Origin of the sequence: Sporosarcina sp. ACRSL, assembly GCF_022346605.1 — a bacterium.
GTDB lineage: Bacteria > Bacillota > Bacilli > Bacillales_A > Planococcaceae > Sporosarcina.
In genome coordinates this window covers 1-57,671 of record NZ_JAKRNT010000015.1, presented here as the reverse complement: position 1 = coordinate 57,671, position 57,671 = coordinate 1, and the positions used below count along the sequence as shown (strand labels likewise).

The following is a 57,671-nucleotide window of genomic DNA, read 5'->3' as shown; positions in this document are numbered from 1 at the left end:
TTACAAAGTGCTCTAACGGATGGCAGCCTTAACGTAAAACATGAAGGTTCAATACCTATTGAAGTAGAAGCAAACTACACAGGGTTTAAAGGGGATCAGTTATTTTACAATCAAAACAAAGCAACATATCGACTTAAACTTGAGACGATGAAAAAAGAGAAAATAGCAGACGAACCATTCTATTTGTTATCGGAAGACGGTCAACGCGCTTTATCTCTTGTGAATGGAGAATTTTATGTTCTTGATTTTGAATTGAATACGAAACAGTTCATTGGAACAGGTTCAGCAGAACATATGACATACTTTGGCAATAGTAATGGTTCAACTGTCATCCAAATCATTCATAAAGAAAGTGATATTTTATTAGAGAAAACAAACCTTTCAACAGATCAAAAAACATCATGGAAAATCTCAGACATGTTTGATTGGGACGGTTTATCAATTTCATCATTCCAAACGAGTAGTAATGGGGTATATATTGTGGGGAAATCATTACAAGAAGGTTATGGATTTTATCATTTGACGGAAAAAGGTGAAATGGAACAATTATCGCCACTAGAAAAAATAGATTCTATTGACCGCTATCACTTTTTAGACGAAGAAACAATAATCTTTAACGATGTATACAACGGAAAATCCGGGATTTATACACTAAATCTCAAAACAGAACAAGTGACACAGCTTATAGCAGGTGGCGAAGACGAGGAAGGGGTTTGGGTGCCATTTTATAAACTCTCCCCAGATAAAAGCAAAATTCTATTTGACGCACCTGTGCAAGTTGGTAAAGAGTATAAAGCCAATGTTTATATAGCTGAGCTAGCCAATGGACAAATTTCCAACTCATCGTTGATTATGCAAAACGCAGATTTATATGCTGTTATTGCTTATACAGGATATTGGAGTGAGGACTCGAATACGGTCTTTATCAGCACGAGTACTCCTGGAAACGAAATGATTGATACTGTTGAAGTGTTTCAAGTCCAATCGGATAAATAAAACTCAAAGCAGCTTTAAAAGTTCCTATCATTTTGGTAGGAACTTTTTTCTTTACTAGGCTCTGTTAAAGGCAACAGTGCCCTGTGATAGAGCTATTTCCCCTAATTTAATTTACAAAAGTTTTACTAATACACAGTCTAGATTTAACATTTAAGCAATATTATTAGATTGTTCTATGGAAGTATTTCAATTATATGGAGGAATTATATTGAACTTAAAACGTAAAGTCATTACTAGTATAGCTACAGTAGGTCTTCTAATTTCCGGTGGCGTAGCCTACAACGTATTAGCAGAAGAGCAGCCTTCATTCTTCCAGTATAAAGGAGGACATCTCAACGTTTCTCAAGTTGGTCAATATGATAGTGGAGCTGGAGAAGGCGGAACCGAGATTTTAGCATATGACGAGAATTTAAATCGAGCTTTTGTCACAAATGGAGCAGAATCCGCTCTTGATATTCTGTCATTTAAGGGATTAAAATCAGGAAAATATAACACAATTGAATCATCTAAACGAGTTTATCTAAAAGACTTCGGGATTGAAAATGTTGATGATATTACAAGTGTTGCCTCACATCCTACCAAAGACGTGATCGCTTTATCTGTCGTCAGCGACCCGAAGACTGATCCTGGTTTTGTTGTGCTACTGACAAAAGACGGCGAGTATTTAACAAAGGTTCAAGTCGGTGCTTTACCGGATATGGTCACTTTTACTCCTGATGGGACAAAACTATTGTCCGCCAACGAAGGTGAGCCAAATGATGATTACAGTGTAGACCCTGAAGGATCAATTTCCATTATCGATTTAACTACCGTTTTAGATCAAGAAGATGTAACCTCAGAAAGTCTAAAAGATCTAACAGCACGAACATTAACTTTTGAAGGAGTTCATTTGGATGAAAATGTTCGAGTGAATTCAAAAGGATCTACTCTTCAACAGCTGGAACCAGAATACATTACAGTGTCTGACGATAGCAAACGGGCATATGTGACGCTTCAAGAGAACAATGCGATCGCTACGGTTAACCTTGAAACGAATACCATTATCGATGTGAAAGGATTAGGAGTTAAAGATCATTCTCTACCAGGGAATGAACTAGATGGCAAAAGAGACGGCCAAACAAAGATTGAAAGGCTCCCACTTCTTGGTTTCTATATGCCGGATGCAATTGATAATTTTACTGTAGGGAATAAAAATTATATCGTTACTGCTAATGAGGGAGATGCCCGTGATTATGATGCCTACTCAGAAGAAGCGAGCATCAAAGATATTGCTGACCGTATTCAATTAAATGCGGATCACTATGGGGGATACAATCAAAAACAACTTGATCGATTGGTCGAAAAAGGACTTCTTGATGAGTTAGCGAAAACAAATATTACCCTTGAAAATGGATTAAATGACGAGGGGAAATATGAAGCACTTTACTCTTATGGCGGACGTAGTTTCTCTATTTTTGATGCTGAAACAATGGAATTAGTTTATGACAGTGGAAATGATTTTGAGGAAATTACAGCAATGGCACTACCTGATTACTTCAATACAACAAACGACGAGATTGCTTACGATAAAAGAAGTTCTGCTAAAGGACCAGAGCCCGAAACCGCTATTACTGGAGAGATTAACGGTATCACATATGGTTTCATCGCCCTTGAACGAACAAGTGGTGTAATGGTCTATGATGTAAGCAAACCTAAAAAGCCTAAATTTGTAACCTTCATTTCAAGTCGAGACTTTAGCGAGGATGTTAAAGGCGATGTATCTCCTGAAGGTCTACACTTTATTCCAGCAGAAACGAGTCCTACCGGAAAAGCCTTACTAGCAGCTACACATGAAGTTTCAGGAACAGTAGCCGTTTATGAATTTGATACGAAAAAGGGTCGAAAATAATAACTACATCTTTTTTAAAAACAAAAGCCTATTTTCTCTTTTAGCTTCGAGAAAATAGGCTTTACTGTTTCAAATTAATGCTCTCAGCCTGTGTATTGAACCAATTGAGCGACTACTAATGTGATAATCCCAATTGCTGAAAACACTAGGAATAGCGGCAAATAGAAACGAATCCATTTTTGCCAAGAGACACCGGCGATGACGAGTGCAGCCATAAAGTAACCAGACGTCGGGAATAGAATATGGGCAAAGCCGTCCCCGAACTGGAACGCAAGTACTGCTGTCTGTCTTGTTACGCCGATCATGTCTGCAAGTGGCCCCATGATTGGCATCGTGACTAAGGCTTGTCCACTTCCGGACGGGATAATAAAGTTAATGGCCAGCTGTACGAGATACATACCTACTGCACCGAGAACGGATGGCATTTCGCCGACTACTGAACCTAGGCTGTGAACGATCGAATCCATGATTTGTCCGTCCTCAAGCACAACAGCTACAGATCGGGCAAGACCAACAATAATGGCTCCCATAAGCACTTCACGGAATCCTTCAGTGAAAGCGTTAGAAATTTTGGTAGCGTTCAATCCGGCAATCAGACCGACTACGATTCCCATAAAGATAAACAGTCCGGCCATCTCTACCATGAACCAACCGTGCTGAAGTACACCATATACTAATATTCCAAGGAAGACAAGTGCAGCAACGGAAGCGTATTTTTGTCTTGTGTTCATGCTTTTCGCTTCAATTTTATCTTTCTGCTTGTAAAGTTCCCTTTTTTCTTGATCATCCTCATACACATAGCTGTTTAAAGGATTCTGCTGCACCTTTTTTGCATAGCGCATGATGAAGAATATTCCTATCGATACACAGACAACAAATAGAAGTAGACGCAATGGCAATCCTGAAAACACAGGGACACCAACAATTTTCTGAGACAATCCTACGTTAATTGGGTTCAGAACTCCAGTAGTAAACCCGACAACCGTACCGACAAGCGCAATCGATGCAGCAACAATTGAATCGTACCCTAACGCGATAATTAATGGCATAATGACAGGAATATAAACGAGCGATAGTTCAGGGGTACCAATTAATGTTGCCCCAATCGCAAATACGGTTGTCAAAATCGGGATCAGCAAAATACTATTTTTCGCAAAACGGTTTGCGAGCCTGTCCACAACTACTTCAATAATTCCGGTTGCCTTTAGCACCGCAAACATACCGCCGATAATAAATGTGAAAAATACAATCTCTCCAGCGTCAATCAATCCACGCGGAATAACAGTAAGGAAATCGGCAATACCAATTGGCGAAGCTTCCACTTCTGTAAATGAGTTCGGATCAATCGATGTTCTTCCGTCAGGACCTGGCACACGGTCAAACTGGCCTGCAGGAATAAAGTACGTCGAAATGGCCGCCAGAGCACTGAAGATAAACAGGATGACGTAAATATGAGGTAGCTGAAACTTCTTTTTAACGGCTTTTTCCTTTTCCATTTGGAACCCTCCATAAAGTTAATTTATACAGGCGAATGATTGATTTTAAAACATTAGCCTTCATGTGTACGCTTACAATATGTAAGTATGTTTAGTATACAAGCTTAATTCGCTTGAGTCGTTAGACCTTATAGCCAATAAAACGCTGGTGCCTTTGTTAATGAAATACAACTGATAATTTCGATTTGTATAAACTGCACAGGAAACTGTACATTTGCACCATCGATAGCATAAATGATGCCTGTGCACAATGTCAGTACTGTACACATTTATGACAAACTCATAAAAAAAGAAGCTGCCCCCTTCAGATAAGTTCATCTGAAAGAGTCAGCCTCTTAAACGTTTGAAGAAGTTATATACCTCACCATTTCATTTGCTGCATATGAAATATACCTATCCTTCTTATATATAATTCCTAGTTTCCAGGAGATTGAAGGATTCTCAATAGGAATCACTTTAATGTTATCGTGATCCACTTTCTTGGCGACAGATTTAGGCAATATTGAAATGCCGAGATTCTGACCTACCATTTCAGTGATGAAATCCCAATATGTACTTTGGTATGCAACATGAGGTCGAAAGCCCGCATGCATACATTCCTGGATTACTTGCTTATAGAGTGTAGATTCGTCTTGAAAATGGACAAATGTTTCATTCTTTAACTCTTCTAAAGAAACCTTATCTCTTGTCGAGAGCGGATTCGAATAATGGACAAATAACATCATCTCTTCATCAACAAAAGGCACAATATTAAAATCATCCTCGACAGGTAGTACAGCTACACCTAAATCAAGTAGTCCTTCATTAACAGCATCCTTTAACTTTGTCGCATTTTGCTCTACTAACTGAATTGAAATGTCTGGATATAAGTCTCGAAACCCTTTTATGATTTTGGGGAAGAATAAAACGCCAATCAATGGTGGAATACCAATTTTCAACTTTCCTTTTTTCAAATCCACCATATCGTCTAACAAGGAGGATAGATCATCAATTGCTCCCAAAATCTTTTGTCCTTCCTCAAATACAATTTCTCCTGCTACGGTTAACTCAATTTGCTTGGCTGAACGATCAATGAGTTCAACATTCAGTTCTTTTTCAAGATTTCTTACCATTTTACTAATAGTCGGTTGAGATAGGTTGAGCATTTGAGCTGCTTGTGTAAAGCTTTTCTGCTTAGCCACTTCAATGAAATAGGATAATTGTCTCGTATCCATGGTAGATATTACCCCTTTTTAGATGAGATTGATTCTCAATACATTCTTACATCATTTTTATAAATTCAGAATAACATTCCACTTGTAGTAATGACATCTGACCCCATTATAGAGGGTTTGACGAGTTGTGCAAGCAATCGATTTTATTGATTAACTCAGCTCGCTAACAGATTATAATTATTTATGAATAACTTTAACTATAGACAATATGAATGCGAATTATAATTTATATGAATTTTACTTATACGTTTTGATGAGGTACATTAAAAATGTAGTACAAGGTAACTGATAAGGAGGTTAACTATTGCAAGAAATTATTTATCGAAAAGGTTTCAACAAATAAAGAGAACTAATTATTTCAGCCATTGAGGATCTCCGCTGCAACAAATACCTAGTAAAACGAAATGTTTAATACATTCTTGATATGGTTTGATACTATCACGTTCTCTCGAAAAGATCGCCCTCCCCTTCACTAGTAAAAAACAGGAGTGAAGAAAACCCCGATATCTTGAATTCGAGATGATTCAATTCGAGACATTTTCGAAATTAGAATTTAGTTATTCAACAAAAGGATTGATTGTATCGAGGAATTAGTAATAATCTGTTCGAAATTCAAATCGAGGAAACATACATCGTATGACTTAACTTAAAGAAAGAAAGTGATTTAGATGGATATTTTGGGAATCGCCGGGATTTTATTAGGGATCGCAACAATCATTCTCTTCATTATTAAAAAGTTCAATATCATTGTAGCTGCGCCAATTGCGACCATAGTTGTATTGCTGTTTAACGATGTACCCATATTAGAAACTGTATTCGGCAAAGAAAATTCGTATATGACATCACTTGCCGGGTTCATCGCATCCAACTTCGCTATATTCTTACTGGGATCTATCTTAGCGAAATATATGGATAAAGCCGGAGCAACGGTTTCCATTGCAAATAAAGTGTTGTCAGTCGTAGGAACGAAGAACCCGTACAACGCTTTAGTGGCATTGTTCATTATTTCTGCGATTCTTACGTACGGCGGTATTAATGTGTTCGTTATTATCTTCGCATTAATTCCGATGGCGAAACCGATCTTTAGACAACTTAATATCTCGTGGAAATTAGTCGTCATTCCTGTATTTGGTGGTACGTCGACGTTCACGATGACGATGTTACCTGGTGCACCTTCCTTACACAATATTGTGCCTTCCACTGGTCTAGGAACGACATTAACAGCTGCGCCGCTAATCGGAATCGTCACTTCCATCGTAGCGATTATCTTCATACTCACATTCATGAAGATTTCGTTGTCCCGAAGCTTGCGCAAAGGCGAGACATTTACTGTAAAAGATGAAGTTGAAAGCAGTAATGAGTCAGTTAAACGTGAACTCCCTGCATTCATTACTAGTTTGCTGCCAATCGTAGTACTTTTAGGCATCATCTTGATATTCAGTTCTGTCAATAACATCATTATTGTTGCTCTAATCGCTTCGATTCTGTTGAGTGCCCTATTGTTCCGTAAACAAATTGCTCAACAAAGAGATGTGTTAAATCAAGGTGCTAATGAATCGTTGTCATCAACGATCACAACGGGTAGTACGATTGCATTCGGTAGTATTGCAACAGGTGTTCCTGCGTTTAAAGGCGTATTCCAAGCGATTCAATCCATTCCTGGACCTCCCGTCCTTTCATTAATGATTGGTACAGGTCTTATCGGTGGGATTACCGCTTCAGCTGTTGGAGCAATCGGTATTTCCGTTGCGAACTTCGCACCATTTTATCTGGATCTTGGATTAGATCCAGAAACGGTTCACCGGGCGATTGCAATTGGATCTGGAGCTCTCTCCATTGTTCCTTACTCAGGTTTCTTAATTATCTTCAACAATATTACAGGGTTAACGATGAAAGATACGTTCTTAAAAGGTTTTATCAGTATAAGTGTTACCCACTGGCTTGCAATGACCGTCATCGTCATCATGGCGCTTTTAGGTTTAGCTTAATCAGTAACGAAAGTTAGTGTTAAGAAGACGACGTGTACGTTAAGTCGGCAAAAATGCAGAGTTGCGTTGACCAGGATGTCGGCCTTAAAGCAGCCATCTTCTAAAGAGTGCGTAACAGCTCACTGGTAGAGCGTCTCTGCACAAAAAAATGAAATTGGAGGAATTCAACATGAGTAAAAAAATTGGATTTATCGGACTGGGAACGATGGGCTTCCCAATGGCAATGAACTTGAAGAAAGGTGGTTTTGAAGTTATCGGTTATGATGCTTTTAAAGGCACCGTCGAGAAAGCATCAGCTGCTGGTATTACAATGGTAGAAACGTTGAAAGAAGTGGCCGAACAAGCTGACGAAGCAATCATCTCAATGGTCCGTGACCATGCTCAAACAGTTGACGTCATCTTTGGTGAAGGCGGTCTCTTAACTGCTCAACCTAAAAATAAAACCGTTATTGTTATGAGTACACTTGACCCGGATACAATGAATGAATTAGGCAAAGAAGTGGAAGAGAAAAGTGATCTAACACTCATTAGTGCTGCGGTAAGCGGTGGTGCTTCAGGTGCTCAAGCTGGTACATTATCGATTATGACAGCTGGATCCGAGGCAATCGTGAAATCATTCGAACCATACTTTAATGCAATTGGATCAAACACATTCTACTATGGTGCAGAACCAGGCAACAGCCAAGTAGCAGAATTGGTTAACAATATGATTCTAGGCGTTAACATGAATGCGGTCGCTGAAGGTTTGAAATTAGGTAAGCACTATAACTTACCTGAAGAAGAAATTTTAAACCTCTTGAAAGTAAGTACAGGAGATAGCTGGGTCGTTCGAAACTGGGGCGACGTTTCAGAATGGACAGCAGCAACTGCATTAACTGTTCTATTGAAAGACTTGATTGCAACGTACAACCAAGGCATTAAACATAATGTATCTATGCCATTCAATGCATTATCATCTACACAATTATTCGACTCGATGGGCAAAGAGAAGTCAGAGGGTTAATTTTTGAATAACATTAAAAGGCTCCTACATATTACATGTAAGAGCCTTTTTTTATTGTTCCACGCGTTTCCAAACCAAGGAAGCAATTTGTTCTTTTCCATCCACGATAATTGGAGAACTGGTGATTTCCAGTATATCCTCTTTCAAGTTTACATAGCGTAGCTGTGAATTGCCGAGCCATGTCGGGTTCATACTGACCGTCATATGATGTGTCACAACTTTGTTTTGCTCGTCAACTTCAAATGGTCCGGAATACGCCATATACCCTTCAGCTGCAGTAGCCATCTCCTCTAGCGTCCCGGTATGTAGAGATCTTGATTCATAGGCCGGACGCCCTTGGCTCATCATCTGCGCTGACATATATCCATCAGGATGATACATAATGAAACCGGTACAATCTTTCCCCATTGGATACGTAATGTTTCCATCTGCATCCGTCACTTGGTAAGAAACTAAACTATAAGCACCAATGATCATTTCTTTTTTGAACTCCATATGATTAAACACTCCTTATAGTTACCTAATGTAATTTTCATGAAAATACGAAATGCTGAATCATCTCATTATACAGTAAAAAAACTTAAGAAAGAACTCTGCTTATTGTTAATTTGTTATTGTGTACATATTACAATGATCAAAAAAGAAGCTCCTCACAAGTCCAATGACTTATGAAGAGCTTCTTCTTATTTGGTAAAAGAATTTATTTTATCTCTTCCCTTTATCATAAATCTCACCTAACGCTCTCGGAGCACGGTTTGATTTAGAGAAGAAGATCAATAACAATAACGTTAACACATACGGTAAAATCATGAATAAATCGGTGAAACTACTTGGCAATGCCATTGCTTGAGCAATGAACATTCCCCCGGATTTAGCGAAACCAAATAACAGACAAGCTGCTAACGTCGGGAGAATTCTCCAATTGCCAAAGATTAAAGCTGCGATTGCCAAGAATCCGTATCCCATATAGATTCCTGAAGAAAATTGAGCTGAAATGGAATAGGCAAAACACATGCCAGAGAGACCGGATAAGAGTCCCGATATAAGAACCGCTGAAAACCGTATTTTCGCTACATCTACACCAGCCGCATCGACCGATTGAGGATTTTCCCCACTGGCTCTCAAGCGTAAACCGTATCTTGTTTTATATAATACATACCACGCAAAAATCGCAATGACGATGATGATCACTTGGAACGGATACACATTCGTAAACACCGCACCAATCACAGGGATATTGGCTAAACCGTCAATCGTAAACCGCTCCGATACACCTAAACGGAACTTGTCCGAAGCTGCTCCGAAGACGAGTGCATTGATTTGTGTTGTTAAGAAAGTCGTCAGAGCTAACGCCAATATATTAATGACGACACCGCTGATGACTTGATTCGCCTTGAATTTAATACTTAATAAAGCATGGATAACGGAAAAGCCCATTCCGCCAATCATCGCAAATAATAACGCCACGTAGAACATATCTTCAATAGCCGCTCCTGAGGCATTTGCGATTAACACTGCTGAAAGGGCTCCAATGAATGCCCCGAATCCTTGAAAACCTTCAAGTGCTAAATTGGTAATTCCGCTTTTTTCACTATAAATACCGCCAATTGCCATGATAAAAAGAGGCAGAGCAAAGGATAATCCATCAATAATAATCGTATCCATTTATGATTCACTGTCCTTTCGATCCACTTCTTTTTCCTTCAAGCGGCTAACTTTATATTTCACGTACGCACCACATGCACTGAACAATAAGATTAACCCGATGATCACAGATGCGATTTCTTGTCTGATCCCAGCCTGTGAACTCATATACGTGCTTCCTTGGTCAATGATTGATACTAACAAGGAAGAGAAAATAATCCCGATTGGATGAGAGTTTCCTAAGAGCGCAACAGCAATCGAGTCAAACCCGATGCTTGTTAACACTTTTGGCTGGATGGAAGCAAAATCACCTAAATAATATGTCACACCCGCAAGGCCAGCCAAACCGCCTGAAATGATCATGGCTAAGACTGTATTTGTTCCTACCTTTATTCCTGTATATTTTGCTGCATCCCGGTTGGAACCTACTGCTTTAATTTCAAAACCAACGACTGTTTTATCCATGAGAAACTTGATGAAGATCGCGACAATAATGGCTAAGATAAAGCCTAATGGAATGTCCATTTTCAAGTTGGCAAACTCGACATTTACTAACGTCAATCTTGCGGCTTCAGAAATATATTTGGATTGTCTTGAGACCGGATCAATGTAATACATATGAATAAAGAAGCTAATGACATATTGGGCGATATAATTTAACATGATCGTAGTTACGACTTCATGAATGTTAAATTTATATTTTAGCCACCCGACTAATCCACCCATTAAGCCGCCGGCAACCATTCCGATCAGCAACACAAGCGGTTTTGCAATGAAGGCATCCAACCCACTGTAGCCAACAATAATGGTCGCTAAAAAACCGGAGAAAAGCATTTGACCGGAAACCCCAATATTAAATAGCCCCGCTCTTAGAGCAACTGCCACTGCTAAGCTTGCAAATACAAGTGGCGTCATGGCGTCTAACAAACTCAAGAAGTCAGTAAGCATGCTCTTATATCCAGCGTACGAGGCCTTCGGCAAGATCCCTGCCCCTTGGAACAAATTATAAAACGCTTGGATCGGATTTTTGCCGAGTAGCAATATGACGATGGCCGCAGCAATGAAACTGACTAGTATAGAGGCGACCGGAATGCTGATCGGTTGCCATTTCTCATTTCTAATTGGCCAAAGTAGACGATAACGCAGATTTGTTTTCTTTTTATCTTTACTCATGCTTTGCCCCCATCATATATTCACCGACTTCATTCGTCGTTAAGGATTCACTGCTTGCAATCTTTTGAAGTTGGCCATTGTAAATAACCCCGATCGTATCCGCCACATTCATAATCTCGTCCAACTCCAACGATACAAGGAGGATCGCTTTTCCTTGATCGCGTTGTTCGATGATCATCCTATGAATATTTTCAATCGCACCAATATCGACTCCTCGCGTTGGCTGAACGAAAATCATGAGCGGAGATTGTAATTCAATCTCACGGGCAATAATGGCTTTTTGCTGGTTCCCGCCACTCATCGAACGAACTTGCGTATGGATCCCTTGTCCACTTCGGATATCATATTTATCAATCAACCGACTGCCAAATTGTTCAAATTCCTGTTTATTCAAGATTCCTTTATTGGAAAAAGGCTCCTTGTAATACTGCTTGGAAGCTATATTCGTTGCTAAATCAAAATCCAAAAACAGACCGAATCGTTGACGATCTTCCGGAATATATGAGATTCCAGATTCCGTTCTGTTTCGAATGCTGTCATTCGTTATGTCCTGTCCGTTGAGGAATATCTTTCCGCCGCTCACCTTCGTCAATCCGGCAATGGCATCCGCTATTTCAACTTGACCATTATCTGCGACACCCGCAATTGCAAATATTTCACCACTGTGTATCGTAAAGGAAACGTCTTTGACGACTTCAAATCCGTCCTCATTTTTCACGGTTAACTGTTCTACTTTCAATACTTCCTCTTTAAATTGGGCAGGTGTTTTTTCGGATTGAAAATTCACTTCTCTACCCACCATTAATTGCGCCATAAGATTAATCGGCGTTGTCTTTACATCTAACACATCAATCAATTTACCTTTATTCAACACTGCACATCTATCGGCCACTTTTTTAATTTCTTCTAATTTATGTGTGATTAAAATGATTGTTTTTCCACTGTTTCGCAGACCTTCAATAATACCGAGCAAGAAATCAATTTCTTGAGGCGTTAGGACTGCCGTTGGTTCATCAAAAATAAGGATTTCAGCTTCACGATAAAGCACCTTTAAAATTTCAACACGCTGCTGCATGGAAACCGTGAGATCAGCTATTTTTTTCGTCGGATCCACTTCCAAGCCAAATTTCTTAGACAGTTCTTCAATTTTGCGGTTGGCATTTCGAATACCTACGTATGGAAAGAGACCGGCAAATTTACTGATGGGCTCAACGCCTAAAATGATATTCTCCGTAATCGTATAATCCTCGACTAGCTTAAAATGCTGATGGACCATCCCAATGTTAAGATTTGCTGCATGGTTCGGCGAACTGATCTGAACTTTCTCTCCCCGAATATAGATTTCTCCTTCATCGGGTTCGTACATGCCACTTAGCATACTCATCAATGTTGATTTACCTGCACCGTTTTCTCCAAGTAATGCAAAGATTTCTCCCTTTTTAATGCCAATGGATACGTCATCATTCGCTACGATTCCCGGAAAACGTTTGGTGATATGTTTCATTTCCACGATATATTCAGACATCGTTCATTCTCCTTCTTCAACATTAATTGGAAAAACAATAGAAGTTCATCACTCCCTATTATGCGATTAGTAGGGTACTGATAAACTTCTACTGTTGTTGTGTTTCTAATTCGTCTTATAATCCTGGGAACTGTTCTGGAGAATGTTCATTAAAATTGGATGCAGGTACGATCGTTCCGTCTTTCACTAACTCGTAAGCTTCATTCAATTTGTTGAGCGTGTCCGCAGATAATTGATGACGACCTTCTTCTTTAATAAATCCAGTTGAATCTGTATCTGCATAGAGGACTACGTTACCGCCTTTAAACGTTCCATCCGCAACAGAATTCAATACTTTTTCAATGTTCATCGCCATAAATTTAACACCAGATGTTAATACGATATTTTCAGAACCGTTTGCACCGTCATCGTATTGGTCAACATCGACACCAATTACTTTTACGTCGCCCTTAGCTTCTTTAACTGCTGTGAATACACCGTTACCAGTGCCGCCTGCCGCTGGGAAAATGATATCTACACCTTGTTTGATTAACGCATTTCCGATTACTTTACCAGTTGCTTCATCTGCAAAAGATCCTGCGTAGTTACCACCAACATCAGCACCCGTTACATCGGTCCCTGCATAACCAGACAACTCAACAAGTTCAACGTTTTTTCCATACACTTTATTGACATAATTGACGCCAGATTCAAAACCAAATTGATAGTTCACGTTTGAAGGATACGCAATCCCATTTACAACCGCTACTTTGTTTGTCTTTGTTTCAAGTGCTGCAGCCATACCTGCAAAGAAACCACTTTCTTGTTCAGCGAAATTAAAAGCATAAATATTATCGAATTCAGTTTGGCCATCTACCGGAGTTGGCTCAGTGTCATTCATGATAAAGATCTTATCAGGATTTTCTACAGCGATACTAGAAACCCCAGCAAATTGGAATCCAGGTGTAACAATTACATCATAGTCTGCCACGATATCCGCAACAGCTTGTACAGCTGCAGCTGGATCGCCTGTTGGCTCTTTAACAGCCTTTACTGTTGCTGTTGGATTGTTTTCAATAAAGTTCAAAATACCGTTATAGTTATCTTCATTGAAGCTACCATCATCTACGCCAGATGGGCTTGTTACGATAGCGATTTTCAACCCTTCTTCGCCAGTTCCCGCCTTAACGTCCTTTTTATTATCTGAGTTATTTCCGCACGCGGCCATAACAACAGTCATTAAAGCAAGGAATAATACCATTGCTAATTTCTTTGTACTTTTTGTCATATAAATGATCCTCCCTGTGAATGTTTGTCTGTGTAAAAATTAAAAAAAGCACCGAGTAAGATACCGGTGCTTGACTTCAGGAGGGTGAATTATTGGGATAAATAAGTGATTTATACCCATAATTATATACACAACCTCGTAGTCAAGCCATTTACGGCAGCTTGGTAGAAACTTTTGGGCCCTATCCCCAACATTATACGAGAATAATATTTAATTTTTACAAACTCATATTAACACCAGAAATTCTAACTGTCAATAAAAACCCGAATGCTTTTTAAAAAATAAAGGTCATCGTTCGTTAACTCTGCGAATGGCGGGAATTATCAGTCGAAACCAAGTCTGAATATCCGCCTTTTTAGTATTTTTAAAATTCTACGACGTAAAAGAAATCTTAAAAAGTTTGTAACAACCTTACTTAATTTGTACAATTAGGGGGAATGCTACAGAGAAGAGACAGCATAGCAGCACAGAATTGATATATCAGAATAATAATTGGAGGTATATAGAAGTGAATAGCCATGATCCACAATTTTTCATAACCAAACTTGGACTCATTCCACATCGAGAGGGTGGATATTATAAACAATCATTCCATTCGAGCGAATCGATTTCCGATCAAGAACTAACGACGGATTTTGATGGGAAACGCATGCTTTATACGAGTATCTACTTTCTTTTAACATCCAAAGACATTTCTCATTTTCATCGTTTGAAATCTGATGAATTATGGTATTATCACGCGGGAAGTCCTCTAACCATTCATGTGATCGACGAAAATGGGGATTATAAAGAAATTAAATTAGGGTTGAACTTGGATAAAGGAGAAGTTCCACAGGCATTAGTTCCAAAAGGCACGATTTTCGGATCATCCGTAATGGAACCGGATACATTCTCTTTAGTCGGATGTATGGTTTCGCCAGGTTTTGAGTACAAGGACTTTGAATTATTCACTCAACAGGAACTATTAGAACAATACCCCCAACATAAAGACGTCATTCTCAAGATGGCATACGAGAAAATCCCAGACTAACGTAGTTAACGGTAGTAACGGTGCCTGTGCACCACACATTTATGACAATTCAATGAAAGTAATTAATATGCAGAAAGAAGCCGACCAGTTGTTAATTTGGTCGGCTTCTTCATTTATTTTATGCAATTGTAGTGTATTATCTGAATAGTCCACCAAACAGGCACCCACACAATTCGGCTCATCTGACATACGTATAGCATATGGGAACATTGAGGATGGGCGGGAGTGATGATGTGGATGCACGGCAAAGGAAGGATAATGAGAAAGAGAAGGATAAGGAGATAGATAAGAGCAAGGAGATAGGTAAGGGCAAGGAAATAGATAAGGGCAAGGAGACAGATAAGAGCAAGGAGACAGATAAGGGCAAGGAGAAGGAGAAGAAGAATTCCCAAGTAGAAGAATTAAAGTCGAGATTAGAAAAACAAATCGCTGGTGCGGTTTGGATTCAGGCATTCGGAGTGATTCTGGAAACGGTTCTCTTACAGAGGCTGTATGGGTTAAGCGAAGGGAATATCGAGGGAGAAAAAGAAACCTTGGCTGGGGCATGGATTCAGTCGGCTGGATTGATTTCGGAGGCAATCGGAGTTACAAAAGAAGCATTTGACCCTACTCTCCCATTTGTTTTTGAAGGACAGAAGGTAGCCATCGCAGGTAACTGGCTTCAATCCCTCGGCTCAGCACTAAAAGCTATCGGTGGAGAAAAAATATTTATTGACGAACTCCTTACCCAGATACCAGATTTCGTAGATTAATAAATTGTGTTAAACAAGAGGTTATTTTTTGTTATCAAAAAAGAAGCTGTCTCAATTTTCATTTGAGACAGCCTTTTTTATGAATAGGGTATGCGATTTCACACTCACGATCGGCAAAATCCTTGTTATGCTTTTGGAGGTGTTCCTTCCGCGTTTGAGACAACTACATCGACTTGGATTAATGCATCTTCAGGTAAAGCTGATACACCAACTGTTCTTCGTGCAGGAACAGTGCCCGGGAAGAATGTTTTGTACACTTCATCTACCGCAGCCATATCCGTGATATGTTTCACGAAGATATTTACTTTAACGATATCGTCCATAACGTGGTCGATACTTTCGACAATCGCCTTCACATTTTTCAAGCACTGTTCAGCTTGCTCTTTTATTCCACCAGCTACCAATTGACCTGTTTTTGGATCCACAGGCAATTGACCTGAAAGGTGATTGTAATGAGAGAACGCTACGGTTTGTGTAGACAGAGAACTCTTTGGTGCATTGTCAGTATTGTTTGCCCAAATAACGATTCCATGTCTGTCTTCAATTTCTTGTGGTGGTGTCCCATCTCCGTGTGACACGACTGCTTCCATTTGTACCAAAGCATCCATCGGTAGAGCTGAAGCTGCCACTACTGTGCGTGCAGGGACATAAGCTACGGCCCTAGCGATAGCGGAGTCCGGGAAGAATGTTGAATACACTTCGTTAACCGCTTCGATATCCGAAAGGTCTTTAAGGAAAATCGTTAATTTAACAATATCGTCAAAAGGAACGTCGATACTTTCTAAGATCGCTTTGATATTTTTCAAGCTCTGTGCAGCCTGCTCTTTTACTCCACCCGTTATCAATCTGCCTGTTTTTGGATCGATCGGCAATTGAGCTGAAAGATAATTGTAATGAGAAAAAGCTACAGTTTGTGTAGATAGTGAACTTGTAGGTGCATTCGGTGTATTGTTTGTAAGTTTGATGAGGTCGCCTGATTGTGGTTCGTTAGGAATTGTACCTTCACCGTGTGATAGAAGTGCTTCAACTTGCACCATCGCATCCATAGGCAAAGCCGCAACTGCAACTGTTGTCCTTGCAGGAACATAAGTTGGGAAGAATGTTTTATAAACTTCATCAACCGCGTCAACGTCTTTAATATCTTTAACGAATACCGTAATTCGAACGATATCGCTCATAACATGATCAATGCTGTCTACAATTGCTTTAATATTGGTAAAGCACTGTTCAGCTTGCTCTTTTATACCACCAGCTACCAATTTGCCTGTTGCTGGATCGATCGGCAATTGAGCTGAAAGATTATTGTAATGAGAGAAAGCTACAGAATGTGAATATAGACCGTTACCGCTTGGTGCATTTTCTGTATTTTTTGCTGATACTGCGTTATAACCGCTCATGATGTAATCCCCTTATAAATAAATATTTATTAAATCAAGTATGCACCGAAAAAGCTGTTCTAATCCGCTCTGAGTGCTATGCAATTATAGCAGGACTTGTTCGTTTTAGCTAACGTTTTGTAAGAATTGAACAACAAACTCCCCGCAAGAATGTCAAAACAAAATGGCAAGGCTGCTTACCATAGCCGTTTTTGGCATATAAATTGCATGTATTTACTAGTGTAGTCCACACTTAAAATCTAGCGTTAGGGAGTGTTTGTCGTATGAACTTGTTAACCCCAAAACAAACTGTTACAGAGAATTACCATGGTACGCTTGTTGAAGATCCTTATCGATGGCTGGAGGATATGAATGCCAGTTCCACGCAAGAATGGATTTCTCAACAAAGCGCACAGACCCGACAGTATATCGATGCGATTGTCGAGAGAGAGGATATTAAGAAAAAACTTAAAGAAGGGTGGAATTATGAAAAGTATTTCGTGCCTCAGAAGAATGGAGATTTTTATTACTTCCATAAAAATGACGGCTTACAGAATCAACCCGTTTACTATAGAGCGAAGAATTTTTCAGATTCCTCACCTGAAGTTGTTATCGACCCAAATGCGTTAAATCCAAAAGGGACAACCGCTATCACGAACATCACGTTCAATAAGAATGGTAACTTGATGGCGTATGCCCTTTCCGAAAACGGAAGTGATTGGCAAGAGATAAAAATAAAAGACGTAGAAACAGGTAAAGATTATCCCGAAACTATCAACTGGTGCAAATTCAGTACAATCGCTTGGCTTGAAGACGGTTCAGGCTTTTATTATAGCCGCTTTTCTGCACCTGGAACGGTATCACCGGAAGATGAAAGCAATTATAATAGACTCTATTTGCATAAGTTAAATACCTCGCAATCGGACGACGTTTTGATTCATGAACGTCCTGATGATAAGGAGTTATCTTTCAGCGCAACGTTATCCGACGATTATCGTTACCTTATCCTTCAATCGTGGAAAGGGACCGAAAATAAAAGCCGGCTCTATTATCGCCCAATTGATAGTAACGAAGATTTTATCCCTTTAGCTCCACACGGGGATGCTTACTATTCATTTCTAGGCAATAAAGAGACCCTGTTTTACGTCTATACGAACAAAAATGCACCTAACGGGAAAATAGTTGCTATTGATATCCATCAGCCCGAAGAAGAGAATTGGGTCGATATTGTTCCTGAGCAACAAAAAGTCATGTATTTCACAAAGAGGATGGATGATTATTTTGTATTATCCTTCATGCAGCATGCACGTCATAACATTTCGTTGTTTAAACTCGACGGTTCCTTCATTAAAACGATTGAATTACCCGATATGATTACAATCACCGAGGTTTCAATCAATAAAAAACAAAAGGAGATTTTTATAGCGTATACCTCTTATTTGAACCCGACAACGATTGTCCGTTATGATGTCGCTTCGGATTGTCTAGAAACAGTATTTGCTTCTGATAAGGGACTTGATCCTACCCTCTATGAAACAAAACAAATTTTTTACACATCAACAGATGGCACCGAAGTCCCGATGTTCATTACACATAAAAAAGATCTGGTATTATCCGGGGAAAACCCCGTTTTGCTTTACGGATATGGCGGTTTCAATATTAGCATGACACCTTCATACTCTGCCTCGAACGCGATGTTCATAAAAGAGGGTGGCGTGTATGCTGTGGCGAATGTTAGAGGCGGCGGAGAATATGGTGAAGCGTGGCATCAAGCTGGAACATTCGAAAGAAAACAGCAAGTATTTGATGACTTTATTACCGCAGCAGAGTGGCTTGTAAACAACAACTATACCTCCCCTTCTAAGCTCGCGATTATGGGAGGTAGTAACGGCGGCCTTTTGGTTGCTGCTTGTATGAACCAGCGCGCCGACTTATTCGGTGCTGTCATTTGCCAAGTTCCCGTCACGGACATGCTCCGCTATCAAAAATTCACTGTCGGGAGATTCTGGACATCAGAATTTGGGAATGCAGAAGAAAATGAAGTGGATTTCAAAAACATCCATGCATACTCCCCACTTCACAATGTCTCACCAGGTGAATCCTATCCAGCAACGTTAATCACCACTGCTGATACGGATGATCGCGTCGTTCCCTTACACGCAATGAAGTATGCTGCAACACTTCAAGAAGCCCAAGCTGGTGATGCGCCGATTCTATTGAGGATTGAAAAAGACGCCGGCCATGGTCTAGGAAAACCGATTGTTAAAATTATCGAGGAACATACCGACATTTACACATTCCTCTTTAAGAGCTTGAAAGTGATTTAATATTCTTCCACCTAAATAGTAAAGGAGGGCGCGATTAAATGTTAATCGCACCCTCCTTTTTATTAATCATTAATTTTCGGATCAAATGCATCGCGTAATCCATCACCAACAAAGTTAAATGCCAATACAGTTATCAGGATCATAAATCCTGGGAAAAGCGGATACCACCATGCTCCTAACATAACTTGGGGGTTTTGTGCACTTTGCAGCATGTTACCCCAACTCGGAATAGGCGGTTGAATGCCAAGCCCAAGATAGCTTAGTGCAGCTTCCGCCAGGATCACCCCGCCAATACCTAGAGTCGCCGAAACGATGATCGGCCCCATGGCATTCGGCAGTATATGCGAAAAGATGATTCTAGTATTCCGAATGCCCAACGTCCGTGCGGCCAATACGAACTCTGCGGAACGAAGAGACAAGAATTCCCCTCGAACCAAACGGGCTGTTCCTGTCCAGCCGAAAATCGCGAATACAGCAATTAACGTAAACAAACTCGGTTCAAAAATAGTGACCAGTGTAATTAATAAAAACAATGACGGGAATGAAATCACAGCATCAACAAATCGCATCAATACTGCATCTAACTTCCCACCGTAATAACCCGCCACCGCACCGACCACTGTACCTATGAATATTGAACCTGCAACCGAAGCAAATCCGACTAACAAAGATACACGCGCACCGTACAATAAGCGACTTAATGTGTCACGCCCTAAATTATCAGCCCCTAAAATGTATTTATCACCAGGGGGACTTAATTTATCTAGCAATACCTGTTTACTTGGATCTTGTGGAGCTAACCAAGGAGCAAAAAGTGCTGACCCAATTATAATGAATAATAAAATCGCGCCAATGACCGCCAATTTATTGCTCATATATTTTCGCAACATTACTCTCCAAATAGAATCGTGCGGCTGTAATTGATGATCTTCTATTGGGTTAGCCCGGTTTGTAAGCTCTACTTGATTTGGAAGTGTCATTTCTTTCTCTCCCTTAATATTCAATTCTCGGGTCAAAAATTGCATAGAGGATGTCGGCAAGCAAATTTCCGACGACAACTAATGTAGCTGCGATAACAACTACTGCCATGATGACAGGATAATCACGTTGGAAGGCAGCCTCTACAAAGAGTAATCCAATACCTGGCCAAGCAAATATACTTTCAATAATGACAGAGCCACCGATAAATGACGGCAACATCAACCCCAAAATGGTGATGATGGGAATCAAACCATTCCTCAAACCGTGTTTAAAGATGACCGTGCTATTTTTAAATCCATTCGCTTTTGCGGTACGGATGTAATCCTGTCGAAGTACATCAAGCATACTGGAGCGGGAATACCTTGTTAACCCTGCCATATCAGCTGTGGCAAGAACAAGTGCCGGCAAAAACAAATGATGAATCCGGTCCAAAATACTGAACGGTTCCCCAAGTGTTGAAACACCGCCTGTCGGAAACCAACCAAGATTTACTGAAAAAAACATAATTAAGACAAGACCTATCCAAAAATTCGGTGTCGCAATTCCAAGGAAAGAAACAAATGTAATGGAATAGTCAGTCAGTGAATTTCTCTTTGTCGCCGAGATCACACCTAATGGGATTGAGATAAGAAAAGCAATGAACGACGAGACGAGCATTAACAACAATGTGTTGGGCAGCCTAGCCGTAATCAATTCACTGACAGGTACTCCCTGGCGTATAAGTGATTCCCCAAAGTTCCCTTGAACCATATTCCCTAACCATCGGACATACTGTACAACGACATTATCATTTAAGCCATATGCTTCTTTATAGGCTTCTAAGTTCTCTTTTTTAATCATTGGATCCATCATCAGAGCAGTCGGATCCCCAGGCGCCATTTTCATCATTCCAAATGATATGATGGTAATCAAAAACAGCAAGGGTATTGCATATAATATCCGTCTTACTATATATGAAGCCATATCTCTTATACTCCTTCCTACTATAGTTATCTGAGTGACACGTTGGAGTTGATTACATGGCACACTTTCCTAATAAGACGAACATCTCCTTATTTTGGGAGATGTTCGTTTTTCGAATCAATCATTCAAAGTACCATTCATGAATTTTGTAATACGTGTTAGCGGCATTAAATTCCGGTCCATGAAGATTCGGTGATTTTGCAAGACTTCCATGTACGTAATACAGGAATGTATTCACTTGCTCTTCTGCAACGATTGCATCTGCTTCTGCAATAATCCGCTTCCGCTCCTCAATATCAGAGATCTTTGTGTTGCTGGATAATAACTCATCCACTCGTGCATTCGAGAATCCATTGTAATTCAATCCATTTGCAATCTCTGATGTATGCCAGAACCATGTCGGGTCCGGATCACTACCGATCGACCATCCCGCAACGATTGCATCAAAATTCCACAATGGGGGGCTCGTCTGTTCAACATAAGCACTCCATTCAAGCAATTCAATAGATACCTTAACGCCGATTTCACTCCATTGTTGTTGGACAACTTCCGCTATCTGTTGTCGTATTTCATTCGCTGAAGTCGTTTTCAACACGAACTCAAACTTCTTTCCGTCCTTCTCTAAAACACCGTCCGGACCAGGTGTCCAACCCGCTTCCTCAAGTTTTTTCTTTGCTAATTCAGGATCGTATTCAAACTTTGGCACGTCAGGGTTAAACGCCCAGTTCGCTGGGCTACCCGGTCCGTGAGCGACAGTTCCCGCACCATCCAAAATAGCTTGTACAATTGCCTCTTTATCAATTGCATGCGTTAAAGCTTGACGAACTTCTTTTTCTTTAAATAGCTCATTTCTCAAGTTATAGCCAATATATTCAAAAGCATTAGAGTTACCTGAACTCACAACTACCTTGCCTTGTTCTTCTAATTTCTTTGCTGTTTCAATATATTGAGGCGAAATACCTGCCAAATTAATATCTCCGACTTGCAACTGAGCCATCAATGTATTCGTATCCGGAACAATCTTATATATGATAGATTCCAATTTTGGCTTTCCTTTAAAATACTCATCGAAAGCATCCAATTGGATATATTCTCCTTCTTTCCACTCTTTGAATTTGAATGGTCCTGTCCCGATAGGCGCTTTCGTATTAAAAGCAGCGTTTTTACCAAGTTCCGCTATCGGAACGTCTCCAAGTATATGTTCCGGCAGGATCTCAAATTGTGCAGTAATTGTAATGAAAGGTGCGTAAGGTTCTGATAGTACAATTTCTACCGTGTAGTCATCCACTTTGTTAACTTCTTCGATAATTTCAAAAGGAAGACCACGTGGCCCAATGTAATCTTCGCTCAGTGGAATGTTATAAGAGAAGACAACATCATCTGCTGTAAAATCTTCTCCATCATGCCATTTCACATTTTCCCTTAATTTAAATGTCCACGTTAATCCGTCATCGGAGAATTCCCAACTCTCAGCCAGATCCCCCTCTGGATTAAAATCTGTGTCCACCGTTACCAGTCCACTGAAAATAAATCCTTCAATAGTCGAACTAGATGTATCGGTCGAATAATAAGGATTGAATAGCGTAGGAGCAGCTGTCGTTCCTAATAAAAGCCTACCCCCAGACTTCGCTTCGGACTTCGCTTCAGACTTCGCTTCCTCTTTATTGCCTTGACTGTTTTCAACTTCAGTGGCCGTTCCATCAGAACAGGCTGCAACAATTAGCATCATGATCAATACAACTGCCATTAATAAACGTTTTTTCATCATCTTTTTCTCCCCCTAAATTTGGTAATGACAAATACAACAAGTCGAAACATCACCCCTTTCAAGAAACCCTTTTACTCATACAAGTGACAGGCTACAAAATGTCCGGGTTTAACTTCCTTGAGGGTCGGTTTAGCCACTTGGCAATGCTCCATCCTGACTGGACATCTCGTATGGAAAACACATCCTGTTGGCTGATTAATCGGACTCGGTATATCCCCCTTTAAAACAATTCTTTCCCGCGTCTCTGTACCCTTTGACCGGATAGCAGGTACCGCAGAAAGAAGTGCCTGTGTATATGGATGGAGCGGTTCGACGTACAGCTCGTCTTTAGGCGCCAGTTCTGCAATTTTCCCTAAATACATAACTCCCACTCGGTCAGCGATATGCCGCACGACACTTAAATCATGTGAAATAAAGATATACGTCAAGTCAAATTGTTCCTGCAGATCCTCCAATAAGTTAATAATTTGAGCCTGAATCGATACATCCAAAGCAGAAACCGCTTCATCGGCAATGATCAAATCAGGATTTAGGACAAGCGCACGTGCAATCCCTATCCGCTGGCGTTGGCCTCCTGAGAACTCATGCGGATAGTGGTTCATAGAAGATGGATGTAATCCTACTACGTTGAGCAATTCTTTTATTTTTTCATTCCGTTCTTTATGATTGCTGTACAGACCATGAGCTTTTAAAGGTTCAATCAACGTGTTTCCAAGTGACTTTCTTGGGTTCAAAGAAGCATAGGGATCTTGGAAGACCATTTGAATTTTCTTCCGAATCAACGGCCTTAGTTCTTTTTCGGTCATCGATGTAATATCGTTCCCATTAAAAATAATGCTGCCCTCGGTCGGTTCATTAAGTCGGATCAGCGACCTGCCCATCGTTGATTTACCGCATCCCGATTCCCCGACAATGCCCAATGTTTCCCCTTTTTTCACATAAAAACTTATATCGTCAACAGCCTTTACATATCCTGTCGTGCGTTGCATAATTCCCGTTTTCACCGGGAAGTGCACCTTCAGATTCTCCACTTTTAAAATGGGGTCGTGATCAATTTTCTTTGTAATTTCGGTTTGCTCTACCGGTTGGAGTAACAGTGTAGAATTCATTAATTTGCCTCCTCGTCATCGTACAAAAAACATCGAACAGCTCGTGAACCATCCTCCATCAGCCAAAGATCCGGCTCCTCTTTCGTGCATCGGTCAAATGCTCGGCTGCATCTTGCCGCAAATTTACAACCTTTTATAATTGAACCTGGCGCAGGAACATTTCCCTCAATGGACTGAAGTCTTTTGATCTCACCATCAATCGAAGGTACTGAGTTAATGAGTCCTTCGGTATAAGGATGAAGCGGCTCATCAAATAGATCTCCAATGTTAGCGATTTCAACAATCTGGCCTGCATACATAACGACGACTCTTTCTGCAAGCTCGGAAACTACACCTAGGTCATGGGTGATCAATAGAATCGAAGTAGAGAATCGCTCACTTAATTCCTTCATCAATTCCAGCACTTGGGCTTGAATCGTAACGTCCAATGCTGTTGTCGGTTCATCAGCAATTAACAATTTCGGATTACAGGACATCGCCATCGCAATCATCACCCGTTGCCTCATACCTCCGGATAATCGATGTGGATAATTCTTCATCACTTTGGCCGGATCGGAGAAACCAACGAGTTCTAACATTTCAATCGCTCTCTCACTCGCCTCTTTTTTACTCAGTTTCAAATGGTGGATAATGACGCTCGTCAATTGATCTCCGATCGTAAGTACAGGATTCAAGGAAGTCATCGGTTCTTGGAAAATCATCGCAATGTCTTTTCCCCGGACTCTATACATTTCCTTTTCAGTTAAATCCAACAGGTTAACGCCATCTAGAATGATTTCCCCGTCAACTATTTTTCCGCCCGGAGAAGGAACAAGCCCCATAATTGACAGGGAGGTCATGCTTTTACCGCAACCTGACTCCCCTACTAAAGCGATTGTTTCTCCTTTTCGAATCTGAAAATCTATGCCGTCCACCGCTCGTATAACCCGTTTATTTTTGACAAAGTGTGTACGTAAGTTTTTTATTTCCAATAAATTCGACATAGTGCCCCACCTCTAATCATTTATCTTTTTTAAACCGGTCAATTATCAGCAATTTATTGTTTTTACCGATTTAGCAATTTATAATGCAATAAGTGTGCCAACTCTAACTATTCGGACAGCCGGAAGATAATTTTTATAAACAAGGAATCACTTAATAAGAACTTGACGAAATTCTTTTGCTACCTTTTTGTTAAGGTATATTAATCATTCATTGTTGTAAGCATTTCTTATGTAAAAATATTTTTAAAAAGATTTTTACTGTAAAGCTTTTTATACAATTAAATTCCTACTCAACTCATTGCGAATAATTAGTTTCGTCTGTTTCTACTAAGTAACTAAAAAATGTCTAATTATTTTGAACCTCCTTCTCAGTTGTATTTGACATACTCTAGTGAACAATAAAAAGCCGAAATCCATGTAGTACTACAGAATCTCAGCCAATTTTTATCTTTTATAAAACTACCAATTCTTTTGTTGATGGCGATAAGACTTCATAGCCTTCTTCTGTAATGAGAAGCATATCCTCGACACGTGCTCCACCGACACCCTTTAGATAGACGCCAGGTTCGATCGTAATGACCATATTAGGCAATAGAATTTTTTCGGAGTCTATGGAAAAGAGTGGTTTTTCATGAACTTCCAATCCGATGCCATGGCCTGTGCCCGTTCCGGAGAGTTCATTAAAGCCCGTTTCAATAAGGATGTCTCTCATATAGTTGTCGACTTCTTGGTCCGTCAATCCAGGCTTCAAGTGGTTTGTGCAATTTTTGAAAGAGCGAAGGACTGCTTGGTGCACTTCTTTCAGCTGTTCGTTCGGCTCCCCTAATGACACGACACGGGAAATGTCCGACCAATAGCCGTTATAGTTTGTCCCAAAGTCGATGGTGATCATATCTCCCTTTTCTAGAACTTTATCGGTCGCACGACCATGCGGGAGAGAGGCTCTACTTCCGGACGCTACGATTGGGCTGAATGTCGAAGTATTTCCACCGTTCTTTTTAATAAAGGTTTCCAATTCCCTAGCGACCTCCAACTCCGTCAATCCCGGTCGGATGATATCCAATACATGTAGGAACGCATTGTCCGTAATTTCGGACGAAATCCGGATGTTTTCGATTTCCTCAGGCGACTTGATCATCCGTAAGTTTTCCACCATATCATACGTAGGGATTAACTCAGCATCCACGAGGCCCTCCAATTTGGAATGATTCCCGAAATGGAGATGCTGCTGCTCGAACCCAAGACGTTTGATTCCCATATCCTTCACCTGTTTTGCCACTTCATCATAAATCTTATGTTTATGGCCAGTATGTTCCGCATGTAATACGACCGCCATATTAGTCTGTATTGACGCCTGTTCGAAATAACGGTAATCGGTGATTAATCTAGCATCACTATCCGTAATGAGGACAACGCCATTACTCCCCGTAAAACCGGATATGTACCGACGGTTCCAATCCCCGTTGATCATCATCCCATCAATTTGTAATTCATCCATTAGTTTTCGAAGCTTTTCTAGTCTATTCATTCAACTTCCTCCCCCTCTTTACCATTTTTTAAAAAAACAGCGTGGACTAACCGTCACAAATGGATAATGCAAGTATGATGCCAGACCGCTTCTGAAAAATTTTCATTCACCAAACTGCCGGCCTATTCTCTCATTCTTTAAAAATTGGCACACTTCTTGCATAAGTAAAAGTAATAAGAAATCTAGGAGGATTCCATCTTGAGCAATATTTGCAGTATTAGACGAAGGCAATTGAAAGATTTTTTGATTGATCAACGGGTCGATGTGGCGATGATTACAGACCCGGCAAATGTTTTTTATTACACCGGTTTCAACTCAGATCCCCATGAACGGTTCATGTCCTTACTAATGGATATTAAAAATGACGAGTTGTACCTATTCGTTCCTGCATTAGACAAAGAGGAGGCGACTCAGGCTTCCGATATAAAAAAAATCATTCCGATATCGGATGAACAAAGTCCATTTAAAGTGGTGAAAAACACAATCGGCTCTATTCCCGAGGTTATCGGCATTGAAGGAAAGGCATTCAGTTACTTCCGTTACAATAGTTTGCTGGAAGTGTATCCTCATATCGAAGTTGCCGATGTACAACCTTTCATCAATCAACAGCGCAAGAAAAAGTCGAAGGAAGAAGTTGCCCAGTTAATGAAAGCAATCGAAATCATTGAGAAGGTATTGGAAGAAGGCATCAAAATGATCGAAATCGGCATGACGGAGGCGGAATTGACGGCGGAACTCGAATTCCTTATGCGGAAATTTGGTGCGGATGGGCCTTCTTTCTCCACAATCGTCCTTACGGGTGAGAAAGCGGCGTTGCCACATGGCTCACCGGGTGAACGCAAACTTCAAAAAGGGGATTATCTCTTAATTGATTTCGGTGTCATTAAGGGAGGCTACTGTTCTGACATTACAAGAACATTCATCATTGGCGAGGCGTCCGAGAAGCAAAAGGAGATCTACGATATCGTCCTTCAATCCAATGAAGCGGGCATTAACGCAGTACAAGCGGGTGAACCGTTAAAAACATTCGATATTGCCGCAAGAAATGTCATTAACGAACAGGGGTATGGAGATTATTTTAATAATCGCGTGGGCCACGGACTAGGCATTGAAGTGCATGAAGAGCCTTCCATCCACCAAAGCAATGAGGAACTTGCAGAACCGGGGCTTGTGTTCACAATTGAACCTGGAATTTATATTCCGGGAGATGGCGGTGTACGCATTGAAGATATCGTGTACATCAATGAGGAAGGGAAAGTGGAAGTATTGACTTCCTTCCCAAAACATTTGCAGATCTTATAATCTTTTTAAGTCACTATAATGTGCTGGGGGTGAGTGAATTCAACACCCCCCTTATCTGAACATTCATATTTTCTGAACGACGTTACCTTTTTTTGTGATAAAATATTGTTTGCATAGTTGCAAACGCTTACATACCATTAGCGTTTATAAGGAGGGGGAGTTTTCATGGAGCTTGTTCTCCAGCAGCGACAAGAGATTAGTCTACTGATGACTATACAACTAAGGCAAGCCATTGAATTGTTACAATATACGACCCAGGAGCTTGAACAATATATTAGGCAACAGGAATTGGAAAACCCACTCATTGAACTGAAGGAAAAAGAGGATCGTAAAGGATACGAGGAAAGAGTTAACTACCGCTCTTCATATTCCGGCACCTCTGAGATGCCGACAGAATCGATACAGAGCAACGATAGAAACAGACGGGATGAATTGTACGAACATGCCAAGTTCATGTATAAGGACGAGTTTACACAAAAATTGATACGTTACATTATCTATAACCTTGATGAAAAAGGCTATTTACCCGACTTGTATGCTGATGCAGGCAGCCCCTTGGAATTCAATGACGAACAGATTGAAAAAGGTATTCATCTTCTACAACAGTTGGGACCGATCGGGATCGGTGCACGGAGCCTGAAGGAATGTCTCCTTTTGCAAATTTCCCATCTATACCCGGAAAACGTAATGGCTGCTGAACTAGTGCAATATCATCTGGACCTGGTCGCCGATCGGAAATGGAATGACATTGCATCCAAGATGAAGATTACGATGGCTGAAGTGAAAGAGCTGCATGACTTCATCCTCTCGCTTAATCCACGGCCTTGTTCATTCTCTGGTGATCACTCAACGGAGTTCATGACACCGGATATTATTGTTGAAATGAAAGATAATGAGTTTGTTTTTCACTTGAATGACGGCTATTTGCCGACGATCCAATTGAATAAGGATTATTCACATTATCTCCAAGCAAAAGATGATGTATCAAAATATATCCAGAACCAATATAAGAACTATCAATGGCTGTTAACGAGTATCGAACAACGACGCAATACAATCATTAAAATTGTAGCGGTTCTGCTGGAAAGACAGAAGAAATTCTTTGAAAATGGCTTATCCTCATTGAAGCCTCTGACATTGAAAGAAGTAGCTAATGAGATTGAAATGCATGAATCCACTGTGAGCCGAGCGACTGCGAATAAAGTGATCCAAACACCTCACGGCACTTACGAGCTACGTACTCTTTTCACTTCCAAACTGGAAACATCAAGCGGTGATAGCATTTCCCAGACGAAAGTAAAGGTACTTTTAAAGGAGTTCATCGCCTCAGAGAATAAATTCAAACCGTATTCAGATCAAAAAATTGCTGAATACTTTAATACGAAAAAGGGGATTTCCATCTCAAGACGGACGATTAGTAAATATCGTGAAGAATTACGGATTCCCCCATCTAGTAAACGGAAGGAAATTCGAGTTTAGCCGTTTCTCAAATCTGCTTACAATTGAAAGAGACCGCTCTACCAGTAGGTGTCCAACTGGTGTAGCGGTCTCTTTTTCTATTTTAATAAGGGGGGTTGAATTCACTGTAGATATTTGGGGAAATATCTACAGAAGTTATATTTCATTCGCTTTCCGATGGGGACCGGAATCAATTATTGCTTAATGTTCACAAAAACACTTTTCACTTCTGTGTAGTTCGCCAATCCATATTCTCCACCCATTTCACGGCCTATACCGGATTGCTTGTAGCCACCGAACGGCATTGTCTCCCATTCAAGACCGAAGTCGTTCACCCAAACAGTTCCCGCTTGGAGTTTACTTGCGATGTAGTGGCCTTTCTTAATGTTTTCTGTCCATACGCTTGCAGCCAGTCCGTAGTCGCTGTCGTTTGCACGCTTGATGACTTCCTCGACCGTGTCGAAGACAAAGATGGAAAGGACAGGTCCGAAGATTTCCTCGCGTGCAATCGTCATATGATCCTCGACATCCGCGAAGACGGTCGGTTGTACGTAGAAGCCTTTATCGTGCGCCCTTTCGCCGCCTGCGACAAGCCGTGCACCTTCCGCTATCCCCTGTTCGATGTATCCGAGGACCGTTTTCTGTTGTTTTGCAGAGACGAGAGGTCCCATATCTGTTGACGGATCCAAGCCAGGTCCGACTGTCAATGCTTTCGCTTTTTCAGCAAATGCTTCTACGAATTGATCGTAAAGGCCGCGCTGAACGAAAACACGTGTAGTTGCACTACAATTTTGCCCGTGGTTATACATTGTACCCGCGAATGTACCTTCGATCGCCTCTTTAACGTTCGCATCCTCGAGTACGATTGCCGGTGATTTACCGCCAAGCTCAAGTGTGATCCCTTTTATTTGTTCCGCTGCTTTTTTCATCACTTCTTTACCAACAGCTGTTGAACCTGTGAATGCCACTTTGTCGACGCCTTTATGCGTGATGATGGCCTCTCCTGCAACGCGTCCCTCCCCTGGAACTATATTGACAACGCCGTCCGGGAATCCCGCTTCTTTGAACAATTTAGCTGCATATAGAAGGGAAAGTGGTGTTTCACTTGCGGGCTTGATGACGACTGTACAGCCTACCGCAAGAGCAGAACCGAGTTTCCATGCTGCCATCGCGAGCGGGAAGTTCCAAGGAATAATTTGCCCAACAACGCCAACCGGCTCATGGACGATATAGTTCAAGTAATCCGGGGAAACTTGCACCGTTTGACCTGTGATTTTTGTTGCCCAGCCTGCGTAATAACGGAAATGTTGAATTGTTCCATCCACATCATCTGCAAGTGCAGTTTCATACGGTTTTCCATTATCGAGTGATTCGAGTTGTGCAAGCTCTTCACGGTTCGCTTCCAATAGGTCAGCAAATTTATATATGAGGCGAGAACGTGTCGCCGCGTCCATCTTCGTCCATTCCCCCTCATCGAACGCCTTGCGAGCAGCCGCAACGGCAATCTCAACGTCTTCCGCTTGTGCCTCACTCACTTTTGCAATTACTTCCTCGGTCGCCGGATCGAGTACGTCAAATGTCATCCCACTTTTCGCCTCAACATATTCCCCGTTGATGTAAAGACCTTTTACACCTTCAAGGAATGCTTTGACTTTTGGTTTTAGATCATAATTAACCGTTTGCATGAGATTCACCCCACTTCTTGGATTTTAAGCACGCCTAAATCTGCCATCAATTCTTTCAATTTTGCATCCTCTTCTGCATTCAATGGGAGTCTTGGTAGACGGCAAGGACCACCCGCCAATCCTTTCAATTCCATTGCACGTTTTGTAATTTGAACATATTTGCCCGATCCTTCAAGGTATTCGCAAAGCGGGAGCAATTTGTCGTATAGTTTCCAAGCTTCGTCCAATTCGCCTGCTTGTATATGGTTGTACATCTCAGTCACTAGACCCGGCACGATATTACCGGATACGGAGATCCAGCCCGTTGCGCCCACTAAGAATGATTCAATCGCAAGATCCTCGGAACCACAAAACACTTCAATAAAGCCTTCGCCTTGACGTGCGATGTCTCGCGCCTTACCAATGCCACCACTTGATTCTTTGATGTGCGTAATGTTCTCGACATCGCGTCCTACGCGTAAAATTGTTTCCGTGCTAATGTCAACGCCGGTTGTGAATGGATTGTTGTAGATCATGATCGGGAATTTGACCGATTCTGCAACCGCTTTGAAGTGCGCATAGATTTCATCCTCTTTCGGATGTGCATAGTATGAATTGATCAAGAGCGCTGCGTCTGCGCCTGCCTTCTCTGCTTGTTGTGTATATTCGATTGCATCTGCAGTCGTTTCAGCTGCTGTACCAACAAGCAACGGAATACGTCCGTTCACTTGTTCAACTGCAACTTCAACCGCTTTAAATCGCTCTTCTTTTGTCAAACTTACGAATTCGCCCGTACTACCGTTAATTGCGATGCCTGCAACGCCTTCCGTGACAAAATGTTCGATGTTGTTGCGGAACCCGTCCCAGTCGATTTCCTGTTGATTCAACATCGGGGTTACTAGTACTGGAAATACGCCTTCTAATTTAACCATCTATAATTCCTCCAAGTATACTTATGATATTTTCCATACGGACAAGCCGATTCTTATGCCAAAAGGAAACCGTTTTCCAATGGATCTTCCGGATCAAAGATGAATTCATGGGACCCGGTTACGAATGGTACTGCTTGAATAGAAAATCGGTTTTCATCCCCCGATTGTGAATGTACTGTTAATGAACTACCAAAAATACTTTCATTTTCAAGGACAGTTGTAGACTCCTTTGTATTAAGAAGCGTCATAAGTGCAAAACTGCTATCCACGCCCGGAGACCGAAGAATATAGCCATCTTTTTCAAATGTGACGGAGCGGACATGATTCGAGTCTTTTAGTTGTTCAACGAGGATTACACCGTCAAAGGCGATATTCGCTTTTGCAAGCTCCCTAGTTTTAGCGATCCCCCAATTGTTTACCGCCGCTAAATGCTCCAGTTCAATTCCCTCAATGGACTCAGGCAAATTGTAGATCAGGTAGTTCCGGGTGTTATCAACGGAAACCGCCGCTGCATCGACTTCGGATTCGGTCACCGTAAAGACACCGCTCACCAATTCAACGGCGGTCACTTCCTGATTGTCAACCTTGGCTTGCACTGTGTAGATGCCGTGTACCGTTTCCACTTTATAAGAATCATCTGCAGTTCTCTTCAAGTTCCCTGTCTCAATGAGTGCCGTGACAGTCGCTAGCAACCCTTCATACTTGAAATTGTTACTTCCTTCATGATTAAAGAATATCAATTGAAAATCCGCCGTAAGGGATGACGTGACGATACAACCGTTCATGCCTCGATGTCCCCGTGGTTCATTCAACAACAGATTCTTCTCAGTCTCGAAGTTATTTGCTAACTCCATATGATTGGTGTTGACATTAGCCCCAATAAAAGTGATTGGGGACTGGATGACGATACGGAACGCTTCTCCAACGACATGTGTGTCGATCGTAAAATACATCTTTTCATAGTTCATGTAGACTACCTCCTTTCGAATACAGCAGTTTAGTGGTCCATTGGTGGAATGAGCAGATACCCTTCACGCAATGGATCTTCTTCGTTGTAGAAGAAGCGATGCATCCCCATGACCCATGCAGAACCCGTTACTTCTGGAATGACTGCATCCAAGTCTTTTACTTTTGTTTCTTCTAGGACACGCGCTTTGAACAGCGTACCTACAATACTTTCATAGACGAAGAGTTCATCGAGACCAAGCTCTTTTCTCTTGTACAATGTTGCAAGCTTAGCTGAAGTACCTGTCCCACATGGTGAGCGGTCAATTCCACCCGGCGGTACGATGACCGTATTTTTCAAGTCTGCATCCGGATGAGTAGGATCAGTGTAAAACTCGATATGCGTTAACCCATTGATGAATGGGTATTCCGGATGGACAATTTTTTCAGTCGCGTTGATCGCATTCCGGATGTCAATCCCAATATTAATAATGTTCGTCGCGTTGTTTTCCACTAGCGGAATGCCTAATTTGCGAGCGTCGATAATCCCATAGAAGTTACCGCCGTAAGCGATATCACATTCTACATGACCAATACCTTCAACATCGATTTCAATTGATTTCAACAAGAAGGATGGCACGTTGACGAACGTCACTTCTTTCGCTATTCCATCGACGACTTGGACGTCTACATTAATAAGGCCAGCTGGTGTATCGACTTTGATATTCGTTACAGGTTCTTTTACTTCAATTAATCCCGCCTCGATTAATGCGGTACAAAATCCGATCGTATCGTGGCCACACATTGGCAAGTAGCCGCCTGTTTCAATATAAATAACACCGACATCGGCATCAGGATGGCAAGGATCTGTCATTAACGCGCCTGACATGACTCCGTGGCCCCTTGGTTCATTCATTAAGAACTTCCGAATCCAATCATAATGCTCTTCCATATACAACATTTTTTCAGACATCGTATTCCCTTTCAATGGCGGTAAGCCACTGATGAGGGTCCTTGTCGGATTCCCGCCCGTATGTGTATCGATTGTTGTAAACACTCGTTGATACTTCATTAAATTGTCACCGCCTGTTTGAATCGTTCTAATCGTAATGGTTCAATTGGGATACATGTTTCCTTATCCGCAAGCATCTCTTCCACCAATTTTCCGGTCACCGCTGCCAAACTGATACCGTCACCTTCATGGCCTGCCGCGATATAGTAACCAGGAATATGGTCGACACGTGAAATGATCGGTAGATGATCTTCCGTCCAAGGACGTAATCCGGCATACGTACGAATCACTGTCATATCTGCTATTTTCGGATAGAATCGGACAGCCCTTCTCGCAATATACTTGATGACTTCATGATCAACTTTTGTATCGAAGCCCGCGAATTGACGGCTACTTCCAATAAGGAAGTTCTGCGACTCCGTTGGTTCAAAAACGAGCGCAACGCCATATTTTTCTGTCATCGGATCCACTGTACGCTGCCCGCCAAATTTGGAGATGAGGTAACCGAACTCCATTACCTTCCGAAGTCCTACAGGTTGTTGTCTTGAAGCGACGATCAATTGCCCTTTTCTCGGGAATATCGGAATGTCGAGCCCTAACATTTCGCCGATTCTCGGGGCCCATACGCCGCCGGCATTGACTACTTTGTTAGCGGAATAGGTTCCGTTGTTCGTTTCAATGATGAATTTGCCTGAAGCATCTCTTGTCGTATTTTTCACTTCTGTATGAGTATGAATTTTAGCTCCCTGTTTTTCAGCACTGTGAAATAAGGAATATGTCAACATGTATGGATTGACTGTCGAATCCGTTTTACACTCCAGGCCTCCGTATAAATCATCTGCAAAGTACTTTGACTCATTACGAAGATCGGCGCGATCCAGCATCTTGAAATCAAGACCGACTGCTTGCTGACGGCTCACCCATTGATGTGCCGCTTCCATTTCAGCATCATTTTCGCAAACAAGGATACTGCCAGGGTTGCGGTACTCAAAGGAAACTTCCAAATCCTTGCTTAACTCATGGACCAGTTGCTGGCTTTTTAATGACATCTGACTATCAAAGCCGGGATCTTTATCAATGGCGAGGATATTTCCGTCGCATCTTGAGGATGTGCCGCTCGCTAATTCGTTCTTTTCAAGAACGGTTATATCTAAACTGGCTTTCGATCCGTAATAGGCTATTGCTGCACCGATAATGCCTCCACCGATAACAACAACATCCCGATGTTGAATGCTATTCAAAAAAACCCTCCTCTCATTTGTATGTTCATTTAAATCTAATGCAATTAACATGCCAACAACTTACAAACCATTAATTATATTCCTCTATTGAATTTTCAATCTATTAATGTAAAAATAGTTAGACAAACACAATTTTTTAGACAATGGGGTGGCTAAATAAATGAACAGTACACAACATCTACTCGAAAAAGTAATGGACACGGATTTCTACATCATGGATGCACAAATTGATCAGGCTTCATTAAAAGAAAAAATCATGCAGGAAACACCAACAAAAATATTTCTCCAAGACAATCACACAGTCCAATATGTGCAGTTATCCGAAACGACAAGTGAGCTATTCTATGATCCTTGTCCTGTTTATCCCATCACCAGTCCAATTGAACACATCGTTTCGACACTCACGCACGATAATCATGTGTTACTGACAGATGACAAAGGTATCTATGCAGGTTTCGTCAATACAGAAATCCTTTCCAAGAAGCTTTTGAATGAATATCAACAGATGCAAGCCTATCTGGATACGATCCTTCAAACAATTGATGAATCTTGCACTGTCATTGACCGCGATACAAACGTGGTGTATTGGACAAAAGGAGCTGAAAAGATATTCTCCATCAAAGCGAAAGATATCATCGGGAAGCCTATCACCGATTTTTTCAATTCCGACCAGTTGGAGATTCTAAATACATTAAAAAGTGGCTCGTCCGTCTATCATAGGCAGCACCATGCACGGAATGACCTTGCCGTCATGATCAATTCAAACCCCGTCTACTACAATGATGAGATCATCGGCGCCGTCGTCTCTGAAACGGATATTACAAGCCAAATCCGGTTGAATAATGAACTGTTTATGACTTCAGAAAAATTGTTCTCGTTAGAGGAGGAAGTCCGTAAATCATTGCCGACTGTCAACCCGTTCAGCTATATCAAAGGCAACAGCCCTGCACTGAAGGAGACGATGTCCATCGCAGAGAAAGCAGCAACAACTAATGTTAGCGTTTTAATTTACGGGGAAAGCGGTGTAGGGAAAGAGCTTTTCGCAAAAGCAATTCATCATTTGCGTGAAAAGCCAAATGCCCCATTTGTTGCGATTAACTGTGGAGCAATTCCGAGTGGTTTATTCGAAAGTGAGATTTTCGGTTACGAAAAAGGCGCATTTTCAGGAGCCGATCAAAAAGGGAAGAAAGGGAAAGTCGAATTGGCAAGAGGAGGTACGCTATTCCTTGACGAAATCGGCGAAATGCCACTCGAGATGCAGGTGAAAATCTTGCGTTTATTACAGGAAAAGAAATTCTACCCCGTCGGTGGAACGAAAGAAATCGAAGCAGATTTCCGCGTTGTGGCAGCGACGAACCGTGACTTGAAAGAGCTTGTGAAAGAGGGGAAATTCCGAGAGGATCTTTACTACCGCTTGAATGTCGTCAACTTCAAAGTGCCGCCACTCCGCGAACGTCCCGAGGACATTATCGAATTGACGCATTACTTCCTTTACGAAATCTCGGTGAAATACAACCGCCCAATCCATGGTATTTCACAAGCTGTCATGCAATCCTTGCTGCGGCACTCATGGCCCGGCAATATCCGCGAATTAAGGAATGTTGTTGAACGATTAGTTGTTTTTTCAGATAATGGCAATATAAAACTCGAGGACTTACCAATTGAAATGGAGCGGATATCAAATCCTTCCAGTCCGACTCCAGACCTGCAACACGCCCAATTGACGGTAGATGAGAACCTATCATTGAGTGAGCAGTTGCAACAATACGAAAAGGACATCATCTTAAGAGAGTTGAGCAAGGTCAATGGAAATAAACTAGAATGCGCCAAAAATCTAAATATCACACGAGCCACATTGTATAACCGAATGAATAGATTAGGGATTAAATAATGCTGTTGGCACGGTTCTTGCATAAATTTATACATGTACAAAGTATAAGTTTACGCAGGGGTGATATACATGGCGGAAAATAAAATGGTCATATGTAGATGCGAAGAAGTAACATACGAGGAATTGGTGAAAACAGCTGAAAGATATAGCTGTTCACCAAGGGAATTGAAACTCCGTACTCGGGCTGGAATGGGCTATTGCGGCGGTAGAACATGCCGGAATGCAGTGGATAGCATTGCTCTTTCATCAACTGAAAGAAATGTCTCAGAAATCACTTTGAAATATCAGCCACCAATCCGTCCGATCAGCTTCAGCAAGCTAGGAGAGGTGGTAAACAATGACTAAAAGAATTATTCATCATCCTGTTCTTGATCAAATAGATGACACAGACACAGTTTCCTTCACGTTTGATAATAAGAAATATAAAGCGTTGCGAGATGAGCCGATTGCCGCGGCATTACTTGCAAACGGAATACGCACACTCCGCAACCATGAAGAAACCGGTACACCTAGAGGAATCTACTGTAATATCGGGCATTGTTTTGAATGCCGTGTCACAGTGGATGGAAAACAAGGGGTTCGCGCTTGTTTGACACCGATCCAAGAAGGCATGGACGTCACAAGCGGTGAAAAACTATTGACATCGGTGCGCGACTGGAGGGCAAATAATGAGTAAAGTGATCATTATCGGAGCAGGTCCTGCTGGCTTATCTGCAGCAATCACCATTGCTGAAAACGGACTAAACGTCCTTGTCATCGATGAATACATGAAACCGGGTGGCAGATTATTAGGCCAGCTATACGAAGAGACGAACGGCAATTGGTGGAATGGGATCAAGGAATCACAAAACCTTTTCGATAAAGCGGTGGCTGCAGGTGTGGAAATTAAATTGAAAACTCCTGTATCCAACATTGAAAAAATGGATGATATATGGAACGTCTATACGGAAGATGAAGTCTATACAACATCCCACTTATTGCTTGCAACTGGTGCTGCGGAAGCTCCACTGCCGATTCCAGGCTGGACACTTCCAGGCGTCATGTCCGTCGGAGCCGCTCAAGTCATGACGAACGTCCACCGTGTGAAGCCGGGCGAACGAGGCGTCATCGTTGGCGTCAACGTGTTATCTTCCGCTATCGCGATGGAATTGAAACTGGCTGGCATCGACATTGCAGCCATTACGTTACCGAAAATGAATATTGTTACGGAAAAATCCGGGAATCCATTAGATGTCATGAATTCACTCTTGCACGTGTCCCATATGGCGCCATCCGCCTTCGTGAAAATGGGAAGCAAGCTGATGAAAAACGATTTTATGAAAAGGATGGGAATCACATTCTTTCCGAAAAACGGTGTGAAAATGTGGGATATTCCGATTATGCTCCGTAAAGCGGTCGTCGAAATCTACGGCGAAAGCCAAGTCGAAGGCGTTACAATCGCGACAATTAGTCCTGCAGGAGAAGTTATACCTGGCACTGAAGAGAAAATTGCAGCGGACTTCGTTTGTATCGCGGGCGGGTTGTACCCATTAGCGGAGCTAGCGGCAGTTGCCGGATGCCCGTTCTACCATATCGAAGAATTGGGCGGTTATGTACCACTTCATAACGAACGGATGGAATCGCCGCTTGAAGGGCTCTACGTTGCAGGAAACATTACAGGAATCGAAGGTGCCAAAGTGGCGATCAGCCAAGGTGTCACCGCTGGACTCGCAATCGTCAACAGCATAGACGGCGGCAAGCAAGAAGCCAAACTCAATGACTCCATTAAAGCGATCGAAGAAACACGGAACGATGCTTATATCCAGTTCCATCCTGAAGTAAAAACAGGAAAACAAAAGTTGCTGAACTTTTGGAATGAACATCAGAAAGCTGTCGTTAGCTAATAATGAATGAATTTGACTGCCGGTTGCCTCAATTAAACGTTGAGAGGATCGGCAGTTTTTTATGATTATCCTATCGTCATTAAGAATTATCCAAGCAGAATAGCAAGGTTACTCACCATAGTCGGTCTCTCCATAAGGCTTAACACCCCCTTCACTTCTTTTTGAATAAATAACCCTCTTTCGTCAAACATAACGGCAGTGGTGAAAAAAAGAGTCCCTGTTAAGACACGTATAAATAAAAAAGGAGATGAATGGATGAGAGATCGAATATTCAAGTTGTTGTTGGTTACGGGGTTTTTATTTTGTTTGCATATAACCGATATCATGGCTGCTTATGCGAATGAGGAACCGTTGGTAAATGTATCGTGGCAATGGTCGAAAGCAGTTATACAAAATGATCCAAATTTGCCTGACCTTGACGGAGGATCTGAAAATTCCAGTCGGAAACTTCAACAGCCTGTTGACCTAAGAATTTTACAACAACGGTATCCAGATATATTTTTCTTACAAGGTCCTACTGATCAAAAACGAGTTGCTTTAACTTTTGATGATGGTCCTGACCCACGTTTTACAAATGGTGTATTAGATGTATTAAAACAGTACAATGTACCAGCAACATTCTTCGTATTAGGTTCAAGAGCCGTTGCCAATCCGGATATTGTCAAGCGAATGCAAAACGAGGGTCATGTGATCGGAAACCATACGTACTCCCATCCTAACCTTGTCCAAGAATCCGACCTCAAAACCTTAGAGCGGCAAGTAACTAGAACGGAAATTGCTCTTAACGACATTATTGGTTACCGGACAAAATTATTTAGACCACCCTATGGCTTCTTATACAATGAATTAGTCGAAAAGCTTCGCGAAATGAACTATTACGTGATTGCCTGGTCGGTTGATTCGTTGGATTGGCAGGAAGATCCACCGGCAGTTATTGCTTCGAATGTAGTAGACAACATTCATTCAGGCGCGATTATTCTCCTGCACGATGGAGCAGAAGCGAGTGGAGATCGAACTAATACAATCGAAGCGCTTCGCCAAATTATTCCAACCCTGCAAGAGCAAGGATACGAATTTGTCACAGTTCCTGAATTGTTGAATATTCCCTTTATGAAATAGGGACGGACGAACGGTGCCTGTGCATCACACATTTATGACAATTCAATGAAGGTAATTTATATACAGAAAGAAGCCGACCAATTGTTGATACGGTCGGCTTCTTTATTTATTTTATGCAATTGTAGTGTATTGTCTGAATAGCACGCTGCACAGGCACCCGCACAATGTCAAGACTGCTTACGATAGACGGTCCAACCAGGAATTTTATATCGGATATAAACTAATTAAAATGCACACCTTAAGCTTGATAGGACAAAGTAAAGGTGGAAAAAAGATGTTTTTTGGTCCAAGTAATATCTCTTCAAAGTTCAACTTATTTTCAATAAGTCATTTAGTGATATTGACACTATTCATTCTAATTGGTGTAGCAATTTTTCATTATCGTTATAAATTGAATGATGACAAATGTAGAAAAGCTGAGATTGGAGTAGCCATTTCTTTGATTTTATCCGAATTGATCTATCACTTTTGGATGATCCAAAACGGAATTTGGAAAATCGGAAGATCCTTGCCGTTAGAGTTGTGCAATATTGGACTCATACTTTGTGTTATGTTATTGCTGACGAGAAAAAAAATATTCTTTGAAACACTATTTTTTATATCTCTATTGGGTGCTACTCAAGCAATTTTAACTCCTGCATTAAGTTACAATTTTCCACACTTTCGATTTTTTCATTTTTTCTACACACATATGATGATTGTATGGGTGATTTTATTTTTCATGTGGGCAAAGGGATATTACCCAACTTTCAAGTCCGTATTAAAGCTTATTATCTTCCTCAATCTACTTTTACCAGTAATCTTATTTGTGAACAAACGCTATAACGGGAACTATTGGTTTTTACGCCACAAACCTGATAGCCTCAGTCTCTTTGATTTGTTAGGTCCTTATCCTTGGTACATTTTTACGTTGGAAGGTTTATTGTTATTACTTAGCTTTGGAGTATGGCTACTATGGAGACGAGGAGAGTCTGTTAAGAATTGTTCGCAGGTTGGAGATTGATTAAGAATATTTTTATTAAATTTACCTCTGTATTCTCCCAACAATCAAAATCCCCCCTAAACAATCCTTATCAAGACCTAAATAATACGTATTGGTGGTGCCTGTGCATCACCAATTTATGACAATTCAATCCTGGCCAGCAGCATGGAATGCGAAATACTGGAGATGAACGCTTCATTTGTATCAGGGTTGCAGGCCCGATGCCAATGGATGTTATTTTACCTTAAATCGTTGTGTGATTAATAAAGGATGTCTCTTTCAGTTTTTAAATTGTCAGAGACATCTTTTTATGTTGGAATGCGTGCTTCTTTGGGCGCGGAACGTACTTTCAATAAATGAAAAGGACTTCCTATCAGCATAAAAAAGCTTCAAGGCAGTCCTTACATGCTATTAAAACATTGCTCTAGCAGGGTCAATTCCTAAAATAGTTTGTCCATCTAGTTCAAGCCAGATGTAATAATAATCTATTTCAAGTCCTGTTGTTGTCTTTAAACTCTTATGCACACCTTCCTGAAGTTTAAATGACTTTTCAGCGGTATTTAGGGGAATGGACAAATTAAGTCCGCTATTAATAGAAATGGTTTTGTCCGCTTCTTTAACATATCTGGCGCCAGCTACTCCAACAAAAATAGTTTGAAATAGGATTACAGTAGTAAATATTAATAGAACCTTTTTCATAATATCACCTCCTTTTCGACACTCAATTTATCTCTTAGTGATAAAAAGGCATCCACAACTTCTGGATTGAACATAGTACCTTTGTTGTTTTCTATTTCTTCAAACGCAATGTTTATATCCAAACCTTTTCGGTAAACACGATCTGAGGTCATTGCATCAAAAGCGTCAACAACTGAAATGATGGCAGCTTCGATACTAATTTCTTCACCTTTAAGGTTTTTGGGATATCCTTTACCATCAAATCTTTCGTGGTGTTGTTCTACAATTTCTCCTGCTTTAATTAAGTCTACAAAATTGGTTTCATTTAGTATTTCTTTTCCCCAAGTGGTATGCTTTTTCATTATTTCATATTCCTCATCAGTTAACTTGGAGGGTTTATTTAATATTTTCTCTGGAACTTTTACTTTTCCGACATCATGAAGAAAGGCGGCTAAATTTAATATGTAAATTTCATTCGATGATAATCCCAAAACATTCCCAACCATCATAGAAAGTTCCTTAATCCTCTCACAATGATCGGCTGTATACCCATCTTTTTGTTCAACTTGCAAAGCTAAATCCATCATATCTGTAACAGCGTTACTGTAGAAATGAAATTGGGGTTGGGAAGTCACATATAAAAAATCCACATCGGTTTTTGCAATAAAAATGGAGTGCTCAGTTACTGGACAAGCATTAACGGAATCTCCTGCCTCTAGTAGTATCTCGCCATCAGGTGAAAGATAAATAAGTTCGCCGGACAGTATGGTGAAATGTTCCAATGCCGTCCAGTCATCTTCAGGAGCCATTGCCCAGCGTGCGCCTTTATATAGTTTGTGGAGAATAACTTCAGTCCCATCCCCAGAGGCCAATAAGGAAAGCTCCATACCTTTCATAGAGATTTTGGAGATTGAATTTCTCTTGTAGATTTTCATACGAATTCACCTCGTATATTCGATTATGTACTATTGAATATATACCATTAATAATGAATGACTATATCACTATTAGTACATACACAACTATTATACTACTTGAAAATAGAAATTAATAGATTACACCTACTTAAAAAGACGAAAATTACTTGGCCATTCAGATGATCAAATTACGAAGAATGTATACCTCCTTGTTATGAAAGAAATGAAAAAAGAAGCTTCCCATAAGTTTGCCCAACTCATGAGAAGCCTCCGTGAAAAACTTCATGCTGCCTTAAGAAATATACGATGATCATTCGGCGTCCTCTTTCATATACCTTCTAATTGTACGGTAATAAATAAAATATTGTCCAATTGCGAGCATTAGCAAAATGTTCAGCATGCCGAACTTCCCAAACGGTACTATCAAATAGAATGCTGCAAGGAATGGAAGTGCCACTGTGAAGTAAGAATAGACTTTCTGTGTCGCACGTCTTGTAACTTCCTCAAACAACTCGTCATCCTCCAAATATTCCTGCGCCTTCAATGTCATGAATTTCATTTGACGACCTGGATTTCGCTTATTATGTTGTTGCATTTTCCATCTAAATATAAGAAGATACATAACTAAAACCGCGAGCCAAGCGGAAAGGCTCCAAAAGCCGAAGCCATCTAAACTCAACTGTAATAGGAAGCTATCCGTACCATTTGAGAATTTATAGTCCGATGTGAATCCAATTATCGTTGAGAGAGCAATCAGCAACAGAATGAACCCCATTTGCCATAACGGATACGTATACCTCATATCCCCTTTCATTTCATTCCTCCCCTTCTAACCAAAATACTTCGTTCAAATCACATTGGAATGCTTGTGCAATCTTCAATGCCAGCGTAACAGATGGTGAAAACTCCCCTTTTTCAATAAATCCGATCGTCTGCCGTGTGACACCAACCATTTTGGCGAGATCACTTTGGGTATATTCATGACGGGCACGCAGCTCCCTAACCTTGTTTCTCAGCATGTCAATTCCTCCTACCCCCAATGTATACTATTCTTAACATATAGTAAAGTATTATTAACATTAAGTTAGGAATTCTTAACGAAGTAGTTAGGAGAGTTTCTGTTCTATATGCGTTTGTCAGCAATAAAAAAACCAGAACCTTGTATAACCAAGGTTCTGGAGAAATTTTTATTACATCATGCCGCCCATTCCGCCCATGTCAGGCATGCCGCCTGCTGTTGGTGGTTCAGCTATGTATTGTTCTATATTACCTTCTTCCTAATCCCCGACAAAATCTTCTCGAACAGAAGAACAACCAAAAGAATCATGATAATGATCATCATTGCCTGATCAAAGTTTTGTAACGACATTGAAAATATTTTTTCCCTTCTGTCAAAAAAATATTGGTACAATTACCATATGTATCTAATATAAAGGTGGGTTAAAATTGAGTTTTTTCGATCAACATCCTAATTATAAATCTTACAAACATGAAAGTTTTTACCTTACGGATTTACCTGTTTTTTTAAGAGAGATTTCAACAACCTTATCCATTCATTGTTAATGAAGCAAGATGAAGAAGAAATAACATTTTATGCATGGTCTCTACAAAATCAGTTAGCTGCACTTGGTAAGACCAGTCCTTCTCAAAGAGGCCCATATGATTATCTGATAGATGACATTAGTCGAGCTGTTTCACATATAACAAACAGAGAATTCCCTATTACTATGGATGCTATAGGACTATTACTTTCTATCACTGAAGAAGAAGAAGCAATCAATAACTTTTTAACTGAGAATGACATAGGTTATTATTGCAGCTTAGATAAGGGTATTGTTAATTGGTATTATAGAGAAGGTGTAATTGATGCCTCTAAAATTCTACCTTCAATATTAGACAGACTTACAAATAGAGGAAGACCTAGAAATGGTTTTTTCGCACAAGTAACACAGTACGAGGATACAGAAACTAATAGAAAGTATGCCTTAAAACGATTAAAAAGTGAATTTAATCAAAACGAAGTTTATAGAAGGAGATTCAGAAGAGAAATTATTATTTTATCAAGACTTAATGAAATGAAACATCCAAACGTAATACCTCTTATTGAGTCTAGGTATAATGAAGATTCTAATGAATATTGGTATCTTATGCCTTTTGCACCTAATAATCTTCATGATTATATAAAAAAATATAATAATAATCTCGAATTAGATTTTCGACTGTCACTCTTTAATCAAATCCTTGATGCTATTGAGCTAGCCCATTCAATGGATATTTTACATCGAGACTTATCAGCCCATAATGTACTCCTTTACGAGAACAATCAAGTATGGGTTTCTGACTTCGGATTAGGAAAGGATTTTACCAATCTTTCTAATCAAGGCTATTCTTCTGTTCCGGGTTATGGAAGCATGATGTATGTGGCACCTGAACAACAAGATAATTTAGAAAATGCAACAAAAAAGAGCGATGTTTACTCACTAGGGAAATTACTCTACTTTATTCTAACTGGGAGAGACCCTAGAATAACAAACGATATTCATATGTTTAGTTCTTTAATAAATAAAGCAACGCTTTTTGACCCTGAAGGTCGCTACGAAGATGCAGTTCAATTTAAAGATGAGTTTTTAAAGTACAAGTCCTTATACGAAAAAGTTAATTCTTCTCTTGTTAGGACTGTTTCTGATTTTGTTTTACAAAAAAATGAATTTGATTGGTTGGAGTTCCATGAAATTGTGTTAAAAGCTGAAATTAATGAGCATGTTTATTATGACTTTCTAGACCCTATATCTGATGTTTTAAGTGATACTAACAAAATACAGGGCTATATATCTGTTGTTGGAAACGATATTCATAAGTTTATTGATTTATATGTCTCAAAATTACATGAATGTTATCATTCTGTCGGGTGGCCTTTTTCATCGCTTAACTCATTTGGATATTTCTTACACAGACTCTATGAATCAACTGCTGATTACCCTACATGTAGATTAATTTTATTAAAAGAATTATGGTATCTAGCGGCTGATTCTGATCAATGGGCCATCCAAGATATTGTAGTAAACCTAATACAACACAATAAAATCCCTGATAAAATACAATTAGATTTTTCTATTCACATCATCGAATCCAACAAATATTTTAATAAGTTGGATAAAATTAACCTTTCGGCAATATCAGGAGCATTAAAAAATGCAATTCTTGAATTAAAAGGAAAAAACTCTTAAATCTAAAAGTCACCAACTGATGAAATAGGTATATTCTAACTTTTTTCAAATAAAGCGGATTTCTTGAAAGGGGAAATCCGCTTTTAACTATCTCAAAATCCTTCAGTCAGGGGATGATTACTATAACAAAGATTTCATCTTTGCAAAAATGGAACGGCAACACGGTTATCCTATTGTTATTAAGACCTCCAGAATTTAATTAAAAGATTGCTTGTCTTGCCAATCTGAATCGGGAATTAACATCACATTCACTAAGGCATACCCACACATCGCTCTTAGAAGAAGCAGGTGTTGCCCTCGAACAAATTAGAGACAGACTCGGTCATTCAGATGACCAAATAACAAAAGATGTCTATCTTCATGCAACCCAAGAAACGAAAAAAGAAGCCTCTCAAAAGTTCAGTGAACTCATGAGAAGCCTCCGTTAATTTACCTCAATGTTTGCAAGATGTTAGCATTTCACTCTCATCTTACATCAAAACCAACTCATCGCAAGGGTTGAGACGGCTTATTACATCATGCCGCCCATTCCGCCCATGTCAGGCATGCCGCCTGCTGTTGGTGGTTCTGGGAGATCTGCAACGACTGCTTCCGTAGTTAGGAACATTGCCGCTACAGATGCTGCGTTTTGTAGTGCAGAACGTGTAACTTTTGTTGGGTCGACGATACCCGCTTGCATCATGTTGACCCACTCGCCGTCTGCAGCGTTGAAGCCGATGCCGACTTCTTCGCGTTTTAGGCGATCGACAACGATGGATCCTTCAAGGCCAGCGTTGTTCGCGATTTGACGAACCGGCTCTTCAAGTGCACGTAGTACGATTTTCACGCCAGTTGCGACGTCGCCTTCTGTGCTATCAAGAAGTGTTTCAACTTTTGAATAAACGTTCACAAGCGCTGTACCACCACCGGATACGATTCCTTCTTCGACTGCCGCACGAGTAGAGTTCAATGCGTCTTCGATGCGAAGTTTACGCTCTTTCAATTCAGTTTCAGTTGCCGCACCGACTTTGATAACTGCTACGCCGCCAGCAAGTTTCGCAAGGCGCTCTTGCAGCTTCTCTTTGTCGAACTCGGAAGTTGTTTCTTCAAGTTGTACGCGGATTTGGCCAACACGTGATGCGATTGCATCCGAATCTCCATTTCCTTCAACGATTGTCGTATGGTCTTTTGTAACAACGACTTTCGCAGCGCGTCCAAGTTGAGAGATATCAGCAGATTTCAAATCAAGGCCAAGGTCCTCAGTGATAACTTCCCCGCCAGTCAGGATAGCGATATCTTCAAGCATCGCTTTACGACGGTCGCCAAATCCTGGTGCTTTAACAGCAACCGCGTTGAATGTACCACGAAGTTTATTCACAACAAGTGTTGCAAGCGCTTCGCCTTCAACATCTTCAGCAATCATCAACAATGGCTTGCCTTGTTGAACAACTTGCTCTAGAACTGGTAGGATTTCTTGGATGCTTGAAATCTTTTTATCTGTAATCAAGATGTAAGGGTTGTCGAGAACCGCTTCCATTTTATCCGTGTCAGTCGCCATGTATGCAGATGCGTATCCACGGTCGAATTGCATACCTTCTACAACATCAAGCTCTGTCGTGAAGCCTTTTGATTCTTCGATTGTGATGACGCCATCGTTGCCGACGCGCTCCATTGCTTCAGCGATCAATTGACCGACTTCTTCGTCACCTGAAGAGATCGATGCAACTTGTGCGATCTCTTGCTTGCTTTCGATTTCATCGGAAATGCCTTTCAATCCTTCAACTGCTGTTGAAACCGCTTTTTCGATCCCTTTACGGATACCAACCGGGTTAGCGCCAGCTGTTACGTTTTTCAAGCCTTCACGGATCATAGCTTGTGCTAGCACTGTCGCAGTTGTCGTACCGTCACCAGCAATTTCGTTTGTTTTGGAAGCAACTTCTGCCACAAGTTTTGCACCCATGTTTTCGAATGCATCTTCAAGTTCGATTTCTTTTGCGATCGTTACACCATCATTTGTGATTAGCGGTGAACCGAATTTTCTTTCTAGAACAACGTTGCGTCCTTTTGGTCCAAGCGTCACTTTTACAGCATCAGCAAGTGTATCTACACCGCGTAGCATTGCGCTGCGCGCGTCTTCATTAAACTTAATTTCTTTAGCCATTTATGAATTCCCTCCTGGTTTTGATTGTACTTATTTATAAGGGGCGACTTAGCCGATAATCGCTAGAACGTCGCTTTCACGCAGGATCAAATATTCATTGCCTTCATATTTTACTTCAGTTCCAGCATATTTTGAGAAGATGATGCGGTCGCCTTCTTTTACTTCCAGGTCAACACGCTGGCCGTTTTCAAGAACTCGTCCAGTACCTGCCGCTACAACTTTTCCTTCTTGCGGTTTTTCTTTCGCAGAATCCGGTAATACGATACCGCTAGACGTCTTTTCTTCTGCTTCGATCAGTTCAATTACGATACGGTCACCTAATGGTTTCAACAAGTGAAACAACCTCCTCGACATATTATCTTCTTTTTAGCACTCATCTGACTAGAGTGCTAATACATTTCTTATCATAATAAAGTTGCCCAATAATTGCAAGCAAAATACTTGGACTCTTTTCTCTTTGCTAATCTTCCTTAGAAACGATAAAATGAACAACAGAGAAAGGATGTTTTGCATTGAAAAACTGGAAAATCTATATTTCGATCGTTCTCTTATATATAGCAATGCAGTTCGGAAGTATTCCTGCTGCGGAAGGATTTATCAACTATTTTAAAAATAGTAGAGGTTTTGAGCCAGACGAAGCTAGGTTTTACGGCTTCGCTTGGGCGCTCTTCATTACAAATCTGATCGCTGCTCCAATCATTCTTTTTATGACAACTCGAAACAAACAGTTTTGGGATATTTTCAAAAAGGGGAAAAAGGCTTCTCCTTGGATGACAGTCGTATGGGGCGTGTTAGGATTTTTCATGGCGATGGCAGGTCAAATGCTCGCCGGGATTATCGAAATGGCGCTCGGCATTATGCCGGGATCAGATAATACCGCTTTACTAAGTGAAGTTGCTAAATCATCCCCAATCATTATCATTTCGATCGTCATTTTTGCGCCACTCTTGGAAGAGATCGTTTTCAGAAGGGTTTTATTCGGCGGCCTTTATACGAAGTCGAATTTCTGGGTTGCCGCCATCTTGAGCGGAGTCATTTTCGCAGTCGTCCACGGCGAGCTGGAGCATACGCTTATCTATATGGCGCCAGGATTAGTATTCGCGTTCCTTTATTATCACACGAAGCGCATTTGGGCTCCGATGATCGCCCATTTTATGATGAACGGCTTCGTCATGATCGTTCAGCTGAATATGGATAAACTGTTAGAGTTTCAAGAGAGGCACCAAGCATTCATCTTCTTGCTGCCATAAAAAACGGCTTCCCCATACAGGGAAGTCGTTTTTCGTTCAGCCAAGTGTTGTAAACAATGAAAAGAGGGCAAGGCCTATAATAATTGAAAACACGATTGCAAGAACCAGGCCAATGCCTAGGAAAATTGCAACGACGCCGAGCCCGCGCCAAGCGGAGAACCCATGAACAAGGCCAATCCCTTTACACGTAATGACCGTTCCGTAAATGCCGACACCAGTCATGATAAGATTTTGCAACAAATAAACCCCAATCGGCAAATTCGTTACGCTGAAAATATCCGTCGGTGCCTCATAAAGCTGAGATCCATACACGGCAACAAGCAGAAAGTTCATCGGTGCAAGCCAAATCATGAGGATGGCCGAGGCCGGCGTAATTCGGATCATATCGGAGAACTTGCCTCTCCCACCTAGCCATTTTCCGATCCACGTATAAAGCGCAGCAACGATCACCCAGCTGATCAGCGCCCCTCCGTACGCGATGATTATTGATATAATAATGATGAAAGCTAACGGCATGCCGCTAAAAAATCCGGTGTTTGCCATCGCGACTGGTCCTGTACTAATCGAGCTCAACAAAAAAATAATAAAGCCGTACCCGACTGATTTATGCTCCAGCATATATTGCAGCGTCTTCGTCGGTTGGCCCCAAATGGATAACAATGGATTCATATGTTTCCCCCTTACCTCTTATGTATATGTAGGAATTGCGATTCTATTATCCATTCCCCTCCTTCTTATCATACGGGAATCATTTTGGAATTTCATTACAAAAAACCCTTCTTCCGGTTTTTCTTTCCGAAAAAAGGGCTCGTCTTATTATTTCTCTAAATTCCCCATCACTTCATCGATTTGGCGCTGTTGCTCAGCCTTTATTTCTTCAAACTTCCGTTTCTCCTCGGCTTTCTGGAATTTCCGATAGCCAAAGCGGGAGATAACGATGCTTATTTCATAAAGTATGAACAACGGAACCGTCACCAACAAATGGGACATAAGGTCCGGCGGTGTAATGAATGCCGCAATGACGAAAAGTACGAAGTATGCATATTTCCTTACTTTCACTAACTTCTTCGGATCCAATATGCCAAGCCGCGACATGAATAAAAGGACAATCGGCAACTGGAAGACGATCCCAAACGGAATCAATATTTGGAACAAGAAAGTGAAATATTCGTTTATGCCGACGGTCTGTGTAATGCCTAGCTCTGCAGACAGTTCCTTCATGAAGTACATGACGTATGGCACAAGAACGAAATAGGAAAACATGATGCCCGCAATTAAAAGCATAAAGGCGAACGGGATATAGCTTAACGTCACTTTCCGCTCCGTCTCATGAAGTCCCGGCGCGATGAACGCCCATACTTGGTACATGATGATCGGTGAAATGATGACGACTGCTAAAAGAATAATGACCTTCAAGTACAGGGCAATTGGGTCGATCACATTGAAAGCGTGAAATTCCTCATACCCCGCCTCGGATTGTAAAAATCGAATGATCGGCTTTGCGATGAAAAAGCTGCCGATGACCGCAATAACAAAGAAAACGACGATTACCATCAGTCGTTTTCGAATTTCATCTATATGTTCAATGACTGTTAAATTTTTCTCTTTCATCGGACAGACATCCTTACTTATTGCACATCATTTTTCTTGTCTTCCACTTTTTTCACTGTATCGTCGTCATCAGACACAAGTCCTTTAGTCGCTGACTTGAATTCGCGCAATGAAGAGCCAAATGCCTTACCAATCTCAGGCAACTTCTTCGGTCCAAAAATGAGCAAAGCAATAATTGCGATAAGAATTAAACTTGTTACTCCTGGAGCCATTTCGGACACCTCCTTCGTTATTCTCTATTTTACATGAAAAAAGCTTATATTACTATTAACGCGACGATTCTATTTGTGAATCTTTTACGTCATTTTTTATGAAATAAATCAACGTCTGCAGTTCCACCGATAAATCGATCGTATGGATGCGCATCCAGTCGGGTGCAGCCAGCCGGACCGGTGTAAAATTGAGGATCCCTTTCACCCCGATATCGACCATCCGATCTGCAACTTCCTGTGCCGCCTTTGTCGGAACGGTCAAAATGACGAGCTCAATGCCCAGTTCTTTAATCTTCTTCTCCATCACATCCGGATGGTAGACAGGTATATTGCTGATCGTCTTCCCCTCTTTCGGTGCTTTCGGGTCGAACGCAATGACGATTCGTGTATTATGGTTCTTCTGGAAATTGTATTTCAAAAATGCGCTCCCTAAGCTCCCGACTCCAATCAATGCGACATCCGTCTCTTCGTCCTGATCGAGCGCCCTTCTAAAGAAGAGGAGAAGATCATTTACATCATAGCCGTAGCCTTTTCGACCGAGCGCTCCGAAATGAGAGAAATCGCGGCGGATCGTAGCCGCATCGATTTTCATCGCTTCACTTAATTCGCTCGAAGAAACGCGCTTCTTGCCTGTTTTCGCAAAGTTTTGTAGGAATCTATAATATAATGGAAGGCGTTTTGACGTCGCCTGTGGAACTTTCGGAGTTGATTCAGCCATATTTTACCTCCTATTCGTGCATTGGGCTTATTTTATCGTACTCTAGATGCAGGCTCCTGTAAAGCCGACCATTGCACCTATCCGCCCATTCGATTAAACTAAAAGTGGAATAGAGGTGTGCTGAATGATTGTGTTACAAGTGAATGGAATTTCGAAATCCTTTTCAGGAACTGACATATTACAAAATGTCCGACTTGAAGTACAGCACCGTGACAGAGTTGCGCTTGTCGGACGGAATGGCGCAGGTAAATCGACATTGCTCAAAATCATTGCAGGTGAAATGAGTGCGGATTCCGGCGATCTGATTATGCCGAAAGATGTACAAGTCGGCTATCTCGAACAACATGCGGGCATTGATTCTCCCCTCACCATCTGGGATGAAATGCTGACCGTTTTTGAACCATTGCTGGAAATGGAAAAGAGACTGCGTAAATTGGAAGCGCAAATGGCGGATCCTTCCGTTTACGAAAATGCGCAAGAATACGAGCGGGTCATGAAAGATTACGATGCGCTACAAATCGAATTTAAAGATTCCGGCGGCTATCAATACGAGTCCGACATGCGTTCCGTCCTGCACGGCATGCGGTTTTATCCCGAAGACTACGACAAGAAAGTCGATTTGTTATCGGGCGGACAAAAAACGCGTCTGGCGCTCGCGAAGATGCTCCTCAGCAAACCGGATCTTCTCATATTGGACGAGCCGACGAACCATTTGGATATCGAGACGCTCGGTTGGCTTGAAAAATACCTCGTCTCGTATGAAGGGGCGATCCTTATCGTTTCCCATGACCGCTATTTCCTCGATCAGATTGTGACAATCACGTATGAAGTGTCGAGGCGAAAAGTGACGAAATATGTCGGCAACTATAGTGCTTATTTAGTTGAGAAGGCAAAGAACTATGAACGGGATAAAAAGCTATACGAGCGGGAGACGAGTGAAAAAGCGAAGCTCGAGGATTTCATTCAACGGAATATCGCCCGTGCTTCGACTTCCAAAATGGCGAAAAGCCGCCGGAAGCTTCTTGAACGGACGGATTGGATGGAAGCGCCGGAGGGGGATGAAAAGTCCGCAAGCTTTACATTTTCCATCGACCGGCCAAGCGGCAATGATGTGCTTACATTGGATAATATCGCTGTTGGCTATAACGGCAAACCCGTTTCGCAAAACATTAAAATGCATGCGTACAAAGGGGACCGGATTGCGATCATCGGTCCGAACGGCATCGGCAAATCGACGTTGCTGAAGACGATCGTCAAAAGACAGGAGCCGATTGCAGGATCCATTCGATACGGGACGAATGTCCAATTTGGCTATTACGACCAGAACCAGGCGACGATCCTCGGTACGGGGACGGTGCTCCAAGAGTTATGGGACGAGTGGCCGATGATGAATGAAAAAGACGTCCGCTCGGTACTTGGACGCTTCCTATTCACAGGGGATGACGTCGAGAAGCCTATATCAACACTTTCTGGCGGAGAGAAGGCGCGTCTTTCATTAGCGAAGCTCATGCTGCAAAAATCGAACACGCTCGTGCTTGACGAGCCGACGAACCATCTCGATCTCGACAGTAAAGAAGTGTTGGAAAACGCATTGGATGACTTCCCGGGCACGATCCTCTTCGTTTCCCATGACCGTTATTTCATCAACCGGATCGCTACAAAAGTGATTGATGTTGGTCCGACTGGTGTCACCGAATATCTCGGTGATTATGATTATTACATTGAAAAGAAAAATGAGCTGGAAGAGCTGAAGTCCGAACTTAGCATAACGGAGAAGGTAACACAGCCAAAAACCGGGCGAACGGAAGAGGACAAGGAATTCAAACGGCAGGATCGCCGATTGACGAGGGCCATTGCCGAAGTGGAAGAGTCTCTAGAAAAGATGGATGCAGAAATTGCTATTCTGCAAGATGAACTGCTGAACCCCGACTTTGCTGATGACCATATGAAGCTGATGGAGTTACAGGAACAAATTGACGAACTCCAAATGCAGCACGACAGCGAATCGGAGAGATGGCTGAATTTGCAAGAAGAGCTCGAAAACTTGAATTCATAACTCGATAACGCTGTCGAAAGGGTTGGACGCCCATTCGACAGCGTTTTTAGTTTTCAACATGCTCCCTATTCGATTTCCACAATCTTATTAACATCGTCCACATTGATATAACGGGATATGAACATAGTTATCCACTTTATCCACAGTTATAACTTTTACTACTCACATAGTTATCCAAAAGATGAATCGGGTATACACATGAATATTTTAATTATCCACAACTTATCAACAAATGTGCATAAGTACGAACGTTCCCTCTTGACAAGACGAATCCGTTATAGGACAAAAAAATGCGGAAATCGTCAGAACTCGACGATTTCCTTCATTCATTCACTCCATGAGGCAAGCTCCATTCCCGGCCTGCCGTTCATTTCCATCGTACCGCGTTTTCCATCTACGTACATCGCTGTACCTGCCGCCGCAATCATGGCTGCATTGTCCGTGCAGAGGGAGATCGGTGGGACATAAAAAGGAATCCCTTCTTTTTCGAACGCCGCATCCAATGAAGACCTTAATCCTTTATTCGCAGCGACGCCACCTGCCGCGATGACTTGCTTCACGTTATATTCTTTTGCCGCCTTCAACGTCTTCTCCGTCAATACTTCGACGACGCTTTGCTGGAAGCCTGCTGCAACATGCGCAGGATTGACTTCGCCGCCTTTTTGTTCAAGATTATGCTTATAATTGATAACAGCCGATTTCAGCCCGCTGAAACTGAAATCATATGAATCCGGCTCGAGCCAAGCCCTAGGAAAATCAACGGCTTCATCGCTCTCGAGCGCAAGCTTATCGATATGAGGGCCGCCTGGATATGGCAACCCAAGGACACGGGCCACTTTGTCATACGCTTCCCCTGCCGCATCATCGCGAGTTTCACCAATCAATTTAAAGGAGCCGTGCTTCTCCATAAGAACCAATTCCGTATGCCCCCCGGAAACGATAAGGGCAAGAAGCGGAAACTCCATCGGCTGCATCAATTGATTCGCGTAAATATGTCCAGCGATATGATGAACGCCGATGATCGGGAGTCCGTTGGCAAAAGCGAAGGCCTTCGCCGCATTAATGCCGATCAGTAATGCGCCGACAAGTCCAGGCCCTTCCGTCACAGCAACTGCATCCAAATCCTCCGGCGCAAGGTTTGCAACAGCCAACGCCTCTTCGATGACAAGCGTAATTTGTTCGACGTGATGCCTAGAAGCAATTTCAGGCACAACGCCACCGAACCGTTGCTGGCTTTTAATTTGCGAAGCAACGATGTTCGAAACAATTTCATGGCCGTTTTTAATGACAGAAGCCGCAGTTTCATCACAGCTCGTTTCAATACCTAATATATAAATGTCTTTAGTCATTACAATTCCACCCACATGACGAGCGCATCTTCATGGTCGTCCGTATAATAGTTTTTACGTATGCCGCCATCTTGGAAGCCGAGTTTACGATACAAATTTTGCGCCGTTTCATTACTGACACGCACTTCAAGCGTCATCAGCCTGACATCGTTTGCCTTGCAAAGCTCAATCGCCTTGCGCATAAGCGCCTCTCCAATTCCGTGTCCTCTCAAACGCTTCCGCACGGCCACATTCGTAATATGACATTCATCGAGCACGACCCACATCCCACAATGTCCGATCACTTCATCGCCTTCCACGGCAACGATATAATGGGCATAGTCATTCCCAGTCATCTCATGCTCGAAAATTTCCTTCGTCCAAGGCGTCGCAAACGCCTCCTGCTCGATTTCAACAACTGCCGGAATATCTTCCGTTGTCATCTTTCTATAGTCGATTACTTTATTCACTGGCCTTTTCCTTCCGTTGCTGCATCAGCCAATTCGCCTCCGCCTCAGCGATACGACGGTATTCAGGCGTAAATGCATGTGTATTCTCCTCTTGTCCGCTTTGCTGTGCGATAAATATCAATGAAGAGGCTCGCGGAAGCTGCAATGGGAAAGGAGCGAAATGCGCATCGTCTTGCAATCGTTCCTTTATGACTTCTTCATACATCGCTACATCTTTCCCGACGAATAAAACCGGACGCTTCTTCTCAGATAAAGTATTGAGCAAGTCGTCAATCGCAAAATGCCCGTCCTCCGCGATGGCGGTGACTCCGCCATTCACAAATTCATATACCCCTGCGTACACATTATTTCTGCGTGCATCGACAATCGGGCAGATCAACCCATTAAAATACGGAGCATTCACAGCAAGCACTTTCAAGCTCGAGACGCCGTAAAGGGGTTTCTTTAACGTCCAAGCCAACGTCTTCGCTATCGTCACGCCAATTCGGACGCCTGTATAAGATCCAGGACCTTCCGACACTGCAATCGCATCTATCTCCTTCGGTTGCAGCTTCACGGTCGCAAACAGCTCTTCAATCGCCGGCATTGCTCGCAATGAATGATTGACCGCCATCGAGGAGTTCACCTCTGCCAAAATGGCTCCATCCTTTACAATTGCGACGGATAAAGGCATATTCGCCGTATCGATTCCTAACCATATCATAAACTTATCGCCTCACAAATCTTTTCAAAACGTTCACCCTTCGGAATGAACACAAACTTCCTCGAAGCTTCCCCCGTATGCTGAATTCTAATCTCGAGTCGCTCTTCCGGTAAATCATCTTCGATCAAATGAGCCCATTCAACGACGGAAACCGCGTCCCCGTAGAACAGCTCGTCCCATCCAAGGTCCTCATCACTGTCCGCCAACCGGTAGACATCCAAATGATTGAAAGGAACTCTTCCTTCATATTGTTTCAAAATCGTAAACGTTGGACTGTTCACGGTCCGTGTAATGCCAAGGCTTCGCGCCAACGCTTTCGTAAAGGTCGTCTTCCCCGCCCCAAGATCGCCTTCCAATGTCAGGACGTCCGGCGGGGAAAGCAGCCCAGCTAAGTTTTCAGCGAGCTGTTCAGTTTCTTGCAAAGAATGAACATTGAATTCGATAGTCATACAAATTTCCTTTCATCTCCACTTTCTTCAAGTGTACCGAAAATCCCACATTTCCGAAAGTCATGAGGTTTAGTGGAGGTATGTATTTCGTCCAATACACTTATTATGCTTTAATAAACAACAAAAAACCGATCCTGGAATAAATCCATAATCGGTTGACAGTTTAAATTAAGATGGCGGTCCCGACCGGGATCGAACCGGCGATCTCCTGCGTGACAGGCAGGCATGTTAACCGCTACACCACGGGACCGTATATGTATACCTTTCGATAGAATGCAAGGTTCTGTAACTGCAAATGTACTGTACTTGATCAATTCTAACCTATTGTCATTCTTATCGAAAAGGAATGGGTTGCCCGGCGACGTCCTACTCTCACAGGGGGAAGCCCCCTACTACCATCGGCGCTGAAGAGCTTAACTTCCGTGTTCGGTATGGGAACGGGTGTGACCTCTTCGCCATCGTCACCAGACAA

52 protein-coding genes, 1 tRNA gene, 1 rRNA gene, 1 riboswitch and 1 other annotated feature (1 of these 56 running past the window's edge) are annotated in these 57,671 nt (G+C 41.6%); of the genes, 19 read left to right on the top strand and 35 right to left on the bottom strand.

The features are described 5' to 3' along the window. Together MHZ92_RS18960 and MHZ92_RS18955 are read left to right on the top strand one after the other, a co-directional pair. On the top strand, positions 1-996 hold the 3' portion of the coding sequence (locus tag MHZ92_RS18960) for a hypothetical protein (protein ID WP_239433280.1). The gene continues 117 nt to the left of window position 1, outside the view; the window shows 996 of its 1,113 coding nt (coding positions 118-1,113); its start codon lies beyond the left edge, outside the window; its stop codon occupies positions 994-996. Between the two features lie 208 nt (positions 997-1,204). Then, on the top strand, positions 1,205-2,884 hold the full coding sequence (locus MHZ92_RS18955) for a choice-of-anchor I family protein (protein WP_239433279.1): 1,680 nt from the start codon (positions 1,205-1,207) through the stop codon (positions 2,882-2,884). An 83-nt stretch (positions 2,885-2,967) separates the two neighbouring features. Here MHZ92_RS18955 and MHZ92_RS18950 read toward each other — a convergent pair whose 3' ends face one another. Both MHZ92_RS18950 and MHZ92_RS18945 read right to left on the bottom strand, forming a co-directional pair. Then, a complete protein-coding gene (locus MHZ92_RS18950; protein WP_239433278.1) occupies positions 2,968-4,380 on the bottom strand; it encodes a YfcC family protein in 1,413 nt (470 codons plus the stop codon). A gap of 335 nt (positions 4,381-4,715) precedes the next feature. Continuing rightward, the gene (locus tag MHZ92_RS18945) at positions 4,716-5,594 is read right to left on the bottom strand and encodes a LysR family transcriptional regulator (RefSeq protein WP_239433277.1); all 879 of its coding nucleotides are present in this window, start codon (positions 5,592-5,594) and stop codon (positions 4,716-4,718) included. Between the two features lie 668 nt (positions 5,595-6,262). On the opposite strand from MHZ92_RS18945, the gene MHZ92_RS18940 reads away from it, so the two are divergent. Next, positions 6,263-7,582 (top strand): GntP family permease, encoded by a 1,320-nt coding sequence (locus tag MHZ92_RS18940; protein ID WP_239433276.1) that lies wholly within the window; start codon positions 6,263-6,265, stop codon positions 7,580-7,582. A gap of 40 nt (positions 7,583-7,622) precedes the next feature. Next, positions 7,623-7,745, top strand: a sequence feature (23S ribosomal RNA rRNA prediction is too short). A gap of 6 nt (positions 7,746-7,751) precedes the next feature. Beyond that, the gene (locus MHZ92_RS18935) at positions 7,752-8,585 is read left to right on the top strand and encodes an NAD(P)-dependent oxidoreductase (protein WP_239433275.1); all 834 of its coding nucleotides are present in this window, start codon (positions 7,752-7,754) and stop codon (positions 8,583-8,585) included. Positions 8,586-8,636: 51 nt separating this feature from the next. Here the strand turns inward: MHZ92_RS18935 and MHZ92_RS18930 are convergent, their stop codons facing one another. The 5 genes from MHZ92_RS18930 to MHZ92_RS18910 all read right to left on the bottom strand — a co-directional run bounded on the left by MHZ92_RS18930 (position 8,637) and on the right by MHZ92_RS18910 (position 14,194). After that, positions 8,637-9,080 carry a lipocalin-like domain-containing protein gene (locus MHZ92_RS18930; protein ID WP_239433274.1) on the bottom strand — a complete coding sequence of 148 codons (444 nt, stop codon included), beginning with the start codon at positions 9,078-9,080 and terminating at the stop codon, positions 8,637-8,639. A gap of 210 nt (positions 9,081-9,290) precedes the next feature. Continuing rightward, entirely contained in the window at positions 9,291-10,250 is a 960-nt protein-coding gene (locus MHZ92_RS18925; RefSeq protein WP_239433273.1) for an ABC transporter permease, read from the bottom strand. Beyond that, positions 10,251-11,402 carry an ABC transporter permease gene (locus tag MHZ92_RS18920; protein WP_239433272.1) on the bottom strand — a complete coding sequence of 384 codons (1,152 nt, stop codon included), beginning with the start codon at positions 11,400-11,402 and terminating at the stop codon, positions 10,251-10,253. Next, a complete protein-coding gene (locus MHZ92_RS18915; protein ID WP_239433271.1) occupies positions 11,395-12,927 on the bottom strand; it encodes an ABC transporter ATP-binding protein in 1,533 nt (510 codons plus the stop codon). The genes MHZ92_RS18920 and MHZ92_RS18915 overlap by 8 nt, the downstream gene beginning before the upstream one ends. A 115-nt stretch (positions 12,928-13,042) precedes the next feature. Next, complete coding sequence (locus MHZ92_RS18910) at positions 13,043-14,194, bottom strand: BMP family lipoprotein (protein WP_239433270.1); 1,152 nt, start codon at positions 14,192-14,194, stop codon at positions 13,043-13,045. Positions 14,195-14,313: 119 nt separating this feature from the next. Further along, positions 14,314-14,415, bottom strand: a riboswitch (purine riboswitch). A 287-nt stretch (positions 14,416-14,702) separates the two neighbouring features. Between MHZ92_RS18910 and MHZ92_RS18905 the strand changes: the two genes are divergently transcribed. Further along, positions 14,703-15,224, top strand: a complete 522-nt coding sequence (locus MHZ92_RS18905; protein ID WP_239433269.1) for a cupin domain-containing protein — start codon at positions 14,703-14,705, stop codon at positions 15,222-15,224. Positions 15,225-15,424: 200 nt separating this feature from the next. Next, entirely contained in the window at positions 15,425-15,976 is a 552-nt protein-coding gene (locus tag MHZ92_RS18900; protein WP_239433268.1) for a hypothetical protein, read from the top strand. A 125-nt stretch (positions 15,977-16,101) separates the two neighbouring features. Here the strand turns inward: MHZ92_RS18900 and MHZ92_RS18895 are convergent, their stop codons facing one another. Then, entirely contained in the window at positions 16,102-17,373 is a 1,272-nt protein-coding gene (locus MHZ92_RS18895) for a RidA family protein (protein WP_239433267.1), read from the bottom strand. A gap of 263 nt (positions 17,374-17,636) precedes the next feature. Here MHZ92_RS18895 and MHZ92_RS18890 point away from each other — a divergent pair, with 263 nt between their 5' ends. Continuing rightward, positions 17,637-19,679 (top strand): prolyl oligopeptidase family serine peptidase, encoded by a 2,043-nt coding sequence (locus MHZ92_RS18890; RefSeq protein WP_239433266.1) that lies wholly within the window; start codon positions 17,637-17,639, stop codon positions 19,677-19,679. 62 nt (positions 19,680-19,741) lie between these two features. Here the strand turns inward: MHZ92_RS18890 and opp4C are convergent, their stop codons facing one another. From opp4C to MHZ92_RS18860, 6 genes are all read right to left on the bottom strand, one after another. Continuing rightward, positions 19,742-20,659 carry an oligopeptide ABC transporter permease gene (gene opp4C / locus MHZ92_RS18885; RefSeq protein ID WP_239433302.1) on the bottom strand — a complete coding sequence of 306 codons (918 nt, stop codon included), beginning with the start codon at positions 20,657-20,659 and terminating at the stop codon, positions 19,742-19,744. Between the two features lie 13 nt (positions 20,660-20,672). Continuing rightward, positions 20,673-21,623, bottom strand: coding sequence for an ABC transporter permease (locus MHZ92_RS18880; RefSeq protein ID WP_239433265.1), 951 nt, complete (start codon positions 21,621-21,623; stop codon positions 20,673-20,675). 121 nt (positions 21,624-21,744) lie between these two features. Continuing rightward, complete coding sequence (locus tag MHZ92_RS18875) at positions 21,745-23,391, bottom strand: peptide-binding protein (protein ID WP_239433264.1); 1,647 nt, start codon at positions 23,389-23,391, stop codon at positions 21,745-21,747. Positions 23,392-23,462: 71 nt separating this feature from the next. Beyond that, complete coding sequence (locus MHZ92_RS18870; protein WP_239433263.1) at positions 23,463-24,500, bottom strand: ABC transporter ATP-binding protein; 1,038 nt, start codon at positions 24,498-24,500, stop codon at positions 23,463-23,465. After that, positions 24,500-25,483 (bottom strand): ABC transporter ATP-binding protein, encoded by a 984-nt coding sequence (locus MHZ92_RS18865; protein WP_239433262.1) that lies wholly within the window; start codon positions 25,481-25,483, stop codon positions 24,500-24,502. Before MHZ92_RS18865 ends, MHZ92_RS18870 begins: the two co-directional genes overlap by 1 nt. 451 nt (positions 25,484-25,934) lie before the next feature. Next, positions 25,935-27,011 (bottom strand): M24 family metallopeptidase, encoded by a 1,077-nt coding sequence (locus tag MHZ92_RS18860; RefSeq protein ID WP_239433261.1) that lies wholly within the window; start codon positions 27,009-27,011, stop codon positions 25,935-25,937. A gap of 198 nt (positions 27,012-27,209) precedes the next feature. On the opposite strand from MHZ92_RS18860, the gene MHZ92_RS18855 reads away from it, so the two are divergent. Together MHZ92_RS18855 and rpoN are read left to right on the top strand one after the other, a co-directional pair. Continuing rightward, a complete protein-coding gene (locus tag MHZ92_RS18855) occupies positions 27,210-28,313 on the top strand; it encodes a M24 family metallopeptidase (RefSeq protein WP_255723657.1) in 1,104 nt (367 codons plus the stop codon). Between the two features lie 165 nt (positions 28,314-28,478). Continuing rightward, positions 28,479-29,792 (top strand): RNA polymerase factor sigma-54, encoded by a 1,314-nt coding sequence (gene rpoN, locus MHZ92_RS18850; RefSeq protein ID WP_239433260.1) that lies wholly within the window; start codon positions 28,479-28,481, stop codon positions 29,790-29,792. 173 nt (positions 29,793-29,965) lie between these two features. On the opposite strand, the gene MHZ92_RS18845 is transcribed toward rpoN, so the two are convergent. The 5 genes from MHZ92_RS18845 to MHZ92_RS18825 are packed head-to-tail and all read right to left on the bottom strand — an operon-like array spanning position 29,966 to position 35,556. Further along, on the bottom strand, positions 29,966-31,456 hold the full coding sequence (locus MHZ92_RS18845) for an aldehyde dehydrogenase family protein (RefSeq protein ID WP_239433259.1): 1,491 nt from the start codon (positions 31,454-31,456) through the stop codon (positions 29,966-29,968). A 5-nt stretch (positions 31,457-31,461) separates the two neighbouring features. Further along, positions 31,462-32,367 (bottom strand): 4-hydroxy-tetrahydrodipicolinate synthase, encoded by a 906-nt coding sequence (gene dapA, locus MHZ92_RS18840; RefSeq protein ID WP_239433258.1) that lies wholly within the window; start codon positions 32,365-32,367, stop codon positions 31,462-31,464. Positions 32,368-32,420: 53 nt separating this feature from the next. Next, complete coding sequence (locus MHZ92_RS18835; RefSeq protein WP_239433257.1) at positions 32,421-33,335, bottom strand: proline racemase family protein; 915 nt, start codon at positions 33,333-33,335, stop codon at positions 32,421-32,423. A 29-nt stretch (positions 33,336-33,364) separates the two neighbouring features. After that, a complete protein-coding gene (locus MHZ92_RS18830; protein WP_239433256.1) occupies positions 33,365-34,384 on the bottom strand; it encodes a proline racemase family protein in 1,020 nt (339 codons plus the stop codon). Next, the gene (locus MHZ92_RS18825; RefSeq protein ID WP_239433300.1) at positions 34,384-35,556 is read right to left on the bottom strand and encodes an NAD(P)/FAD-dependent oxidoreductase; all 1,173 of its coding nucleotides are present in this window, start codon (positions 35,554-35,556) and stop codon (positions 34,384-34,386) included. Before MHZ92_RS18825 ends, MHZ92_RS18830 begins: the two co-directional genes overlap by 1 nt. 169 nt (positions 35,557-35,725) lie before the next feature. Here MHZ92_RS18825 and MHZ92_RS18820 point away from each other — a divergent pair, with 169 nt between their 5' ends. The 6 genes from MHZ92_RS18820 (at position 35,726) to MHZ92_RS18795 (ending at position 41,461) form a co-directional block, all read left to right on the top strand. Beyond that, entirely contained in the window at positions 35,726-37,456 is a 1,731-nt protein-coding gene (locus MHZ92_RS18820; protein WP_239433255.1) for a sigma-54 interaction domain-containing protein, read from the top strand. A gap of 69 nt (positions 37,457-37,525) precedes the next feature. Then, on the top strand, positions 37,526-37,801 hold the full coding sequence (locus MHZ92_RS18815) for a (2Fe-2S)-binding protein (RefSeq protein WP_239433254.1): 276 nt from the start codon (positions 37,526-37,528) through the stop codon (positions 37,799-37,801). After that, positions 37,794-38,132 (top strand): (2Fe-2S)-binding protein, encoded by a 339-nt coding sequence (locus MHZ92_RS18810; RefSeq protein WP_239433253.1) that lies wholly within the window; start codon positions 37,794-37,796, stop codon positions 38,130-38,132. The genes MHZ92_RS18815 and MHZ92_RS18810 overlap by 8 nt, the downstream gene beginning before the upstream one ends. Further along, entirely contained in the window at positions 38,125-39,339 is a 1,215-nt protein-coding gene (locus MHZ92_RS18805; RefSeq protein WP_239433252.1) for an NAD(P)/FAD-dependent oxidoreductase, read from the top strand. The genes MHZ92_RS18810 and MHZ92_RS18805 overlap by 8 nt, the downstream gene beginning before the upstream one ends. 255 nt (positions 39,340-39,594) lie before the next feature. Further along, positions 39,595-40,458, top strand: a complete 864-nt coding sequence (locus MHZ92_RS18800) for a polysaccharide deacetylase family protein (protein WP_239433251.1) — start codon at positions 39,595-39,597, stop codon at positions 40,456-40,458. 274 nt (positions 40,459-40,732) lie between these two features. Beyond that, complete coding sequence (locus tag MHZ92_RS18795) at positions 40,733-41,461, top strand: YwaF family protein (protein ID WP_239433250.1); 729 nt, start codon at positions 40,733-40,735, stop codon at positions 41,459-41,461. 390 nt (positions 41,462-41,851) lie between these two features. Here MHZ92_RS18795 and MHZ92_RS18790 read toward each other — a convergent pair whose 3' ends face one another. The 4 genes from MHZ92_RS18790 to MHZ92_RS18775 all read right to left on the bottom strand — a co-directional run bounded on the left by MHZ92_RS18790 (position 41,852) and on the right by MHZ92_RS18775 (position 44,054). Beyond that, positions 41,852-42,139, bottom strand: a complete 288-nt coding sequence (locus MHZ92_RS18790; RefSeq protein ID WP_239433249.1) for a hypothetical protein — start codon at positions 42,137-42,139, stop codon at positions 41,852-41,854. After that, positions 42,136-43,053: an HD-GYP domain-containing protein gene (locus tag MHZ92_RS18785; protein ID WP_239433248.1), complete on the bottom strand. Its 918-nt coding sequence runs from the start codon at positions 43,051-43,053 to the stop codon at positions 42,136-42,138. The genes MHZ92_RS18790 and MHZ92_RS18785 overlap by 4 nt, the downstream gene beginning before the upstream one ends. A 292-nt stretch (positions 43,054-43,345) precedes the next feature. Next, a complete protein-coding gene (locus MHZ92_RS18780) occupies positions 43,346-43,849 on the bottom strand; it encodes a hypothetical protein (RefSeq protein ID WP_239433247.1) in 504 nt (167 codons plus the stop codon). Position 43,850: 1 nt separating this feature from the next. Then, the gene (locus tag MHZ92_RS18775) at positions 43,851-44,054 is read right to left on the bottom strand and encodes a helix-turn-helix transcriptional regulator (RefSeq protein ID WP_239433246.1); all 204 of its coding nucleotides are present in this window, start codon (positions 44,052-44,054) and stop codon (positions 43,851-43,853) included. A 543-nt stretch (positions 44,055-44,597) separates the two neighbouring features. On the opposite strand from MHZ92_RS18775, the gene MHZ92_RS18770 reads away from it, so the two are divergent. Together MHZ92_RS18770 and MHZ92_RS18765 are read left to right on the top strand one after the other, a co-directional pair. Continuing rightward, positions 44,598-46,262, top strand: coding sequence for a serine/threonine-protein kinase (locus MHZ92_RS18770; RefSeq protein ID WP_239433245.1), 1,665 nt, complete (start codon positions 44,598-44,600; stop codon positions 46,260-46,262). A gap of 206 nt (positions 46,263-46,468) precedes the next feature. Beyond that, complete coding sequence (locus MHZ92_RS18765) at positions 46,469-46,690, top strand: tyrosine-type recombinase/integrase (RefSeq protein ID WP_370644787.1); 222 nt, start codon at positions 46,469-46,471, stop codon at positions 46,688-46,690. Between the two features lie 83 nt (positions 46,691-46,773). Here MHZ92_RS18765 and groL read toward each other — a convergent pair whose 3' ends face one another. Further along, positions 46,774-48,402, bottom strand: coding sequence for a chaperonin GroEL (gene groL, locus MHZ92_RS18760; RefSeq protein ID WP_239433244.1), 1,629 nt, complete (start codon positions 48,400-48,402; stop codon positions 46,774-46,776). 48 nt (positions 48,403-48,450) lie between these two features. Next, entirely contained in the window at positions 48,451-48,735 is a 285-nt protein-coding gene (gene groES / locus MHZ92_RS18755; protein ID WP_147059641.1) for a co-chaperone GroES, read from the bottom strand. 179 nt (positions 48,736-48,914) lie between these two features. On the opposite strand from groES, the gene MHZ92_RS18750 reads away from it, so the two are divergent. Beyond that, positions 48,915-49,652 (top strand): CPBP family intramembrane glutamic endopeptidase, encoded by a 738-nt coding sequence (locus MHZ92_RS18750; RefSeq protein ID WP_239433243.1) that lies wholly within the window; start codon positions 48,915-48,917, stop codon positions 49,650-49,652. Positions 49,653-49,688: 36 nt separating this feature from the next. Here MHZ92_RS18750 and MHZ92_RS18745 read toward each other — a convergent pair whose 3' ends face one another. The 4 genes from MHZ92_RS18745 to MHZ92_RS18730 all read right to left on the bottom strand — a co-directional run bounded on the left by MHZ92_RS18745 (position 49,689) and on the right by MHZ92_RS18730 (position 52,193). Continuing rightward, complete coding sequence (locus MHZ92_RS18745) at positions 49,689-50,321, bottom strand: YIP1 family protein (protein WP_239433242.1); 633 nt, start codon at positions 50,319-50,321, stop codon at positions 49,689-49,691. A gap of 147 nt (positions 50,322-50,468) precedes the next feature. After that, positions 50,469-51,263, bottom strand: a complete 795-nt coding sequence (gene tatC / locus MHZ92_RS18740; RefSeq protein WP_239433241.1) for a twin-arginine translocase subunit TatC — start codon at positions 51,261-51,263, stop codon at positions 50,469-50,471. Between the two features lie 17 nt (positions 51,264-51,280). Further along, on the bottom strand, positions 51,281-51,475 hold the full coding sequence (locus MHZ92_RS18735) for a twin-arginine translocase TatA/TatE family subunit (RefSeq protein WP_060205182.1): 195 nt from the start codon (positions 51,473-51,475) through the stop codon (positions 51,281-51,283). 55 nt (positions 51,476-51,530) lie between these two features. Beyond that, entirely contained in the window at positions 51,531-52,193 is a 663-nt protein-coding gene (locus tag MHZ92_RS18730; RefSeq protein WP_239433240.1) for a redox-sensing transcriptional repressor Rex, read from the bottom strand. A 124-nt stretch (positions 52,194-52,317) separates the two neighbouring features. Here MHZ92_RS18730 and MHZ92_RS18725 point away from each other — a divergent pair, with 124 nt between their 5' ends. Then, the gene (locus MHZ92_RS18725; protein WP_239433239.1) at positions 52,318-54,249 is read left to right on the top strand and encodes an ABC-F family ATP-binding cassette domain-containing protein; all 1,932 of its coding nucleotides are present in this window, start codon (positions 52,318-52,320) and stop codon (positions 54,247-54,249) included. A gap of 326 nt (positions 54,250-54,575) precedes the next feature. Here MHZ92_RS18725 and tsaD read toward each other — a convergent pair whose 3' ends face one another. The 6 genes from tsaD to rrf form a co-directional block, all read right to left on the bottom strand. Beyond that, positions 54,576-55,598: a tRNA (adenosine(37)-N6)-threonylcarbamoyltransferase complex transferase subunit TsaD gene (gene tsaD, locus MHZ92_RS18720; RefSeq protein WP_239433238.1), complete on the bottom strand. Its 1,023-nt coding sequence runs from the start codon at positions 55,596-55,598 to the stop codon at positions 54,576-54,578. Continuing rightward, positions 55,598-56,047, bottom strand: coding sequence for a ribosomal protein S18-alanine N-acetyltransferase (gene rimI / locus MHZ92_RS18715; protein ID WP_239433237.1), 450 nt, complete (start codon positions 56,045-56,047; stop codon positions 55,598-55,600). Before rimI ends, tsaD begins: the two co-directional genes overlap by 1 nt. Then, positions 56,040-56,750, bottom strand: a complete 711-nt coding sequence (gene tsaB, locus MHZ92_RS18710) for a tRNA (adenosine(37)-N6)-threonylcarbamoyltransferase complex dimerization subunit type 1 TsaB (RefSeq protein ID WP_239433236.1) — start codon at positions 56,748-56,750, stop codon at positions 56,040-56,042. Before tsaB ends, rimI begins: the two co-directional genes overlap by 8 nt. After that, positions 56,747-57,199: a tRNA (adenosine(37)-N6)-threonylcarbamoyltransferase complex ATPase subunit type 1 TsaE gene (gene tsaE, locus MHZ92_RS18705; protein ID WP_239433235.1), complete on the bottom strand. Its 453-nt coding sequence runs from the start codon at positions 57,197-57,199 to the stop codon at positions 56,747-56,749. The genes tsaB and tsaE overlap by 4 nt, the downstream gene beginning before the upstream one ends. 174 nt (positions 57,200-57,373) lie before the next feature. Next, positions 57,374-57,449, bottom strand: a tRNA-Asp gene (locus MHZ92_RS18700). A 103-nt stretch (positions 57,450-57,552) separates the two neighbouring features. Then, positions 57,553-57,668, bottom strand: a 5S ribosomal RNA gene (gene rrf / locus MHZ92_RS18695). Between the last annotated feature and the right edge of the window lie 3 nt (positions 57,669-57,671).

What these genes read in the sequence shown, in the direction of transcription:
- MHZ92_RS18950 (WP_239433278.1), bottom strand. Translation starts at nt 4,380, where the DNA reads ATGGAAAAGGAAAAAGCCGTTAAAAAGAAGTTTCAGCTACCTCATATT.
- MHZ92_RS18945 (WP_239433277.1), bottom strand. Translation starts at nt 5,594, where the DNA reads ATGGATACGAGACAATTATCCTATTTCATTGAAGTGGCTAAGCAGAAA.
- MHZ92_RS18940 (WP_239433276.1), top strand. Translation starts at nt 6,263, where the DNA reads ATGGATATTTTGGGAATCGCCGGGATTTTATTAGGGATCGCAACAATC.
- MHZ92_RS18935 (WP_239433275.1), top strand. Translation starts at nt 7,752, where the DNA reads ATGAGTAAAAAAATTGGATTTATCGGACTGGGAACGATGGGCTTCCCA.
- MHZ92_RS18930 (WP_239433274.1), bottom strand. Translation starts at nt 9,080, where the DNA reads ATGGAGTTCAAAAAAGAAATGATCATTGGTGCTTATAGTTTAGTTTCT.
- MHZ92_RS18925 (WP_239433273.1), bottom strand. Translation starts at nt 10,250, where the DNA reads ATGGATACGATTATTATTGATGGATTATCCTTTGCTCTGCCTCTTTTT.
- MHZ92_RS18920 (WP_239433272.1), bottom strand. Translation starts at nt 11,402, where the DNA reads ATGAGTAAAGATAAAAAGAAAACAAATCTGCGTTATCGTCTACTTTGG.
- MHZ92_RS18915 (WP_239433271.1), bottom strand. Translation starts at nt 12,927, where the DNA reads ATGTCTGAATATATCGTGGAAATGAAACATATCACCAAACGTTTTCCG.
- MHZ92_RS18910 (WP_239433270.1), bottom strand. Translation starts at nt 14,194, where the DNA reads ATGACAAAAAGTACAAAGAAATTAGCAATGGTATTATTCCTTGCTTTA.
- MHZ92_RS18900 (WP_239433268.1), top strand. Translation starts at nt 15,425, where the DNA reads ATGGGAACATTGAGGATGGGCGGGAGTGATGATGTGGATGCACGGCAA.
- MHZ92_RS18895 (WP_239433267.1), bottom strand. Translation starts at nt 17,373, where the DNA reads ATGAGCGGTTATAACGCAGTATCAGCAAAAAATACAGAAAATGCACCA.
- MHZ92_RS18890 (WP_239433266.1), top strand. Translation starts at nt 17,637, where the DNA reads ATGAACTTGTTAACCCCAAAACAAACTGTTACAGAGAATTACCATGGT.
- opp4C (WP_239433302.1), bottom strand. Translation starts at nt 20,659, where the DNA reads ATGACACTTCCAAATCAAGTAGAGCTTACAAACCGGGCTAACCCAATA.
- MHZ92_RS18880 (WP_239433265.1), bottom strand. Translation starts at nt 21,623, where the DNA reads ATGGCTTCATATATAGTAAGACGGATATTATATGCAATACCCTTGCTG.
- MHZ92_RS18875 (WP_239433264.1), bottom strand. Translation starts at nt 23,391, where the DNA reads ATGATGAAAAAACGTTTATTAATGGCAGTTGTATTGATCATGATGCTA.
- MHZ92_RS18870 (WP_239433263.1), bottom strand. Translation starts at nt 24,500, where the DNA reads ATGAATTCTACACTGTTACTCCAACCGGTAGAGCAAACCGAAATTACA.
- MHZ92_RS18865 (WP_239433262.1), bottom strand. Translation starts at nt 25,483, where the DNA reads ATGTCGAATTTATTGGAAATAAAAAACTTACGTACACACTTTGTCAAA.
- MHZ92_RS18860 (WP_239433261.1), bottom strand. Translation starts at nt 27,011, where the DNA reads ATGAATAGACTAGAAAAGCTTCGAAAACTAATGGATGAATTACAAATT.
- rpoN (WP_239433260.1), top strand. Translation starts at nt 28,479, where the DNA reads ATGGAGCTTGTTCTCCAGCAGCGACAAGAGATTAGTCTACTGATGACT.
- MHZ92_RS18845 (WP_239433259.1), bottom strand. Translation starts at nt 31,456, where the DNA reads ATGCAAACGGTTAATTATGATCTAAAACCAAAAGTCAAAGCATTCCTT.
- dapA (WP_239433258.1), bottom strand. Translation starts at nt 32,367, where the DNA reads ATGGTTAAATTAGAAGGCGTATTTCCAGTACTAGTAACCCCGATGTTG.
- MHZ92_RS18835 (WP_239433257.1), bottom strand. Translation starts at nt 33,335, where the DNA reads ATGAACTATGAAAAGATGTATTTTACGATCGACACACATGTCGTTGGA.
- MHZ92_RS18830 (WP_239433256.1), bottom strand. Translation starts at nt 34,384, where the DNA reads ATGAAGTATCAACGAGTGTTTACAACAATCGATACACATACGGGCGGG.
- MHZ92_RS18820 (WP_239433255.1), top strand. Translation starts at nt 35,726, where the DNA reads ATGAACAGTACACAACATCTACTCGAAAAAGTAATGGACACGGATTTC.
- MHZ92_RS18815 (WP_239433254.1), top strand. Translation starts at nt 37,526, where the DNA reads ATGGCGGAAAATAAAATGGTCATATGTAGATGCGAAGAAGTAACATAC.
- MHZ92_RS18810 (WP_239433253.1), top strand. Translation starts at nt 37,794, where the DNA reads ATGACTAAAAGAATTATTCATCATCCTGTTCTTGATCAAATAGATGAC.
- MHZ92_RS18805 (WP_239433252.1), top strand. Translation starts at nt 38,125, where the DNA reads ATGAGTAAAGTGATCATTATCGGAGCAGGTCCTGCTGGCTTATCTGCA.
- MHZ92_RS18800 (WP_239433251.1), top strand. Translation starts at nt 39,595, where the DNA reads ATGAGAGATCGAATATTCAAGTTGTTGTTGGTTACGGGGTTTTTATTT.
- MHZ92_RS18795 (WP_239433250.1), top strand. Translation starts at nt 40,733, where the DNA reads ATGTTTTTTGGTCCAAGTAATATCTCTTCAAAGTTCAACTTATTTTCA.
- MHZ92_RS18790 (WP_239433249.1), bottom strand. Translation starts at nt 42,139, where the DNA reads ATGAAAAAGGTTCTATTAATATTTACTACTGTAATCCTATTTCAAACT.
- MHZ92_RS18785 (WP_239433248.1), bottom strand. Translation starts at nt 43,053, where the DNA reads ATGAAAATCTACAAGAGAAATTCAATCTCCAAAATCTCTATGAAAGGT.
- MHZ92_RS18780 (WP_239433247.1), bottom strand. Translation starts at nt 43,849, where the DNA reads ATGAAAGGGGATATGAGGTATACGTATCCGTTATGGCAAATGGGGTTC.
- MHZ92_RS18775 (WP_239433246.1), bottom strand. Translation starts at nt 44,054, where the DNA reads ATGCTGAGAAACAAGGTTAGGGAGCTGCGTGCCCGTCATGAATATACC.
- MHZ92_RS18770 (WP_239433245.1), top strand. Translation starts at nt 44,598, where the DNA reads ATGAAGCAAGATGAAGAAGAAATAACATTTTATGCATGGTCTCTACAA.
- groL (WP_239433244.1), bottom strand. Translation starts at nt 48,402, where the DNA reads ATGGCTAAAGAAATTAAGTTTAATGAAGACGCGCGCAGCGCAATGCTA.
- MHZ92_RS18745 (WP_239433242.1), bottom strand. Translation starts at nt 50,321, where the DNA reads ATGAATCCATTGTTATCCATTTGGGGCCAACCGACGAAGACGCTGCAA.
- tatC (WP_239433241.1), bottom strand. Translation starts at nt 51,263, where the DNA reads ATGAAAGAGAAAAATTTAACAGTCATTGAACATATAGATGAAATTCGA.
- MHZ92_RS18735 (WP_060205182.1), bottom strand. Translation starts at nt 51,475, where the DNA reads ATGGCTCCAGGAGTAACAAGTTTAATTCTTATCGCAATTATTGCTTTG.
- MHZ92_RS18730 (WP_239433240.1), bottom strand. Translation starts at nt 52,193, where the DNA reads ATGGCTGAATCAACTCCGAAAGTTCCACAGGCGACGTCAAAACGCCTT.
- MHZ92_RS18725 (WP_239433239.1), top strand. Translation starts at nt 52,318, where the DNA reads ATGATTGTGTTACAAGTGAATGGAATTTCGAAATCCTTTTCAGGAACT.
- tsaD (WP_239433238.1), bottom strand. Translation starts at nt 55,598, where the DNA reads ATGACTAAAGACATTTATATATTAGGTATTGAAACGAGCTGTGATGAA.
- tsaB (WP_239433236.1), bottom strand. Translation starts at nt 56,750, where the DNA reads ATGATATGGTTAGGAATCGATACGGCGAATATGCCTTTATCCGTCGCA.
- tsaE (WP_239433235.1), bottom strand. Translation starts at nt 57,199, where the DNA reads ATGACTATCGAATTCAATGTTCATTCTTTGCAAGAAACTGAACAGCTC.